Origin of the sequence: Halobacillus faecis, assembly GCF_007991335.1 — a bacterium.
Lineage (GTDB): Bacteria > Bacillota > Bacilli > Bacillales > Halobacillaceae > Halobacillus > Halobacillus faecis.
The window spans coordinates 1-57,671 of record NZ_BJYD01000012.1 but is presented as its reverse complement, the minus strand read 5'-3'; the positions used below and the strand labels follow the sequence as shown (position 1 = coordinate 57,671).

58 protein-coding genes, 2 tRNA genes, 1 other RNA gene and 1 other annotated feature (1 of these 62 running past the window's edge) are annotated in these 57,671 nt (G+C 43.8%); of the genes, 41 read left to right on the top strand and 20 right to left on the bottom strand.

Annotated elements, in window-relative coordinates; genetic code table 11:
* The 3 genes from splB to HFA01_RS06785 all read left to right on the top strand — a co-directional run.
* Positions 1-104: the final stretch of a spore photoproduct lyase gene (splB, locus tag HFA01_RS06795; RefSeq protein WP_146814535.1), read on the top strand. Its footprint begins 925 nt before the window's first position; only the last 104 of its 1,029 coding nucleotides appear in the window; its start codon lies off the left edge, out of view; it ends in the stop codon at positions 102-104.
* Between the two features lie 171 nt (positions 105-275).
* Positions 276-749 (top strand): hypothetical protein, encoded by a 474-nt coding sequence (locus HFA01_RS06790; protein WP_146814533.1) that lies wholly within the window; start codon positions 276-278, stop codon positions 747-749.
* Positions 746-1,249 carry a hypothetical protein gene (locus HFA01_RS06785; protein ID WP_246139287.1) on the top strand — a complete coding sequence of 168 codons (504 nt, stop codon included), beginning with the start codon at positions 746-748 and terminating at the stop codon, positions 1,247-1,249. Before HFA01_RS06790 ends, HFA01_RS06785 begins: the two co-directional genes overlap by 4 nt.
* Before the next feature lie 81 nt (positions 1,250-1,330).
* On the opposite strand, the gene HFA01_RS06780 is transcribed toward HFA01_RS06785, so the two are convergent.
* The 3 genes from HFA01_RS06780 to HFA01_RS06770 are packed head-to-tail and all read right to left on the bottom strand — an operon-like array spanning position 1,331 to position 5,023.
* Complete coding sequence (locus tag HFA01_RS06780) at positions 1,331-2,413, bottom strand: Ger(x)C family spore germination protein (protein ID WP_146814531.1); 1,083 nt, start codon at positions 2,411-2,413, stop codon at positions 1,331-1,333.
* Positions 2,410-3,519, bottom strand: a complete 1,110-nt coding sequence (locus HFA01_RS06775) for a GerAB/ArcD/ProY family transporter (RefSeq protein WP_146814529.1) — start codon at positions 3,517-3,519, stop codon at positions 2,410-2,412. The genes HFA01_RS06780 and HFA01_RS06775 overlap by 4 nt, the downstream gene beginning before the upstream one ends.
* Positions 3,512-5,023, bottom strand: a complete 1,512-nt coding sequence (locus HFA01_RS06770; protein WP_146814527.1) for a spore germination protein — start codon at positions 5,021-5,023, stop codon at positions 3,512-3,514. Before HFA01_RS06770 ends, HFA01_RS06775 begins: the two co-directional genes overlap by 8 nt.
* 104 nt (positions 5,024-5,127) lie before the next feature.
* Here HFA01_RS06770 and HFA01_RS06765 point away from each other — a divergent pair, with 104 nt between their 5' ends.
* The 5 genes from HFA01_RS06765 (at position 5,128) to nei (ending at position 8,623) form a co-directional block, all read left to right on the top strand.
* Positions 5,128-5,358 carry a hypothetical protein gene (locus HFA01_RS06765; RefSeq protein ID WP_146814525.1) on the top strand — a complete coding sequence of 77 codons (231 nt, stop codon included), beginning with the start codon at positions 5,128-5,130 and terminating at the stop codon, positions 5,356-5,358.
* Positions 5,330-6,316 carry a DUF3231 family protein gene (locus tag HFA01_RS06760; RefSeq protein WP_146814523.1) on the top strand — a complete coding sequence of 329 codons (987 nt, stop codon included), beginning with the start codon at positions 5,330-5,332 and terminating at the stop codon, positions 6,314-6,316. The genes HFA01_RS06765 and HFA01_RS06760 overlap by 29 nt, the downstream gene beginning before the upstream one ends.
* 23 nt (positions 6,317-6,339) lie before the next feature.
* Entirely contained in the window at positions 6,340-6,807 is a 468-nt protein-coding gene (locus HFA01_RS06755) for a hypothetical protein (RefSeq protein WP_146814521.1), read from the top strand.
* Between the two features lie 94 nt (positions 6,808-6,901).
* Positions 6,902-7,771, top strand: a complete 870-nt coding sequence (locus HFA01_RS06750; RefSeq protein ID WP_146814519.1) for an SDR family oxidoreductase — start codon at positions 6,902-6,904, stop codon at positions 7,769-7,771.
* An 18-nt stretch (positions 7,772-7,789) separates the two neighbouring features.
* Positions 7,790-8,623 (top strand): endonuclease VIII, encoded by an 834-nt coding sequence (gene nei / locus HFA01_RS06745; RefSeq protein ID WP_146814517.1) that lies wholly within the window; start codon positions 7,790-7,792, stop codon positions 8,621-8,623.
* Between the two features lie 16 nt (positions 8,624-8,639).
* On the opposite strand, the gene HFA01_RS06740 is transcribed toward nei, so the two are convergent.
* The 9 genes from HFA01_RS06740 to rpmH form a co-directional block, all read right to left on the bottom strand.
* The gene (locus HFA01_RS06740) at positions 8,640-9,401 is read right to left on the bottom strand and encodes an SDR family oxidoreductase (RefSeq protein ID WP_146814515.1); all 762 of its coding nucleotides are present in this window, start codon (positions 9,399-9,401) and stop codon (positions 8,640-8,642) included.
* A gap of 108 nt (positions 9,402-9,509) precedes the next feature.
* Positions 9,510-10,007 (bottom strand): metallophosphoesterase family protein, encoded by a 498-nt coding sequence (locus HFA01_RS06735; protein ID WP_146814513.1) that lies wholly within the window; start codon positions 10,005-10,007, stop codon positions 9,510-9,512.
* A 186-nt stretch (positions 10,008-10,193) separates the two neighbouring features.
* Positions 10,194-10,910 carry a 16S rRNA (guanine(527)-N(7))-methyltransferase RsmG gene (gene rsmG, locus HFA01_RS06730; RefSeq protein WP_146814511.1) on the bottom strand — a complete coding sequence of 239 codons (717 nt, stop codon included), beginning with the start codon at positions 10,908-10,910 and terminating at the stop codon, positions 10,194-10,196.
* Positions 10,911-10,927: 17 nt separating this feature from the next.
* Complete coding sequence (gene mnmG, locus HFA01_RS06725) at positions 10,928-12,817, bottom strand: tRNA uridine-5-carboxymethylaminomethyl(34) synthesis enzyme MnmG (protein WP_146814509.1); 1,890 nt, start codon at positions 12,815-12,817, stop codon at positions 10,928-10,930.
* Positions 12,818-12,866: 49 nt separating this feature from the next.
* Positions 12,867-14,243, bottom strand: a complete 1,377-nt coding sequence (gene mnmE / locus HFA01_RS06720; RefSeq protein WP_146814506.1) for a tRNA uridine-5-carboxymethylaminomethyl(34) synthesis GTPase MnmE — start codon at positions 14,241-14,243, stop codon at positions 12,867-12,869.
* A gap of 474 nt (positions 14,244-14,717) precedes the next feature.
* Positions 14,718-15,332: an RNA-binding cell elongation regulator Jag/EloR gene (gene jag, locus HFA01_RS06715; RefSeq protein ID WP_146814504.1), complete on the bottom strand. Its 615-nt coding sequence runs from the start codon at positions 15,330-15,332 to the stop codon at positions 14,718-14,720.
* Positions 15,332-16,090: a YidC family membrane integrase SpoIIIJ gene (gene spoIIIJ, locus HFA01_RS06710; protein WP_146814502.1), complete on the bottom strand. Its 759-nt coding sequence runs from the start codon at positions 16,088-16,090 to the stop codon at positions 15,332-15,334. Before spoIIIJ ends, jag begins: the two co-directional genes overlap by 1 nt.
* Positions 16,091-16,203: 113 nt before the next feature.
* The gene (rnpA, locus tag HFA01_RS06705) at positions 16,204-16,557 is read right to left on the bottom strand and encodes a ribonuclease P protein component (protein WP_146814500.1); all 354 of its coding nucleotides are present in this window, start codon (positions 16,555-16,557) and stop codon (positions 16,204-16,206) included.
* Positions 16,558-16,812: 255 nt separating this feature from the next.
* Positions 16,813-16,950: a 50S ribosomal protein L34 gene (gene rpmH, locus HFA01_RS06700; protein ID WP_089650739.1), complete on the bottom strand. Its 138-nt coding sequence runs from the start codon at positions 16,948-16,950 to the stop codon at positions 16,813-16,815.
* Between the two features lie 671 nt (positions 16,951-17,621).
* Between rpmH and dnaA the strand changes: the two genes are divergently transcribed.
* The 8 genes from dnaA to HFA01_RS06660 all read left to right on the top strand — a co-directional run bounded on the left by dnaA (position 17,622) and on the right by HFA01_RS06660 (position 28,220).
* Entirely contained in the window at positions 17,622-18,977 is a 1,356-nt protein-coding gene (gene dnaA, locus HFA01_RS06695) for a chromosomal replication initiator protein DnaA (RefSeq protein WP_146814498.1), read from the top strand.
* Between the two features lie 173 nt (positions 18,978-19,150).
* Positions 19,151-20,290 carry a DNA polymerase III subunit beta gene (gene dnaN, locus HFA01_RS06690; protein WP_146814496.1) on the top strand — a complete coding sequence of 380 codons (1,140 nt, stop codon included), beginning with the start codon at positions 19,151-19,153 and terminating at the stop codon, positions 20,288-20,290.
* A 352-nt stretch (positions 20,291-20,642) separates the two neighbouring features.
* The gene (gene rlbA, locus HFA01_RS06685; protein WP_146814494.1) at positions 20,643-20,864 is read left to right on the top strand and encodes a ribosome maturation protein RlbA; all 222 of its coding nucleotides are present in this window, start codon (positions 20,643-20,645) and stop codon (positions 20,862-20,864) included.
* A gap of 15 nt (positions 20,865-20,879) precedes the next feature.
* Complete coding sequence (gene recF, locus HFA01_RS06680; RefSeq protein WP_146814491.1) at positions 20,880-21,998, top strand: DNA replication/repair protein RecF; 1,119 nt, start codon at positions 20,880-20,882, stop codon at positions 21,996-21,998.
* 9 nt (positions 21,999-22,007) lie between these two features.
* On the top strand, positions 22,008-22,292 hold the full coding sequence (gene remB / locus HFA01_RS06675; RefSeq protein ID WP_146814490.1) for an extracellular matrix regulator RemB: 285 nt from the start codon (positions 22,008-22,010) through the stop codon (positions 22,290-22,292).
* Positions 22,293-22,357: 65 nt separating this feature from the next.
* Positions 22,358-24,280 (top strand): DNA topoisomerase (ATP-hydrolyzing) subunit B, encoded by a 1,923-nt coding sequence (gene gyrB, locus HFA01_RS06670; RefSeq protein ID WP_146814488.1) that lies wholly within the window; start codon positions 22,358-22,360, stop codon positions 24,278-24,280.
* An 80-nt stretch (positions 24,281-24,360) separates the two neighbouring features.
* On the top strand, positions 24,361-26,916 hold the full coding sequence (gyrA, locus tag HFA01_RS06665; RefSeq protein ID WP_146814486.1) for a DNA gyrase subunit A: 2,556 nt from the start codon (positions 24,361-24,363) through the stop codon (positions 26,914-26,916).
* Between the two features lie 209 nt (positions 26,917-27,125).
* Positions 27,126-28,220 carry an HD-GYP domain-containing protein gene (locus HFA01_RS06660; protein ID WP_146814484.1) on the top strand — a complete coding sequence of 365 codons (1,095 nt, stop codon included), beginning with the start codon at positions 27,126-27,128 and terminating at the stop codon, positions 28,218-28,220.
* 17 nt (positions 28,221-28,237) lie between these two features.
* Here HFA01_RS06660 and HFA01_RS06655 read toward each other — a convergent pair whose 3' ends face one another.
* Positions 28,238-28,954 carry a YaaC family protein gene (locus HFA01_RS06655; RefSeq protein WP_146814482.1) on the bottom strand — a complete coding sequence of 239 codons (717 nt, stop codon included), beginning with the start codon at positions 28,952-28,954 and terminating at the stop codon, positions 28,238-28,240.
* A 173-nt stretch (positions 28,955-29,127) separates the two neighbouring features.
* Here HFA01_RS06655 and guaB point away from each other — a divergent pair, with 173 nt between their 5' ends.
* From guaB to HFA01_RS06625, 6 genes are all read left to right on the top strand, one after another.
* A complete protein-coding gene (gene guaB / locus HFA01_RS06650) occupies positions 29,128-30,597 on the top strand; it encodes an IMP dehydrogenase (RefSeq protein ID WP_146814480.1) in 1,470 nt (489 codons plus the stop codon).
* 105 nt (positions 30,598-30,702) lie between these two features.
* Positions 30,703-32,034, top strand: coding sequence for a serine hydrolase (locus HFA01_RS06645; protein WP_371860312.1), 1,332 nt, complete (start codon positions 30,703-30,705; stop codon positions 32,032-32,034).
* A 119-nt stretch (positions 32,035-32,153) separates the two neighbouring features.
* Positions 32,154-33,038, top strand: coding sequence for a pyridoxal 5'-phosphate synthase lyase subunit PdxS (pdxS, locus tag HFA01_RS06640; RefSeq protein ID WP_146814478.1), 885 nt, complete (start codon positions 32,154-32,156; stop codon positions 33,036-33,038).
* A gap of 17 nt (positions 33,039-33,055) precedes the next feature.
* Complete coding sequence (pdxT, locus tag HFA01_RS06635; protein ID WP_146814475.1) at positions 33,056-33,646, top strand: pyridoxal 5'-phosphate synthase glutaminase subunit PdxT; 591 nt, start codon at positions 33,056-33,058, stop codon at positions 33,644-33,646.
* 37 nt (positions 33,647-33,683) lie between these two features.
* Positions 33,684-33,905, top strand: a binding site (T-box leader).
* A gap of 66 nt (positions 33,906-33,971) precedes the next feature.
* A complete protein-coding gene (gene serS, locus HFA01_RS06630; protein WP_146814473.1) occupies positions 33,972-35,246 on the top strand; it encodes a serine--tRNA ligase in 1,275 nt (424 codons plus the stop codon).
* Between the two features lie 232 nt (positions 35,247-35,478).
* Positions 35,479-35,571 (top strand) — tRNA-Ser (locus HFA01_RS06625).
* A 144-nt stretch (positions 35,572-35,715) separates the two neighbouring features.
* Here the strand turns inward: HFA01_RS06625 and HFA01_RS06620 are convergent.
* Positions 35,716-36,060 (bottom strand): winged helix-turn-helix transcriptional regulator, encoded by a 345-nt coding sequence (locus HFA01_RS06620; RefSeq protein WP_146814471.1) that lies wholly within the window; start codon positions 36,058-36,060, stop codon positions 35,716-35,718.
* Positions 36,061-36,335: 275 nt separating this feature from the next.
* Between HFA01_RS06620 and HFA01_RS06615 the strand changes: the two genes are divergently transcribed.
* Together HFA01_RS06615 and HFA01_RS06610 are read left to right on the top strand one after the other, a co-directional pair.
* On the top strand, positions 36,336-37,544 hold the full coding sequence (locus HFA01_RS06615; RefSeq protein WP_146814469.1) for an MFS transporter: 1,209 nt from the start codon (positions 36,336-36,338) through the stop codon (positions 37,542-37,544).
* A gap of 78 nt (positions 37,545-37,622) precedes the next feature.
* The gene (locus HFA01_RS06610) at positions 37,623-38,078 is read left to right on the top strand and encodes an NUDIX hydrolase (RefSeq protein ID WP_146814466.1); all 456 of its coding nucleotides are present in this window, start codon (positions 37,623-37,625) and stop codon (positions 38,076-38,078) included.
* 36 nt (positions 38,079-38,114) lie between these two features.
* Here HFA01_RS06610 and HFA01_RS06605 read toward each other — a convergent pair whose 3' ends face one another.
* On the bottom strand, positions 38,115-38,798 hold the full coding sequence (locus HFA01_RS06605; protein WP_089650756.1) for a deoxynucleoside kinase: 684 nt from the start codon (positions 38,796-38,798) through the stop codon (positions 38,115-38,117).
* The gene (locus HFA01_RS06600; protein WP_146814464.1) at positions 38,795-39,436 is read right to left on the bottom strand and encodes a deoxynucleoside kinase; all 642 of its coding nucleotides are present in this window, start codon (positions 39,434-39,436) and stop codon (positions 38,795-38,797) included. The genes HFA01_RS06605 and HFA01_RS06600 overlap by 4 nt, the downstream gene beginning before the upstream one ends.
* A 196-nt stretch (positions 39,437-39,632) precedes the next feature.
* Here HFA01_RS06600 and HFA01_RS06595 point away from each other — a divergent pair.
* Positions 39,633-39,705 (top strand) — tRNA-Arg (locus HFA01_RS06595).
* Positions 39,706-39,727: 22 nt separating this feature from the next.
* On the opposite strand, the gene modB is transcribed toward HFA01_RS06595, so the two are convergent.
* Together modB and modA are read right to left on the bottom strand one after the other, a co-directional pair.
* Positions 39,728-40,411, bottom strand: coding sequence for a molybdate ABC transporter permease subunit (modB, locus tag HFA01_RS06590; RefSeq protein ID WP_146814462.1), 684 nt, complete (start codon positions 40,409-40,411; stop codon positions 39,728-39,730).
* Entirely contained in the window at positions 40,408-41,193 is a 786-nt protein-coding gene (gene modA, locus HFA01_RS06585) for a molybdate ABC transporter substrate-binding protein (RefSeq protein WP_146814460.1), read from the bottom strand. Before modA ends, modB begins: the two co-directional genes overlap by 4 nt.
* Before the next feature lie 95 nt (positions 41,194-41,288).
* On the opposite strand from modA, the gene HFA01_RS06580 reads away from it, so the two are divergent.
* From HFA01_RS06580 to aldA, 4 genes are all read left to right on the top strand, one after another.
* Positions 41,289-41,945: a M50 family metallopeptidase gene (locus HFA01_RS06580; protein WP_146814458.1), complete on the top strand. Its 657-nt coding sequence runs from the start codon at positions 41,289-41,291 to the stop codon at positions 41,943-41,945.
* 103 nt (positions 41,946-42,048) lie between these two features.
* Complete coding sequence (locus HFA01_RS06575) at positions 42,049-42,159, top strand: YjcZ family sporulation protein (protein ID WP_089650761.1); 111 nt, start codon at positions 42,049-42,051, stop codon at positions 42,157-42,159.
* Positions 42,160-42,268: 109 nt separating this feature from the next.
* Positions 42,269-42,520, top strand: coding sequence for a hypothetical protein (locus HFA01_RS06570; RefSeq protein ID WP_146814456.1), 252 nt, complete (start codon positions 42,269-42,271; stop codon positions 42,518-42,520).
* Positions 42,521-43,207: 687 nt separating this feature from the next.
* Complete coding sequence (gene aldA / locus HFA01_RS06565) at positions 43,208-44,659, top strand: aldehyde dehydrogenase (RefSeq protein ID WP_146814454.1); 1,452 nt, start codon at positions 43,208-43,210, stop codon at positions 44,657-44,659.
* Positions 44,660-44,698: 39 nt separating this feature from the next.
* Here aldA and queF read toward each other — a convergent pair whose 3' ends face one another.
* Positions 44,699-45,193, bottom strand: a complete 495-nt coding sequence (gene queF / locus HFA01_RS06560; protein ID WP_146814452.1) for a preQ(1) synthase — start codon at positions 45,191-45,193, stop codon at positions 44,699-44,701.
* Positions 45,194-45,559: 366 nt separating this feature from the next.
* Here queF and acsA point away from each other — a divergent pair, with 366 nt between their 5' ends.
* The 5 genes from acsA (at position 45,560) to HFA01_RS06535 (ending at position 51,829) form a co-directional block, all read left to right on the top strand.
* The gene (gene acsA / locus HFA01_RS06555) at positions 45,560-47,269 is read left to right on the top strand and encodes an acetate--CoA ligase (RefSeq protein WP_146814450.1); all 1,710 of its coding nucleotides are present in this window, start codon (positions 45,560-45,562) and stop codon (positions 47,267-47,269) included.
* A gap of 157 nt (positions 47,270-47,426) precedes the next feature.
* On the top strand, positions 47,427-48,737 hold the full coding sequence (locus HFA01_RS06550; protein ID WP_146814448.1) for a purine/pyrimidine permease: 1,311 nt from the start codon (positions 47,427-47,429) through the stop codon (positions 48,735-48,737).
* Positions 48,738-48,767: 30 nt separating this feature from the next.
* A complete protein-coding gene (locus HFA01_RS06545) occupies positions 48,768-50,090 on the top strand; it encodes a lysine N(6)-hydroxylase/L-ornithine N(5)-oxygenase family protein (protein ID WP_146814446.1) in 1,323 nt (440 codons plus the stop codon).
* 86 nt (positions 50,091-50,176) lie between these two features.
* The gene (locus HFA01_RS06540; protein ID WP_146814444.1) at positions 50,177-50,689 is read left to right on the top strand and encodes a type 1 glutamine amidotransferase domain-containing protein; all 513 of its coding nucleotides are present in this window, start codon (positions 50,177-50,179) and stop codon (positions 50,687-50,689) included.
* A gap of 372 nt (positions 50,690-51,061) precedes the next feature.
* On the top strand, positions 51,062-51,829 hold the full coding sequence (locus tag HFA01_RS06535; RefSeq protein ID WP_146814442.1) for a DUF3891 family protein: 768 nt from the start codon (positions 51,062-51,064) through the stop codon (positions 51,827-51,829).
* 73 nt (positions 51,830-51,902) lie between these two features.
* Here HFA01_RS06535 and HFA01_RS06530 read toward each other — a convergent pair whose 3' ends face one another.
* Entirely contained in the window at positions 51,903-53,189 is a 1,287-nt protein-coding gene (locus HFA01_RS06530) for a glycoside hydrolase family 18 protein (RefSeq protein ID WP_146814440.1), read from the bottom strand.
* Between the two features lie 81 nt (positions 53,190-53,270).
* On the opposite strand from HFA01_RS06530, the gene tadA reads away from it, so the two are divergent.
* The 7 genes from tadA (at position 53,271) to HFA01_RS06495 (ending at position 57,446) form a co-directional block, all read left to right on the top strand.
* A complete protein-coding gene (gene tadA, locus HFA01_RS06525) occupies positions 53,271-53,753 on the top strand; it encodes a tRNA adenosine(34) deaminase TadA (protein ID WP_146814438.1) in 483 nt (160 codons plus the stop codon).
* 50 nt (positions 53,754-53,803) lie between these two features.
* Positions 53,804-54,069: signal recognition particle sRNA large type (gene ffs, locus HFA01_RS06520), an RNA gene on the top strand.
* Positions 54,070-54,204: 135 nt separating this feature from the next.
* Positions 54,205-55,932 (top strand): DNA polymerase III subunit gamma/tau, encoded by a 1,728-nt coding sequence (gene dnaX / locus HFA01_RS06515; RefSeq protein WP_146814436.1) that lies wholly within the window; start codon positions 54,205-54,207, stop codon positions 55,930-55,932.
* Between the two features lie 25 nt (positions 55,933-55,957).
* A complete protein-coding gene (locus HFA01_RS06510) occupies positions 55,958-56,275 on the top strand; it encodes a YbaB/EbfC family nucleoid-associated protein (protein WP_146814434.1) in 318 nt (105 codons plus the stop codon).
* A gap of 11 nt (positions 56,276-56,286) precedes the next feature.
* Positions 56,287-56,883: a recombination mediator RecR gene (recR, locus tag HFA01_RS06505; protein ID WP_146814432.1), complete on the top strand. Its 597-nt coding sequence runs from the start codon at positions 56,287-56,289 to the stop codon at positions 56,881-56,883.
* A 12-nt stretch (positions 56,884-56,895) separates the two neighbouring features.
* A complete protein-coding gene (locus tag HFA01_RS06500) occupies positions 56,896-57,111 on the top strand; it encodes a YaaL family protein (RefSeq protein WP_146814430.1) in 216 nt (71 codons plus the stop codon).
* Positions 57,112-57,182: 71 nt separating this feature from the next.
* Positions 57,183-57,446, top strand: coding sequence for a pro-sigmaK processing inhibitor BofA family protein (locus HFA01_RS06495; RefSeq protein ID WP_146814428.1), 264 nt, complete (start codon positions 57,183-57,185; stop codon positions 57,444-57,446).
* Positions 57,447-57,671 lie beyond the last annotated feature (225 nt).

Below are 57,671 nucleotides of genomic sequence, written 5' to 3'. Positions count from 1 at the left end.
GTAAATACGTCTATCAAAAGGATGAACAAGAAGAAATGAAAAGCGTCCTGGGTGGATACATCAATCAATACTTTCCTGAAGCAAGTCTTGAATATTTCACGTGAAACTACAACTCAGAGCCCCGCTCTGAGTTTTCCATTTCCCTGAATAGCTACACTTCGTTTCAAGAATTCTGCCATACACATAACAGTGTTAAATTTGAGGGTGTGTTTTTCCATTGGAATATTTTCAGAGCAGACCACAAACAATAGAGGGAGATGAGAAGGAGGATTCGTATGGCATTTACCGTGTTTTTCGTATGCGCCTGGTTGATCGTAAGTATTTTCACCATCATCCCTAAGCGACTAACCATTATAGAGAATTCATTCATTTTCTTAACCACAAGTGTCATCAGCATTAACTGGACATGGATCATTAATGAAGAATTGAAATATGTAAAAATAACAGAAGATCCTGCGAATTATGCTGGTTTTTTATTTTTTCGCAGTGTAATCATCCCCACCCTCCTAATGGTTCAGCTGAATGTGTACAGCGCTTCATCGTCGACCATGAAAAAAGGGTTGGTCATCGCTGCTTCTGTCCTCTGCTTACTTTTGCTCACCATCTTGTCCAGGGTCCTCGAAGTTTCCACGTACAAAGATTGGAACCTGTTTTTTGATGTCGTTTACTATGTGTTGCTCCACTTTTTCAGTATCGGTGTGTGGAGACTAATTCGGAAATCTACGCACAATGAGGTGAAACACTCGTGAACTTCCTTTGGGAAACCTTTGATAAAAATGAAATCTCCATCTTAATTCTCATGACTATTGCCTATGCCCTCTTTTTTGTGCTCCCCTTTAAATTCAAACGGGAGATTACATGGCTTTTAATGATGCTCGGATTTACGATCGGCGTTTTCTTTGATTTTACAATTGGTGGGGGACTCATTGATTTTTTCACGCTGAATGATACGAACCACTATGAGTTGTTCGATTTCTGCTATTACTTGATTTTCGCCCCATTCAGTTATTTTTTCATCTATTTTTATGACATGTTCAACATCCATAAGAAGACATTTATTTTCTATATCCTTCTATGGGTCATCGTCGGCGTCAGTATGCAGTGGGCGTTTACAAAACTGGGAATTGTGGAGTTCCAAAACGGCTATAAAATCCCTTTTTCCTTTGCAGTCTTCTTAACTACTCAGACGTTTACCGCACTCTATTATGAACTCATTCGATCTCGCTTTCGTGTACTGAAAAAAAGCTGAATCCCTAACATTCTCTCTATCGCAAAAGGTCATCCTTCTTAAGGATGACCTTTCTTTTTTCATGGATTCGATCTTCTTATGCTAGGAGAATATTCCGTACTCGGTAATCTCCACATCCACGTTTACATCGACTTCTAAATCAGAGTAATTTTCCTCCCATTTGGAAAGGTCAAAATCCCCCCTTCGGGTCTTGGTGAAGTTGCCTAAACCCAGCGGGTCGATCTTTTTTTCCTTAAATAACTGAATAAGTTCGTCCGCCTCTTTATTAAAATACTCGACAAATTTTTCTTCCATTTCTTTAGCTAACTGTGGAGTGGCCTTTCGGTCGACGCCTGCCATTTCATTGACTTCGGCTTTCATACTGATTTTAATTTCAAACTTTGGATTGTCGAGGGAACCCGCAATACTATAATCGACATTCGATCCGATGTTATCCATCATGATGGTCCCCCCCTCAAATGGGACATCCTGCATTCCTCGTTTGAAATTCTCTTTTAACATTTTAAATGTGAATATCTTCGTATCCGGAACTTCGGCGACAAGTAATCCTTTTTTAAAAAAAGCGACACCGGAAAGTTCGACAAATGATTCCTGCTTCTTCAGTAAGGGCAGAAATGGATCCATCCCTTCTGCATAATACGCATATAAGAAATTGTGCAAGCTTGTAGAAGGAAAGTTATGTCGCGTGTTATTCTCAATAAGCCCTTGTAAATGCTTAGAGGTCGTTTCATCCTGTGTGTATCCACTTTCTATTAAATCTTTAGCAGATCCGTCAACAACGCCCAAAAACATGTTTCTGCTCAAACGAGGATCACGACTGAGTACATCGACAATATCACCCAAATCCTGCTCAGCGAGTTCTTTACTATATAACGTTACGGCAAGCTTCCCGATGGAAATTGGTTTTGAGGATTGTTTTTGTATTTCTACTTCTACATCTTTAGTTGAATCAGCATCAACCGTTAAGTAAAGTTCTGAAGCTGCCTGCTTATCCTCGCTTTTCCCGTATTGAGGGATGGAAACTGTTCCACGAATGCGTTTTTCCTCTCCCGCGTCATATCCGATAATTTGAACAATTGCATTTTCCTCCACACTCTTACTCGGCAGACACCCAGTTAAAAGCAATACAGATATAAAAATAAGAAAAAATTTTATGGTTTTCATGATCTTTTCCTCACTTTATCTGAAATTGTCTTCAGCACGAGTAAAACAGGGACATACATTAAAACATACATCCCAAGCTGTCCGGATAAATTGTTTACCATATCAATGACTGGACGTCCATCTAAAAGGACCGCTGGGAAGTAAAGAGCGATGCAGAATATGATGACGAAATGCTTTTGCTTAATATTGAAAACCCGTTTCGGAATTCTTGTCGCTCCCCACACCCCCAGACAGATATTCGGAAGAATGACATAGAGCCACATTGCAATTCCTACAAATTCAAACCGCTCAATAAACGGGAATTCAACAATTTTCCATGCAGAGATTGTCCCCCACACCACTTGTTTTAATTGCTCTTCACTGTAATAAACAAAGGTGACAAGGACGCTGATCAAATAAATCATCGTCGTATAAAAAACTCCGAAATGTGCCCATTTTTTAGACTTATCCGGTTTTTTAATAAAGGGATAATAAATGAGCAGGAATTCTAACCCTATAAAACTGAGGATACTTTGTTTCGTAGCTCCAAGAATGTCTGTAAAATCGTGACTAATCATAGGGTAAATATTCATAGTGTGACCCGCTTGTACAGGAAAGAATTTAAGCAATAAAATCGGTAATCCGATAATGACGCTGATCAAGCAAATTCCTGTGATGACACGAAAACCACCACTTACCAGGTAGTACACAAGCCATATGAGTACGAATGCAAACACCCACACTTGAAGACCTGGAAATACCCATACTTTAATGACTTCTATAAACGTAACAATGACTGTAAAAGCAAGCAGAGTGAAATAAGCACAAAATAGGAGGCTCAGAAAACCTCCTATATACTTTCCGAAAATGTTTTTATGAATCTGAACAATGTCGCCTCCACCGTTTTGAAGAAGACGATACATCATCCAGAGAATGATGTGCAAAATTCCGCCCGCGATTAACACAGACACCCACGCATCAAACCCTGCTTTTTCAACTAAATATTTTTCGAAACCGAGGATCCCGACCCCTACCTGCATGCTATGGATCAAAAAGAATACATAGGCAGGTGTCACTAGATAATTTTCAGGAATATTCAGTCCTTGAGTGTTGTTCAACTTATTCATCGATATCCCTCTTTGCGTTTACACGTGATGGATTCATTCTTTGTGTATCTTCTGTCCTCATGAGAACAGGTCTCTCCGTCTGTTTGTTGAAAGGAAGACGAATAAAGGCATCCTTCAAATCTTTGATTCTCAGTGGGTAGAGGGGTTCGAAGAATGGACGTCCAATGGATTGTAATTTAATAAGATGTCCAATGAAATAGACCATACACATCGAAACTCCAACCAAGCCCCAGAGCTGTGCGCCTACGAGAAAAGGAAAGCGTATCAAACGAATGGTATTACCAATTTGATAAACAGGTGTCGTAAAGGAAGCAAGAGCACTAAGAGCTACGATGATCAACAACACGTTACTCGTAAGTCCCGCATCTACAGCGGCTGTTCCAATAACGATACCTCCAACGATACCAATCGTTTGACCGATTTTCGTTGGAAGTCTCGCTCCGGCCTCACGTAACAATTCAATCGTCAATTCTAGGACAATCACTTCCAATATCGGTGGAAAAGGAATGTCAGACCTTGAGGACACAATGGTCGCCATCAACGCCGCCGGGATCATTTCATGATGGTAGGTAAGAACTGCTACGTATAAAGGTGTGCTAAGAACAGAAAAGATAACGGCAAATAATCGAATCAAACGGAAAGCTGTCGCTAAGTGCCATGGAAGGAAATAGTCATCTGATGCCCCGAAAAATTCCACGACTGTAGTCGGACATGTCAAGGCGTGGGGAGATCCATCAACGAGAATGGCAACCTTTCCTTCAACCAGGTTGGAAACGACACGATCAGGCCTTTCCGTATCCAGCAACTGCGGGAAAGGGGAATTGGAATTATCCGCAATGATTTGTGTCACAAACGAACTGTCCGTCAGCTGATCAATTTCAATTCCTTTCAACCTTTGTTGAACCGTATCTACATTATCCTGATTGACTATTCCATCAATATAAACAACGGCAACACGAGTTTTCGTCACCTTGCCGATATTCATTTCTTTGATTGTTAAACGAGGTAACGGAAGGCGCTTACGTATGAGGTTTATGTTCGTATTCAATGTCTCCACGAACGCCTCTTTCGGCCCTACGACACTGAATTCTACTTCAGGAATACTAACGTTTCTTGATTCTAAAGAAATGGCAGGAACCAGGACTACTTCTTCGTCCGTTTTATCCATCTGAATCATGATGTAACCATACATGACCTTTTCTTCAATTAAATCCAATTTGGAAGTCACACGAACGTTTTCTACAGGAATGCGTTCCTGCAACTCATGCAACGTGTGCAATGACTCTTCATTTAATGTGGTTAGCACACTTCTATTCAAAATTTTTGAGTCACACATCGTTTTTATATACGATATGGTGCACCTCGTGCTCCCACTTAACTTGTAATGGACAAAATCCTCTGATTGCTGCATCGCTTGTATAAATTCAGAAAGAGTCTCGCTCTGCTTTTTTGATTGTTGTTGTTTTTGTGGCTGCTGTTTTTCTTTCCGCTTCCATTTCCACATAACGAACTCCTTCATTCAAGATCTGACTTCTTTCTCCTATCATCCTCTTTTCGTAATAATTTATACCCGAACGGAAAGTATAAAACAGACAAGGAGGACGAACTATGATTTACGCCTATCTATCCCCACTTATAATCGTTGCCTTAGTTTTCGGAGCGACATTGTTCGTCATCGACTGGTTAGCAAAATTGTTAATATACATTTTCATCGTAAACTTGATCTTTTTGCCAGGTTATCTGTTGTACAAGGAAGAAGTGAAAGAAAGTAAATTAGAGCCACCACCATCATCACAGGAGGGAAACCAATATGTCCCAAAAAACACTGACAGCCAATGAAATCGGGCTATTGTGGACACAATATATTCAAAACAGCATGGCTATCCCTGTTTTGGAACATTTTCAATTGACTCACAGGGATGCAGAAATCCAACCGTTGATTAAGTTGGCAAAAGAGATTGCGGAACAAGGAGTAAATGACTGTGGTCGTTTCTTTGAGGAAGCAGACCTCCCCATCCCCAATGGTTATTCCATGGATGACCTGAACCCGAATGCTCCCAAACTGTTTACTGATGCATTCATGTTGACCTTTCTCGAGCACATGGGACAGGCGGGGTTAACTTCTGATGGATTCTCTTTAGGTGCCTCTTCCAGAGAGGATATTCGGAACTTTTTCAGCGAACGTATTCGTAAGCAGGACCAGCTTTACCACGAATGTGTAAACATTGGACTTGAGAAAGGGATTTATACAAGACCTCCTCAAATCGCCATTGATAAGGAAACAGAGTACATTGAATCGAAAAGTTATTACCATCCTTTCAGCAAGCGATCCTTGAATGCAATGGAAATCACCCATTTGTATGAAAATATTAAAAATAACACGATCGGAGAAGTGTTATGTCAGGGGTTTGCTCAGACAAGTAAAAACAAAACGGTGAAAGAGTATATGAAGCACGGGAAGAAGATGTCGATCAAACACCGGAAAATATTCTCAAGACTGTTGGATCAATCTGGAATTATGACCCCGATGGTGTCTGCGAATTTTTTGACTACCCTTACGGACCCTGTCTTTTCTGATCGACTCATGATGTATTTGATCAGTGTTCTTGCGTCATCCGGGCAGGGAAATTACGCGACGAGTTCAGCTGTCAGCCTGCGGTACGATATCGTGTTCTCTTATCAAAAATTGATTTTAGAGACAGCAATCTATGCCAAAGACGGTCTGGATATCATGATCCACAATGGATGGTTTGAAGAACCCCCTCAAGCTCCAGACAGAGAGAAACTCATCCAATAATTTTTAGCGGAAGAGGAATCGATATGAAAGAAAAACGACTGGAAATTTTATTATGGAGCATTGCTTTTCCGGGATTCGGCCAGCTATTGAATGGACATCTCATCAAAGGACTCGCTTTCATCCTTTTAGAAGTGATTCTCAATGTGAACAGCTCCTTTAACATGGCCATTGTCCATAGCTTTCATGGGAATATAGAGAAAGCCATTGAAGTGACGGACTATCAATGGCTGATGTTTTACCCTTGTGTGTATATGTTTGCTGTCTGGGATGCGTACCGTGAGGCAGATGGGGAATGTGCACCCTATACTTTCGTGCCTTTTGCTTTTTGCGCCTACTCCGTTACCATCGGGCTGATCTATTCTCCTCTATTTAAGGTAGGTGGGGTTTTGATTGGGCCGGTCTGGCTTCCCATCCTTTTCTTGCTGCCGGGAATCATCATTGGACTTTTCGTAAGATCATTATTATTACGCTCTTCCAGAAGCCCCTCATAGATCCCATCATGAAGGGGTTTTTGTTATGTTTGTTTGATTTTTCCAAAATGGTGGAATGACATCAAACAAGCATAATTAGAGGAGGACTTCACATATGAATCGAGAGCAACGGCAGACAAAAGGTCAACCAGGGCAAGTACAATCCATACAGCCAGGAATAGAGGACGAAATGAACCCCCTACCCCTGCAGGCAGATGAAGATTACACAAGTGGTAATAAATTAGTTGGAAAAGCAGCTCTAATTACAGGCGGTGACAGTGGCATCGGAAGGTCTGTGGCCATCGGCTATGCAAAAGAAGGCGCCGATGTTGCTATTTCTTACTTAGAAGAACATGAAGATGCCGAATACACGAAGAAAAAAGTGGAAGAGGAAGGACGCCGCGCCATCTTGATTCCTGGAGACGTCGGAGATGAGGAGATATGTAAAGCCGCCGTCGAGCGTACAGTGAACGAGCTCGGTCAATTGGACATTCTTGTCAATAACGCGGCTGAACAACACCCAACGGATGATTTGCTGAACATTTCGACAGAGCAATTGGAAAGCACATTCCGGACCAATATTTTTTCCATGTTCCATTTGACGAAAGCAGCCATCCCCCACTTAAAGAGGGGAAGCGCTATTATCAATACAGCGTCGGTCAATCCGTATGTCGGAAACCCTGAACTTGTTGATTACACAGCCACAAAAGGAGCCGTCGTCGCCTTTACCCGCTCCATGGCCAAGCAGTTGGTAAACAAAGGTGTACGTGTTAACGGCATTGCCCCAGGGCCGATATGGACACCACTCATTCCATCTACATTCCCAGAAGATAAAGTCGAAGAGTTCGGGACAAACACCCCGATGGGCCGTCCAGGACAGCCGGTAGAGCATGTGGGGAGCTACGTCCTGCTTGCCTCCCAGGATTCAACTTATATCACAGGTCAGTTTATCCATATCAATGGTGGAATGTTTACATCCAGCTAATCGAAAGGGACGAACGAGATGCCAGAAGGACCAGAAATTAGACGGGCAGCAGATTCCGTAGAAAAAGCAGTAAAGGATAAAACCGTCATCGATATCAGTTTCGCCTTTGAACATTTACAAGGGTATGAAGAAATCCTGCGCGGTTCAAAGGTCACCAGAGTTGATACAAAGGGGAAAGCGATGCTCATCCGCTTTGAAAATAATTATGTCATCTATTCGCATAACCAACTATACGGAAAATGGTACATCAGGAACGCCTATAACTATCCGAAAACCAACCGACAACTGCGGCTCGCCCTTCATAATGAGAAGAAATCAGCTCTGCTTTACAGTGCTTCAGATATTGAAGTGTTAAAACAGGGAGAAGAGGAAGACCACCCTTTTCTTTCAAAAGTAGGTCCTGATCTTTTAAGTGAAGAAGTGACGGCTGATGATCTGTTTATTCGTTTCCAGGATAAGAGATTCCAAAGGCGAAAATGGACCTCTTTATTGCTGGATCAAGCCTTCATCGCTGGAATCGGAAATTATTTGCGCAGTGAAATTCTATTCGTTGCTGGGATCTATCCCTTTTCACGACCGATTGACTGCACAGAGGAACAGCTTTACAGTGCCGCAAAAGCTTGCATCGACCTGATGTGGCGTTCCTATGAAAACAAAGGCATCACAAACGACCCAGCCCTTGCGGAAGAATTGAAAAAGCAAGGAAAAAAGCGCTATGAATACAGACATTGGGTGTTCAATCGGGAAGGCCGCCCGTGCCGGATCGATGGGACAGAAATTATCAAGTTCCGTGCCGCTTCCCGTCGCTGTTACTACTGTCCGACCTGCCAAAAAAATCCCGCTCCTTCATAAAAGGAGCGGGATTTTTTTATCTTCCCAACCAGCCACCATCAACGGCCAGCTGATGTCCATGCACATAACGGGAAGCATCGGAAGCAAGAAAAACAACGGCACCAATGAAGTCTTCCGGTTTCCCCCAGTCGCCTGCTGGTATTCGATCAAGAATTTGTTGGTTTCTGTCTTCATCCTGAATGAGCGCTGTGTTCATATCAGTCGCGATATAGCCAGGCACGACACTGTTGACATTCACTCCTTCTTTCGCCCATTCATTGGATAAGGCTTTCGTCAACTGGGAAACACCCCCTTTGGAAGCAGCATAGGCAGGTACTCGAATTCCTCCCTGGTAAGACAGTAGAGATGCGAAGTTAATGATTTTCCCACTCTTATTGGGCACCATATAGCGCCCCGCTTGCTGACATAGAATCCACGTCGTTTTCAAATTAATATTCAAGACATCATCCCAATCTTCTTCTGAGAAATCTACAGCATCGGAACGCCTTTGGATCCCTGCTGCATTTACAAGAATATCAATACGACCAAAGGCTTCCACCACAGATGGAATTGCTGCTTTCACTTGCTCTTTGTCATTCAAATCACACGGAATAATGTGGCAGGTACGACCATGACCTTCAATTTCTTTTTTTATATCGACTTGTGATGTATTTCTCTGTAACAACGCAATATCGGCTCCAGCTTCAGCAAGACCGCCAGCCACCGCACGTCCAATTCCTCTTGTACCACCAGTGACAGCTGCTACTTTTCCGTTTAAACCAAATAATTTCTCTGACATTTCAATCCCCTTCCACGCTACAATAGCGTTTTCATTCTCCTATACATCCTTCTATAGCAGAAAGGGAAATTCCTTTCATAGTTTAAATATGGTAAATGAAATTATTTTTCACAAGGCTTCATAAAAGATATGTTCCGCATGAATTCCTTCTTCCGTTAAAGAAAGTTTTCCAAATGAGTACATGGGCACCCGCCTTTTATCAGTAAGAGATCCCGGGTTGAACAAAAGCGTTCTCTTAAAATAACGAAGGACTGGGATATGAGAGTGCCCGTAAATCAACACATCCACTTCTTCATCCTCAAAAGCTTCCACCGAACGTTTTTCTGTGGTTTTTTTCTCTCCGTGGCCATGGACAATTCCAATACGGTATCCTTCCCATTCCAGCATTTGTTTGGCCGGAAATTTATCTCGGATCTCTTTTCCGTCCACATTCCCATACACCCCGTACACAGGAGCATAAGCTTTCAACGTTTCATAAAGCATTATAGTCTGCCAATCTCCAGCATGAATAATGGCATCCACGTTCTTCAATTCTTTTAAAAAACGCTCGGGAAGCTGTTTCGCTTTTTTTGGCATATGCGTATCTGAAAGCACAATGATTTCCAATCCTGATCCTCCTTCAATGTCCTATCATTCTAGTTCAATGTCCTCGAATGTCGGTTTAATATCCTGGATCTCTAATTCATCGCCCTCTAACTTCAATCCAATGTCCTGTAACTCACAGATAATAACTTCGTTCTCCTATTCTCTAAAAAAATAACCTCTCTACCTTAGGCAGAGAGGCAAACGATGTTATTCAATCGGTGTTTTATTCGGTGTTCCCGCTTTTCTCGGGTATTTCTTAGGTGTTTTTCTTCTTTTCTCAATGATGGCGATGTTTCGCTCGCTGCCCTCTTCCGGCAATTCAAACGTGTGGACATCAAGCACTTCACCACCGACGGTTTGAATCGCAACTTTTGCGTCTTCTATTTCATCCTTCAAATTGGGACCTTTCATCGCCAGGAACCTGCCGCCTTTCGTAGTTAGCGGGAGGCACAGTTCACTAAGGACGGACATTCGCGCAACGGCGCGGGCCATAACAAGGTCGTAACTCTCACGGAAGTTCGCATTTTTTCCGAAGTTTTCGGCACGATCGTGATAAAAAGCGACATCATCCAGCTCCAATTCATGGGCTAAGTGATTCAAAAATGTGATTCGTTTCTTCAAAGAATCGACAATCGTCACTTTCAACTGTGGAAAGACGATTTTCAATGGTAAACTCGGAAAACCGGCCCCCGCTCCTACATCACAAATACGGAGCGGTTGATTGAAGTCATAGTAGAAGGCGGCCGTCAGTGAGTCGTAAAAGTGCTTCAGATAGACGCCTTCCTGATCGGTGATTGCCGTAAGATTCATTTTTTCATTCCACTCGACGAGAATTTCAAAATACTTTTGGAACTGGCGCTGCTGGTGATCATCCAGTTCTATGCCATGTTCCTGTAATGCTTTAAGAAAGGTGTTGATATCCATAAGTCCATCCTTTCAAATTATTCCCCGGATACGCGGGCGATTTTCCCTTGTTCAATATACACAAGCAGAATGGAAACGTCCGCCGGATTCACCCCTGATACACGGGAGGCCTGTCCGACAGATAGAGGTCGGACGGATTTCAGACGGTCACGGGCTTCTGTCGCAAGGCCGTGAATCGCATCATAATCAATGTCTTCAGGAATTTTCTTCGTCTCCATTTTCTTCATGCGATCGATTTGTTCCAGGGCTTTCTTAATATAGCCACTGTATTTCACCTGGATTTCCACCTGTTCTTTAACATCGTCAGGCAAGGAAACCTCGCTTGGCGTCAAACGTTCCAAGTGACTGTAATTCATTTCTGGACGCTTCAATAAGTCTGTCGCACGAATGGCATCTTTCAGCTTCGATCCACCCGCTTCTTCGATGACAGATTGCACCTCGTCCGTCTCTTTCAAAATGACTTTGTCGAGACGTTTTTTCTCTTCTTCAATCAAGCGTTTCTTCTCTTGGAAGCGCTCGTAGCGGTCTTCAGGAATTAAACCGAGCTGATAACCGATTTCTGTCAGGCGAAGGTCCGCATTATCGTGGCGAAGCATCAAACGGAATTCCGCACGGGACGTAAGCAAGCGATACGGTTCGCCCGTCCCTTTCGTCACAAGGTCATCAATCATGACGCCAATGTAACCTTGAGAACGGTCAAGAATCAATGGTTCAAGATCGAGGGCCTTCGCAGCTGCGTTGATTCCTGCCATCAAGCCTTGTCCGGCTGCTTCTTCGTATCCGGAAGTACCGTTGAGCTGACCAGCTGTAAACAGTCCTTCAATCTGCTTCGTTTCAAGTGTCGGCCACAACTGAGTCGGCACAACTGAATCATACTCGATGGCATAACCGGCACGCATGATTTCCGCTTTTTCAAGGCCTGGGACCGTGCGCATCATTTCATTCTGCACGTACTCCGGAAGGGAAGTGGAGAGACCTTGAACATAGACTTCTTCCGTATCTCTTCCTTCCGGCTCAAGGAAGATCTGGTGACGCGGTTTGTCATTGAAGCGGACGATTTTATCTTCGATGGACGGACAGTAACGCGGTCCTGTACCTTTAATCGCTCCTGAATACATGGCAGATAGTCCTAAGTTATCGTTAATGATTTTGTGCGTATCTTCGTTCGTGTAGGTCAGCCAGCACGGGATCTGATCGGTAATGAATTCTGTGGTTTCATAAGAAAAGGAACGCGGCTCCTCTTCTCCTGGCTGGATTTCAGTCTTGGAATAGTCGATGGTGTGACTGTTGACACGCATCGGAGTTCCGGTCTTGAATCGGACCATCTCAATGCCCATTTCCTCCAACTGTTCAGAAAGAGACACGGTGGAACGCTGGTTGTTCGGGCCACTTTCATACGATAAGTCGCCGATGATTACGCGTCCGCGCATGAACGTACCAGTTGTTACAATGACGGTCGGTGCGTAGTACGCGGCTTTTGTTTCTGTTACGACACCTTTCACCTGATTGTCTTCCACCAGTACTTTTTCAACCATGGCCTGGCGAAGTGTCAAGTTTTCCTGATTCTCAAGAACACGTTTCATTTCTTTGATATACAATGGTTTGTCTGCCTGTGCACGTAACGCACGGACAGCAGGCCCTTTTCTTGTGTTTAAAAGTCGCATTTGGATGTGGGTTTTATCAATAACGCGTCCCATAGCTCCACCTAATGCATCGACTTCACGTACAACAATCCCTTTCGCTGGACCACCAATGGACGGGTTACACGGCATAAAGGCAACGAGGTCAAGGTTCAAAGTCAGCATTAACGTTTTAGCGCCGCGGCGTGCGGCAGCAAGACCTGCTTCTACTCCGGCATGACCCGCACCAATAACAATTACATCATAATGCCCTGCATCATATGTCATTCGGATGACTCTCCTTTTTATCATAATGAATATCGTTCAAACAGAACGTTTATTTCCCTAAACAGAATTGCGAGAACAACTGATCGATTAAACTCTCGTGAACCGTATCTCCTACGATTTCCCCGAGGATTTCCCACGTTCTTGTAACATCGATCTGGACGACATCAAGCGGGACTCCCATCTCCATACCGTTTTGGGCATCTTCAAGGGCCTGCTTCGCTTGTTTCAATAACTGAACATGTCGGACATTAGAAACATACGTCATATCACCAGTATCAAGATCTCCTTCGAAGAATGTATCACCAATTGCTTGTTCCAACTGGTCGATGCCCTCTTCACGGATCAAGGAAGTCGTGATCACTGGATGATCGCCAGCCAACTCTTTTACTTGATCAAGGTCCAAACGCTGTTCTAGATCCATTTTATTAACGATTACGATAATATTCATATCGCGGATCGCTTCGAAAAGTTTCTTATCCTCTTCGCTCAGCTCATCCCCATAGTTTAACACAAACAGGATCAGGTCAGCTTCTTTCAGTACTTGTCTTGAACGTTCGACACCGATCTTTTCTACGATGTCTTCTGTTTCCCTGATTCCAGCCGTATCAATAAGACGAAGCGGAACGCCACGGACGTTGACGTATTCTTCGATTACATCCCTGGTCGTGCCCGGAACCTCTGTCACAATCGCTTTATTTTCATGGACAAGAGCATTCATCAAGGAGGATTTCCCAACGTTCGGACGTCCGATAATCGCCGTTCCCAGTCCCTCTCTCAAAATCTTCCCTTGTTTCGCGGTTTCAAGAATACGGGTGACTTCTTCGTGCACTTCTTTTGTCTTCTCTTCCATCATTTCATGAGACATCTCTTCGACATCATCATATTCCGGATAGTCGATGTTCACTTCGACATGAGCGAGCGTCTCGAGAAGCTTTTGTCTTAAGTCCTGAATCAGGTTCGATAACCGGCCGTCCATCTGCTTCAAAGCGACATCCATTGCCCGGTCCGTTTTCGCGCGGATCAAGTCCATGACCGCTTCCGCTTGAGAAAGGTCGATACGACCATTCAAGAAGGCACGTTTCGTGAATTCACCGGGTTCTGCTAATCTGGCTCCGCTCGCTAACACAATCTCTAACAGACGATTAACAGAAACGAGACCACCGTGGCAGTTGATTTCCACAATATCTTCTCTTGTAAAAGTTTTCGGCGCACGCATGACAGATACCATCACTTCCTCCGCCATTTCGCCCGATTCAGGGTCAATAATCTTACCGTAATGCATCGTGTGGGAATCGACCTCATTCAAATCCTTCCCTTTGAAAAGGTTCGCAGCAATGGCCACGGCCTCAGGTCCACTTAAACGGACAATAGCAATCGCCCCTTCCCCCATAGGGGTCGAAATTGCGGTTATTGTATCTGTTTCCACACGCACTCACCTCCTGAAAATTGTTTGATTTATATTTATCCACAATACGAATAATTTTAATGTCACTAACATATTACCTTACCACACTGCCACGTGTTTTGAAAAGATATCAACACGTATATTCCCTTTTTCCGCACCTTTTAGTTATCCACATGTGCATAACTCTCCCTACCATTTTCCCCACCATACCAGGGAACAATACGACCACTAGTTATTTATTAAACAAACTAGCAGGATTGTTTAAGACTCAGTTTCAAGATTTTTTTGAGTGGACGTGGCTGCTGGGAATCGCTCGCTTTCCGCGGGCTCCCACAGGAAAGCAAGTCGCTTCCCAGCCCCCCTGACGCTCAAACCGGCAACGATCCCTGAAACATCTCGAAACTCAGTCTTCAAAAATAGGGAGCATTTGTTGGTTTAGGGATCCATAAAAAATGCTTCTGTTCATGAGAGATGAACAGAAGCATGATTAAAACTTTATTGAGGTCGAATGACAACGTGTCTGCGGGGGTCATTCCCGTCAGAATCCGTCTCGACTTTTTTATGGTTTTGCAGCGCACTGTGAATGATTTTTCTTTCATACGATGGCATTGGCTCAAGCTTCACTTCCTGATTGGTCCGTACCGCTTTTTCCGCCAATCGATGTGCGAGATTTTCTAAAGTTGCTTTTCTTCGACCACGATAGCCTTCTGCGTCCAACATGACGGTATAGAAGACATCGGACTCACGATTCACGACGAGCTGTGCCAAATATTGAAGAGAATTCAACGTTTGGCCGCGCTTGCCAATCAGCATCGCAATCTTTTCACCTTCAAGATCCATATAAATGTCTCGTTGACGGAGCTCTGTTTTCACCTGGACAGGAGCGCCCATTTGTTCTGCTACTTCATAGATGAATGTTTCGACGTCCTGCACTGGATTTTTCTTGATCGTTGCTTTTACAATCGCTGGTTTCGTACCAAAACCGAGAAATCCTTTTTTACCTTCATCAATGATCTCGACATCGACTTGATCTCTTGATGTGTGTAATTGCTCTAGTGCTGTTTGGATCGCCTCATCAACTGTAGTTCCCGTAGCAGTCCATTGCTTCACTAGTTTGCTCCTCCTGTCTCATCTTTCATCATTGGTTTACGAATGAAAACGGTCTGAAGAATCATGACAATGTTACCGACAATCCAGTACAACGCAAGGGCAGATGGGAAGAAGAATGCGAATGTACCGATCATCAATGGCATGATATATAGCATCATTTGCATTTGCGGGTTCTGTGCAGCCGCTCCTCCTGCCATCATCAATTTTTGTTGCAGGAAAGTTGTTGCTGCTGTCAGAATCGCTAAAAACGGATCCGCTTGTCCAAGCTCTAACCATAAGAAGTTATGAGTTTGAACAGCTTCTGTTCTCATAATTGCATGATAAAAACCGATCAAAATCGGCATTTGAACAATGATTGGCAAACAACCTGCGAGTGGATTGACGCCGTTTTTCTGGAAAAGCTGCATCGTTTCTTGTTGAAGCTTCTGTTGTGTCTGAGCATCTTTCGAAGAATACTTTTCTCTCAGTTCCTTCAATTCAGGCTGGATATCCTGCATCGCTTTTGAACTTTTCAATTGTTTGACGTTCAATGGCAAAAGCAGGAGACGAATGATGATGGTCACGATGATAATCGCCAACCCGTAACTTCCATTCGTAGCATCAGCGAAAAACAACAATGTCTGTGATAATGGATATACAATATATTCATTCCAAAATCCTGTACTATCCGAGGTGATCTCTTGGTTGACTTCCATACACCCGGATAGGAACGTAAGCACACCTGTCATCGCGACCAGGATGAGTAATTTATTCCGCAACGTTCCTTCCTCCTTACTGAAATCGCTCTTCTATCTTTTTTTAAATACAAACCGATGAATGACTATACGACAATCATAAGTTTAGCATTAGTTGATACCATAATTCTATATGATTACGTGCGAATTTTTTTATTTAATAGCTTTGACCTTGATAACACATGGGTCAGGCTCTTCTTTATCTCATGAAATTCCATTTGGTTGGTCGGTTTCCGTGCAATGATGACAAGATCATAATTCGGCTGTATGTCTGCCTCCAGTTCATGAAAAGCCTGACGCAAATACCGCTTGATCTGGTTCCGCATGACGGCATGACCAATCTTCTTGCTGACGGATAAGCCGATTCTAAAATGGGATTGCTCTTCCTTTTTCATATAATAAAGGACCAACTGGCGATTGGCGAACGACTGCCCGCGACGAAAAACCTTTTGAAAGTCTTCATTTTTTTTAATACGATAAGCTTTTTTCATCGAACACCCTCCAAAATCACATACAAGATGGCTTGGGCAGACCGTTTTGCCTTCCACTATTCTCCCAGCGAGAGATCTTTTCACCATTATGTAGGAAAACATCTCTTTTTATCCTTCTCTCGTCTTTCTTGGCGATCAAAGTTTGATTTAAGATTCTACGTTTTTCTTTTCTATAAAAAACAAAAGAGGGACGAAGATCCGCCCCCTCTTTTGACCATTATACTGAAAAAAAGACCACTGATTGTTTTCAGTGGCCTATGCTGATAGAACTTTTCTTCCTTTACGACGACGACGTGCTAGAACGTGACGACCGTTCTTAGTGCTCATACGTGCACGGAAGCCGTGTACTTTTTTACGCTTACGATTATTTGGTTGAAACGTGCGTTTACTCATTATATATACACCTCCTGAGGAAAATTCCAATAATACATCTAAAAGGCAGTCCCGATTAGTATAATAAATCCCCTTGCTTTTTGTCAACTTTTATTTTAAGAGTGTCCTTTTAAAGATCCTCTCCGTTATATAACAGACCTGTACTATAACAAGTTGGTCAACCTTCAAAAATAAGCGAACAAAATCTCCCCCTGGCGAACATTCACAGGATCTGTGTATAATTTAAACCTGCCTTTTCTACTGTCCACAACAAATATCGACAAGAAAATCACAAAATATAGTGTTGTGGATGAGTTTTGTCTACAAGGCATTGGAATTGTGGATAAGTTACCGTGAACCATTGCAACTGCCGTTTTTATCTGGTATTATATTTGTGTTTAACCGTGAATGACTTCTGAAGACATAAAATCTTTTCCACAGATTGTGGATAACGTGTGGACAGTTATTAACACACCTGTTTATGTAGTTATGCACAAGAATGTGGATATTGAAAATAACTTTCTAGAACTCTAGTAAAATCAACTTTCGGGCATCCACATCCGATCAGAGGTTTTTTAACGAAATCTATTATACAAACCTTATACGAATACCTTTCGATCCTTTTGCTACGTTCGAAAAAGAGAACGAAAGGTTTTTTTGTTTTCCACTGAAACAGAGAGGGGTGAAACAATTTGGAGAACATCAACGAATTATGGAACAATACGCTCGAGCAGATTAAAGAAAAAATCAGCAAACCGAGCTTCGAAACATGGTTGAAAGCAACTAAAGCAGATTCTTTGAACGAAAATACGCTGACGATCGTTGCTCCGAATGAATTCGCCAGAGATTGGCTTGAAAATCAATATGAGAGTTTGATTACGGAAACTTTATATGAAGTGACGGGGGCGGAACTTGATACAAAGTTCATTATTCCGGAATCGAAAGATGACTCATTAGAAGATGTGAAACTCTCATCTAAAAAAGTACCGAATGTAAAAAACAATGGAAACGAAGAATCACCGCAAAGCATGTTGAATTCCAAATATACCTTCGATACCTTTGTCATCGGTTCAGGCAACCGTTTCGCTCATGCGGCTTCCTTAGCTGTCGCAGAAGCGCCAGCCAAAGCCTATAACCCATTGTTTATTTATGGTGGCGTAGGGCTTGGTAAAACGCACTTAATGCATGCGATCGGCCATTATGTACTCGATCATAATCCAAATGCCAAAGTCGTTTATTTATCATCAGAAAAGTTTACAAATGAATTCATTAATTCAATCAGAGACAATAAAGCCGTCAACTTCCGTAATAAATACCGAAGTGTCGACGTGCTTTTAATAGATGATATCCAGTTCTTAGCTGGAAAAGAACAAACGCAGGAAGAATTCTTCCATACGTTTAATACACTCCATGAAGAAAGCAAGCAGATTGTCATTTCCAGTGACCGTCCGCCAAAAGAAATCCCTACACTGGAAGATCGTCTGCGTTCACGATTTGAATGGGGGCTGATCACAGACATTACTCCGCCTGATCTGGAAACGAGAATCGCCATCCTTCGTAAAAAGGCAAAAGCGGAAGGATTGGATATCCCGAACGAAGTAATGCTGTACATCGCCAATCAAATTGATACAAACATCCGCGAACTTGAAGGTGCGCTGATCCGTGTCGTTGCCTACTCTTCATTAATTAATAGTGATATTAACGCATCACTTGCGGCAGAAGCTTTGAAAGACATCATTCCAAGCTCGAAACCTAAGGTCATTACAATAGAAGCCATCCAGGAAATGGTCGGTGAAAAATATAATGTGAGACTGGAAGATTTTCCAGCAAAGAAACGGACAAAATCGGTAGCCTTTCCGCGGCAAATTGCCATGTATCTATCGAGAGAGCTTACGGATTTCTCGTTACCGAAAATTGGAGAAGAGTTTGGAGGGCGCGATCATACAACCGTCATTCATGCTCACGAAAAAATCTCAAAAATGGTTGCCGATGATCAACAGCTGCAAAAAGAATTGGATGAAATCCGAGAACAGTTAAAATCTCACTAGTGGATAATGTGAATAGGGTTGCACGTTCATCAACACCCTATCCACATGTGGATAACCTCGTGAAATAAACGTTCACCCTTGTTATCCACATTTCCACAGCCCATACTAGTACTATTACTACATTTTATATAAAAATAATTAATATATGCTCAAGTAGGAGGAGTGTATTCAAAATGAAATTCGTTATCCAAAGGGATCAACTGATCAATAGTGTTCAAAACGTCATGAAAGCCATCTCTTCCAGAACAACAATTCCAATTCTTACAGGGATGAAATTGGAAGCAAGTGAAGAAGGTATTAAATTAACAGGTAGTGATTCAGATATCTCCATTGAATCTTTCATTCCTAGTGAAGAAGATGGAATTGTTTATGTAGAAAATATCGAACCTGGGAGCATTGTTCTTCAAGCTAAATATTTCCCTGATATTGTGCGTAAACTTCCTCAAAATACAGTCGAAATAGAAAGTGACCATACTCGGAACGTCACCATCCGTTCTGGGAATGCAGAATTCCACTTAAATGGACAAGATCCAGAAGAGTACCCTCAACTTCCGCAGCTTCACACAGATGAAAGCTTTGAACTGCCCATTGATCTTTTGAAAAATTTAATTCGCCAGACTGTTTTTGCAGTATCAACATCTGAAACAAGACCAATTCTTACAGGTGTTCATGTGAAACTTGAGGACGGAAACCTTGAATTTATTGCGACCGACAGCCATCGACTAGCTTCACGTAAAATCCCTTTGGAACAACCTGAAGGTAAGTCTTTACCTGCCATAGTCATTCCTGGTAAGAGTTTGACTGAATTAAACAAAATTCTTGATGATTCTGAAGATACTATTGAAGTGAGTGTGACAGAAAATCAGGTCTTATTCCGTACAAAACACCTGTACTTCCTTTCCCGCTTGCTTGATGGAAATTATCCGGAAACCTCCCGTTTAATTCCTGAACAAAGCAAAACCATCGTTAAGATTGATACAAAGGAACTTCTACAGTCAGTGGACCGCGCGTCTCTTCTAGCGAAAGAGAATCGCAACAATGTCGTGCGTTTAATTACAAAAGAAGACAATCATCTTGAAATTACAGGGAATTCCCCGGAAGTAGGGAATGTTGTCGAAGAAGTGATGGCCAATGATGTCGATGGAGAAGATCTAAAGATTTCTTTCAGTGCAAAATACATGATGGATGCACTAAAGGCGGTCGATTATGACCAAGTTAAAGTCGAGTTTACGGGAGCGATGCGTCCATTCTTAATTCGCCCCGTCGATGACGACCAAATTTTACAGTTGATTCTTCCAGTTAGAACTTATTAAATTTCAGAAACAGGTAAAGGTAAAAAGGTGCTTTATGTTTTTCATAGAGCACCTTTTCTTATGGGTCAGATTTATATGTCCTACCAGGTAGAATCTGAAAGCAGCGTTTGAGTATGTTAATAACTGTTCGTTTTCGCAGCACTACATATTTAGGTGCCTAAGTTTTTGGTTTGAACAGGGAAACTCGAAAGTGAGCGCAGTATGGAAGAATGAGGCAGGGGGAAGGTTAAAATGTCAACGAACAAAAGTTGGATAAGGCACACAGACCTGTTTCGTTGTCTCACACTTTCTTTACACATCTATCTTTAGTAAAATGAAAGATAGGTGAATTCATGAAATAGGGTGAAATGATATGAACGAAGAGATCGGTATCAATACAGAATACATTCCATTAGGCAAGTTTTTAAAATTAGCTAATATTGTCGAATCTGGTGGAATGGTGAAAATTTTCTTGTCGGAATTTGAAGTTCTCGTAAATGGAGAACCTGATAATCGTCGTGGCCGCAAACTGTATGTGGGCGATACAGTAGAAGTTGAAGAGTTCGGCAGCTTCACTGTCGTCAAAGAAGCTTAGGTCAGGCGTTCCTCTATGTATATCCATGAGTTATCATTACGTTCGTTCAGGAACTATGATGAGCTCTCATTGACGTTCGACCATAAGATCAATGTCATCATTGGTGAAAATGCCCAGGGAAAAACCAATTTGATGGAAGCGATCTATGTCCTCGCTTTTACAAGATCCCATCGTACACCTAGAGATAAAGAACTCATACAGTGGGATGAAGAGTATGGTAAAATAAAGGGGAGTATCTTTAAACGGAATCGTCGCTTTCCTCTTGAGATCATTGTCTCTAAAAAGGGGAAAAAAGCGAAGTTGAATCATATTGAGCAAAAGCGTCTGAGCGACTACATCGGCGCTTTGAACGTGGTGATGTTTGCACCTGAGGATCTCAATCTTGTAAAAGGGAGTCCTCAGGTGCGTCGTCGGTTTATTGACATGGAAATCGGCCAAATACAACCCACATATATTTATCACTTAGGTCAATATCAGAAGATTCTCAGGCAACGAAACCACCTGTTGAAAGATTTGCAGCGGAAGCCGGGAGCGGACCGGACAATGCTTGGTGTTTTGACAGAGCAGCTGATCGAGCATGCTACGACGATTGTCGAACGACGGTTCAAATTCCTGCAGCTTCTAAGGTCATGGGCGACACCGATCCACGAAGGAATCAGTCGCCAGTTGGAGAAGCTGGAAATTGCTTATGATGCAAGTGTGCGAGTATCAGAGGATATGAATTTGGAAACAATAAAAGATACATTCTCTGAAAAGTTTGCAGAAATTGAATCAAAAGAAGTGGAACGCGGGACCACGTTGGCAGGACCACACAGGGATGACCTGGTTTTTTACGTGAACGGAAAAGATGTCCAAACGTATGGGTCGCAGGGCCAGCAGCGGACGACGGCTTTGTCTTTGAAACTCGCTGAAATTGAACTGATTCATAGTGAAGTAGGGGAATATCCGATTTTGCTTCTTGATGACGTACTTAGTGAACTGGATGACTTCAGACAATCGCATCTGCTTCATACGATTCAAGGGAAAGTACAGACGTTCGTTTCTACAACGAGTATTGATGGAATTGAACATGAAGCACTGAAACAAGCGGAGATTTTCCGTGTCAAAGAAGGAACCATAGACGTAGAGAAATGAGGTGGCGAATTGTTCATTCATATTGGGGATGATCACGTCATCCAGTCGAAGGATGTCGTGGCAATTATTGATAATAGTTTGATTTCATCTTCTTCCATCATCGAGGAAATGATTCATAACCAACGTAAGGAAAAGCAGGTCATTGAAACGGAAGACCACCAGGCGAAATCGATTGTGATCACGAATGATGTCATCTATTTCAGCCCACTATCTGTCTATACCTTGAAGAAGCGGGCGAACATGATGACCACACTGAACAAACTGGAAGACTTCTCGGAAGAGTCCGATTTTTAATATACCGATAGATGAGAGACGTAAGGGATTAGAGATAAACCACTTGAGAAATGTAGGTGAGTACCATGAAGGAAGATATTATCGAAGAGCAGCAGGCATATGATGAGAGTCAAATACAGGTACTGGAAGGTTTAGAAGCGGTAAGAAAACGTCCAGGAATGTACATTGGTTCTACGAACGAAAAAGGCTTGCACCACCTCGTATGGGAAATTGTCGATAACAGTATTGATGAAGCAATGGCCGGTTTTTGCGATCATATTCAAGTCGCGATTGAAAAAGACAACAGCATTACCGTTACCGATAACGGCCGTGGTATTCCTGTCGGGATTCAGGAGAAAACGGGACGTCCCGCTGTTGAAGTCATTTTGACCGTGCTTCACGCCGGAGGTAAGTTCGGCGGGGGCGGATATAAAGTATCCGGAGGACTCCATGGTGTAGGGGCATCCGTCGTAAACGCCTTATCTACGAAACTAGAAGTGTTCGTCCACCGTGATGGGAACATCCATTACCAGGCTTATCACCGTGGTGTCCCAGAAGAAGACTTGAAGGTGATCGGAGAGACTGATCAGACGGGAACACGTATTCAATTCAAACCAGACCCTGAAATTTTCTCAGAGACACAAGAATATAAGTTTGAGATTCTTGCCAATCGTTTGCGGGAGCTCGCTTTCCTTAACAAGGGTCTTACGATCTCGATCGAAGATAAACGTACGGATGAAGAGCCTGTGAACTACTATTTCGAAGGCGGAATCCTTTCCTATGTCGAACACATGAACCGCACACGCGAAACATTGCATGATGCTTTCTTCATTGAGGATGAGCAAGACGAGATTTCCATCGAAATCGCCATGCAGTATAACGATGGATTCGCAAGCAACATTTATTCCTATGCCAACAACATCCATACGTATGAAGGCGGGACGCACGAATCCGGGTTCAAGACCGGTTTAACACGTGTGATCAACGACTATGCACGTAAAAACAATATGTTCAAAGAGACGGATCCGAATTTGACAGGAGACGATGTCAGGGAAGGTTTGACAGCGATCATCTCGATCAAACATCCGGACCCGCAGTTCGAAGGTCAGACGAAGACGAAACTTGGTAACAGTGAAGCCCGTACCGTTACGGACTCTCTGTTCTCAGAAAGCTTCACAAAATTCCTTTTCGAAAATCCGAACATGGCGAAAACGATTGTTGAAAAAGGATTGATGGCTTCAAGAGCACGAATGGCCGCGAAGAAAGCACGTGAACTGACGCGCCGTAAAAATGCGCTTGAGGTTTCCAACCTGCCGGGTAAACTGGCGGACTGTTCGTCCAAAGATGCCAACATCTCTGAACTTTACATCGTTGAGGGTGACTCTGCCGGTGGATCTGCCAAGCAGGGACGCGATCGTCATTTCCAGGCGATTCTGCCATTGCGCGGTAAAATCATCAATGTTGAAAAAGCACGTCTGGATAAAATCCTTTCTAACAACGAAGTCCGGGCCATCATTACAGCCCTTGGGACAGGAATTGGTGAAGAATTCGATATATCCAAGGCACGTTATCATAAGATCGTCATCATGACCGATGCCGACGTCGATGGTGCACACATTCGTACCTTACTATTGACGTTCTTCTATCGTTATATGCGTCCATTGATTGAACATGGCTATATCTATATTGCTCAGCCGCCGCTATATAAGATCCAGCAAGGTAAAGCGATTTACTACACGTACAGTGATAAGCAGCTGGATGCAAAACTTGCTGAGCTGTCCAATTCACCGAAACCAGGCGTTCAGCGATACAAGGGTCTTGGAGAGATGAACCCGGAACAGCTTTGGGAAACGACGATGGACCCTGAAACGAGAACGATGCTTCAGGTCAGCTTAGAAGATGCGATGGGGGCGGATGAAACCTTCGATATTCTTATGGGAGATAAAGTCGAACCGCGTCGTAACTTCATTCAAGAGAACGCACAATACGTACAAAACCTTGATGTTTAATATAAAACAAATGTCATGAAAGAGTGGGAAAGGGAGGCGAACATTTCCTTTCCCCTTTTAGGTAACTAGGAGGTAAAAGAATGGTGGATCAACCCGAACGTCCGCGCGTACAGGAAGTCAACATCAGTCACGAAATGCGAACTTCATTCCTGGATTATGCGATGAGTGTCATCGTGGCTCGTGCCCTTCCTGATGTCAGAGACGGCCTGAAACCTGTACACAGAAGGATTTTATATGCGATGCATGACCTTGGTATGCATGCCGATAAAGCTTACAAAAAGTCAGCACGTATCGTAGGGGAAGTCATCGGTAAGTACCACCCCCACGGGGACTCTGCAGTCTATGACACGATGGTGCGTATGGCACAGGACTTCAACTACCGGTACATGCTCGTCGATGGACACGGAAACTTCGGTTCGGTAGATGGAGATGCTGCAGCCGCCATGCGTTATACGGAAGCACGTATGTCCAAGATTTCCATGGAAATTCTAAGGGACATCAACAAGGATACGATTGATTATAACGACAACTACGATGGAACAGAGCGGGAACCTGTAGTGCTTCCATCCAAGTTTCCGAACTTGCTCGTCAACGGTGGTTCAGGGATTGCGGTCGGAATGGCGACAAACATCCCACCTCACCAGCTTGGCGAGGTGATTGATGCGGTGCTCGCGCTCAGTAAAGACCCGGATATTACTATCCAGGAATTGATGGAAAACCATATTTATGGTCCGGACTTCCCGACAGCTGGTAAAATTCTCGGCTTAAGTGGCATTCGCAAAGCCTATGAAACAGGGAAAGGCTCCATCACGGTCCGTGCGGATGTAGAAATTGAAGAACAAGCAAACGGCAAAGCCCGTTTAATCGTGCACGAGCTTCCTTATCAGGTGAACAAAGCCCGGCTTGTTGAAAAAATTGCCGATCTTGCCCGCGATAAGAAAATCGACGGCATTACCGATCTTCGTGATGAGTCGGACCGTAATGGTATGCGTATCGTTATTGAATTACGCCGTGATGTTAATCCGAACGTCCTTCTCAACAACCTTTACAAAATGACGGCCCTGCAATCAACTTTCGGTATCAATATGCTCGCACTCGTCAACGGGCACCCGAAAGTGCTCAACTTGAAACAGTGCCTTGAGCACTATTTGGAACACCAAAAAGTTGTCATTCGCCGCCGTACCGAATACGAACTTAGAAAAGCAGAAGCTCGTGCGCATATTCTTGCTGGTCTGCGCATTGCGCTTGACCACCTGGATGAAGTGATTTCACTGATTCGTGAATCTCAAACGACTGAAATTGCACGTACCGGTTTGATGGAGCGCTTCGGTCTTTCTGAAAAGCAGGCCCAAGCGATTCTTGATATGCGTCTGCAGCGTTTGACAGGTTTAGAGCGTGAAAAGATTGAGGATGAATATCAAGAAGTTATGAAATTGATTCAAGAATTGAAAGCCATCCTTGCTGATGATGAAAAGGTTCTTGAAATCATTCGTGAAGAACTGCTTGATGTGAAGGAGCGTTACAATGATGAGCGCCGTACAGAAATCGTCCTTGGCGGAACAGACTTTATCGAGGATGAGGACTTGATCCCTGAAGAGACGGTCATCGTTACGGTCACTCACCAGGGCTATGTCAAACGCCTTCCAGCATCCACGTATCGTTCACAGCGCAGAGGCGGACGAGGTGTTCAGGGCATGGGTACGCATGAAGAGGACTTCGTCGAACACCTGTTGTCCACTTCGACACACAATACTCTGCTTTTCTTCTCAAATAAAGGGAAAGTATATAAAGCCAAGGGTTATGAAGTACCGGAATTCAGCCGAACGGCTAAAGGGATTCCAATCATCAACATGTTGAATGTTGAACGTGATGAGTGGATCAATGCTGTCATCTCCGTTGAAGATTTCGTTGATGACTGGTACCTTGTCTTTACAACGAAGAACGGAATCACGAAACGGACGACGCTCTCCCAATTTGCGAATATCCGAAAAGGTGGTCTGATCGCTCTCGGCCTGCGTGAAGATGATGAGCTGATTTCTGTCCGTCTGACGGATGGATCGAAAGATATCATGATCGGAACGCAAAACGGTTACTTGATCCGTTTCAATGAAGATCAAATCCGTGCCATGGGTCGTACAGCCGCAGGTGTCAAAGGGATCTCCCTCCGTGAAGACGACAAAGTCGTATCCATGGAAATCCTTGATGATTCTCTGCAAGTGCTCACGGTCACGAGCAAAGGCTATGGAAAACGCACCCCAGCTGACGAATACCGGATTACCAACCGTGGTGGTAAAGGAATCATTACGTGTAATCTGACAGATAAAAATGGCCAGGTCGTCGCTACGAAAGCCATTAATGGTGAAGAAGATATCATGATCATTACAGAGAGTGGTGTCTTAATCCGTATGTCGATGGAAAGTATCTCTGAAACCGGACGGAACACACAGGGTGTACGCTTGATTCGTCTTGGAGAAGGAGAAGAAGTCGCCACTGTCGCTCGTGTCGAGTCAGAAAAAGAAGAGGAAGAATTGGTCGAAGAAGCATTAGAAAAAGAAGCGGAATCTCAAGATGAAGCTTCTGAAGAAAATGCCGAAACATCAGAAGACCCAACAGTAGAAGATTCAGATGAATCATAAGTAAAACAAACTTCCTTGATCCGTCGCCTGTCGATCTATTTCGACAGGCGACTTTTTTATATATGGAGGAGGACCAGATTCATAACCACCCATTATTTTTTAAATATTTGCTATTTTAATGAATTTTTCGTGGTAATATAGAACTAGATTTATTGTTGAGGTTCGACATGCTTTTACATAAAGAAACTAGTGAAAGGTGGTATGTTGCCATGAGGGTAGCTACATCACAATTGGAACCAGGTTGTCTCTTGACGAAAGACGTCATGGGCCAGACAAACCGACCGATCGTTTCCAAAAACACGACCCTTCAACCCCTCCATATTGATGTACTGAAAAAATTTAGCATTGATACCGTTGAAGTCTCCAATCGTCGATCGGACGGTTCGCTTTTCATTGTTTCCGAAACGACAGAAAAAGAGGAACCAGATCAGGACCTGCGTTCAGAGGAACCGGTTCTTCCTTTTTTCGAATCTTACTTAGCTGCTGTGCAGGAGTACAAAAAATGGTTCACTTCCTGGCAAGGGGGATCACCTGTAAATATCAGCACGATTCGAAAAGTGATGGTTCCCCTCCTTGAGAGAGCCGTCGATTCTGCAGGACACGAAGTTTTCTCGCTCCATCATTATACGTCCAGTAAGAATTACATCTATCATCACAGTGTAGCGATGGGGCTATTATCTAGTTATGTGGCATCAAAAATGGGATACAATTACGGTGAATGGATTCAAGTCGGTTTAGCCGGACTCCTTGCAGATAGTGGAATGGCTAAAATCAGTGAACGAATTACGTGGAAAGAGGCCCCTTTAACAGAGAGAGAGTATGAAATGGTGAAAAGCCATCCGACTTACAGTTATCGTAACGTAGAAAAGATCTCTTCCTTGAGCAACCACGCCAAGGTTGCTATCTTGCAACACCATGAGCGATTGGATGGGACAGGCTACCCTTTAGGAGTCAGTGAGGATAAAATTCATCCGTTCAGCCAGATTATCGCTGTTTGTGATATGTACCACGCCATGACTTCTGAGAGGATGTACCGAAGGAAACAGTCTCCCTATAAGGTGCTCGAAGAAATTCTGCAGGAGCAATTCGGCCGCTATGATCATAAAGTGATCAGCGCATTAGTTAAAGAAATGACCAGTTATTCTACGGGGACCAAGATCCGGTTGTCTGATCATCGCGAAGCAGAAGTGATTTTCGTTGAAAAGACCAACCCGACAAGACCGCTTGTGCAAATCATTGAAGACGGACAGTTCCTCCCTTTGAAAGAACAACTGGACCTCCATATTGAAGAAGTCTATGAATAACAAAAGACCAGTTTGCGTCATGAGATGGATGCAAACTGGTCTTTTAACCAAGAAGCGAATATTTGCGGAATGCGATTAGAGGCTGAATGTAAAAAATGTACGATGAATACATAATCCTCCCGATCTTTCATCTGTTCCATCTCTCCCCACCATTCCCCCTCATAACGGACGAGCATACTTAAGTTATATAGGACAGCAAAATAGGCCAACAGCTCAGGCCACTCTTCTTCAATGGTGATCGGACCTGGATTCTTCAGTCGAAAGAGCTCTTCCATCCCCGGAAGTGGCCGCAGCAATTCATCCATGGAGATCTTTGTTTTTTCTGAGGAAAATTGAAACAAATGAGCAGCGGCATGTGGAAATAACCCATGCGGCTGGATACGGATATCGTCCTCTAAAAATCGGTAATGCTGCTTTTTTCTTTTACGTGTCGATAGTCCATGAGCCAGTACTTTTGCTGTAGCTGGATAGCCAGGGTCAACCGTCAGCAGGCAGCTTTTGATGAAATGATTCATTCCATAATAAAAAAGAAGCGGCTTTACACTCAGGGGTGTATGTAAAGCGGTCGTCCAATAATCTTGTCCGAGGCTTAGACCGTGAATAAACCGTTCGGCATTGTTGTACGCATGATGCTCGGCTCTTGAGTGGTTGATCTTTTCATAACAGGAAAACAAGAAGGGTCTTGTATGTGCGGTCACCTGAAGGTAAGTGAGAATAGGATCCGTGAAGTGCAAAGAAAGTTCCTCCTTTCTAACATAAAAGGAATTCTCACCCATTTTTTTATGGTTGAAAAAGCCCGACCATTGTCGTATTGTAAATAACAATAAGAATTGGTGTCACGAGAATATACCACTTATTTTACCCACTTCCACCCAAAATATCATAAGAAGAAAAGGAGAGGTCAAGCATGCGTGAAGACAAGTTTACAAAAGAAGGTTTAACGTTCGACGATGTACTACTTTTGCCTGCTAAGTCCGATGTTTTGCCGCGTGATGTTTCACTGGCAACAGAATTGTCCCCGACGTTACGTTTGAATATGCCGATTATCAGTGCCGGAATGGATACGGTGACGGAAGCCAAAATGGCGATTGGTATGGCGCGTCAGGGAGGACTTGGTGTCATTCATAAGAATATGTCGATTGAAGAGCAAGCGGAACACGTTGACCGAGTGAAACGGTCCGAAAGCGGCGTCATTACGAACCCGTTCTTTTTGACTCCGGAGCACCAGGTTTTTGATGCTGAACATTTAATGGGGAAATTCCGTATTTCCGGTGTGCCGATTGTCAATAGTGTAGAAGAACAGAAACTTGTCGGAATCATCACCAACCGCGACCTCCGTTTCATTGAAGACTATTCGATACAAATCAGTGACGTTATGACGCGTGAGAACCTTGTCACAGCGCCTGTAGGAACGACATTGGATGAAGCCGAAAAAATCTTGCAGCAATATAAGATTGAAAAGCTTCCGATGGTAGACAACAATGGGATTTTAAAAGGATTAATTACCATCAAAGATATAGAGAAAGTGATCGAATTTCCTTTATCAGCGAAAGATGACCAAGGCCGTCTGCTCTGTGCTGCAGCGGTCGGGGTGACAGCTGATGCAATGACGCGTATTGATAAATTAGTAGAAGCAGGTGTGGATGCACTTGTCGTTGATACCGCCCACGGTCATTCTGAAGGTGTCATCAATCAGGTGAAGCGCATCCGTGAGCGTCATCCAAAAGTGAATATCATCGCAGGTAACGTAGGGACAGCAGAAGCAACGCGTGAATTGATTGAAGCAGGAGCAGACGTTGTTAAAGTCGGAATCGGGCCTGGTTCGATTTGTACGACCCGTGTCGTTGCTGGTGTCGGTGTTCCTCAAATCACTGCCGTCTATGACTGTGCGAAAGAAGCAGAGAAATACAACAAGCCGGTCATTGCCGACGGAGGAATCAAATACTCAGGCGATATCGTAAAGGCCATTGCCGCAGGTGGACATGCTGTCATGCTCGGAAGCTTGCTTGCCGGTGTTTCTGAAAGCCCTGGCGAAACGGAAATCTTCCAGGGCCGCCGTTTTAAAGTGTACCGGGGGATGGGATCTGTCGGTGCCATGGAATCCGGGTCTAAAGATCGTTACTTCCAAAATGATCAAGAAGCGAAGAAACTTGTGCCGGAAGGGATTGAAGGCCGCATGCCGTATAAAGGACCATTGGCAGACTCCATTCACCAACTCCTCGGCGGGATCCGCTCAGGTATGGGGTATTGTGGTACACCAACCATCAGTGCTTTGCGCACAGACGCACAATTCACAAGAATTACAGGGGCTGGTTTAAGAGAAAGCCACCCTCATGATGTACAAATTACAAAAGAAGCGCCAAACTACTCCGTTTGACCCGTATAAAAAGTGATAGACAGGGACTTTTCCCTGTCTATTCTTTTATATACTCATGTGATAAAATAACAAAGATGCATATTTTAAGGGTGGAGGTTGAGAAAGTTGACACAAAGAATAAAAACATCTATGGCCTTGATGTTGGCATTGCTTATGGGGTTCTTTGCTGTGTCCATAAATCCTGGACATACATACGCAAGCGTAGATGTTGGCGCAGAGTCGGCAATACTCGTGGACGCGGAAACAGGAAAGATTTTATTTGAAAAAGAGGCAGATTTGACATTACCTCCTGCAAGCATGACGAAGATGATGACCGAATATCTTGTCATGGAAGCGATTGAGGAAGGTCAGATCAGCTGGGATACGACAACACAAATTAGTCAATACGCTTTTGATATATCGGCGAACCCTGAATTTTCAGGTGTTGGTCTGAAGCTGGACGAACAATACACCGTACGTGAACTTTACGAAGCCATGGCGATCAACTCGGATAATGCGACAACCATCGCTCTTACTGAATTGATTGCTGGCAGTGAAGGTGAATTTGTTCAGATGATGAATGAGAAAGCAGCAGAAATGGGGCTGCCTGAATATGATTTCGTTAACGCAACAGGGCTGAATAACTCTCACTTGGGAGACAATTATCCTGAAGGCACAGACCCTGAAGCGACGAACATGCTGTCAGCGAAGTCTGCAGCGCTGCTTGCTTATCACTTAACGAATGATTATCCGGAAGCGCTTGAGATCTCAAGCAAACCGACACTTGAATTTGCCGGACAAACCGTGACGAACTGGAACTGGATGCTTCCAGGTATGCCTGGACAGAACTTGAAGCAGTTCGAGTACGAAGGTATGGACGGATTGAAAACAGGTTACACAGAACTCGCTCAAAACACGTTTACAGGAACGGCAGAGCGAGATGGACAACGCTATATTTCCGTCGTTATGAAATCTGAATCTAGAGCGTCCCGTTTCAATCAAACGAGACAACTGCTGGACTACGGATTCAATCAATTTTCCCGTCAGGAACTCTTTGCAGCAGGAGCCACTCCTGAAGAAGAGTCAACGCTTCCTGTCGCAAAAGGAAAAGAAGACCAGGTTGCGATTGAAACAAGTGCAGCTCTAAGCACACTTGTGAAAAGTGGAGAAGAAGATCAATATGAAATTCAATTCAACATCTCTGAGGACCAGTTGGATGACGAAGGCAATCTTGTTGCTCCTGTAGAAAAAGGACAAAAAGTAGGAACAGCAAAGCTTGTTTACAACGGAGAAGAGGACTACGGAAATATTCTTTCTGAAGGTGGACAAACCGTTGATATCGTCACTTCTTCCAGTGTAGATAAAGCAAACTGGTTCATGCTGACCCTCGGTGCGATCGGTGAATTTTTCAGTGATATCTTCACTGGTGCAGTCGATATGGTCAAAGGCTGGTTCTAGGTGAAAAAATCCCTATTTAACCAGTGGGATTTAATATAGGATTGCGTTACAATAGAGGATAAGAATCTATGATTCAAAATGAAATGCTTAAACTATAGAGCTGTTAGGGAGGAATCAACATGGCACAAACAGGTACGGATCGCGTAAAACGCGGCATGGCAGAAATGCAAAAAGGTGGCGTCATCATGGACGTCGTAAACGCAGAGCAAGCAAAAATCGCTGAAGAAGCAGGCGCAGTAGCCGTAATGGCTCTTGAACGAGTTCCAGCAGACATCCGCGCAGCAGGTGGAGTCGCTCGTATGGCAGACCCTACGATCGTTGAAGAAGTGATGAATGCCGTTTCTATTCCAGTTATGGCAAAAGCACGTATTGGGCATATTACAGAAGCACGTGTCCTTGAAGCAATGGGCGTAGATTACATCGATGAGAGTGAAGTTCTTACTCCAGCTGATGAAATCTATCACATCAAAAAAGATGACTATACGGTCCCATTCGTATGTGGATGCCGTAATCTTGGTGAAGCGACACGACGCATCCGTGAAGGGGCATCCATGCTTCGTACGAAGGGTGAACCAGGAACAGGAAACATTGTAGAAGCTGTCAGCCATATGCGTCAGGTTCAGTCTCAGATCCGTCATTTGCGTGGACTTTCAGAAGATGAAGTGATGGTCTATGCAAAAGAAAACGGTGCTCCATTCGATCTACTTATGGAAATTCGTGAAGAAGGACGTCTACCTGTCGTCAACTTCGCTGCTGGTGGTATTGCAACTCCTGCGGATGCTTCCTTGATGATGCAGCTTGGAGCAGACGGAGTATTCGTTGGTTCCGGGATCTTTAAATCCAACAATCCTGAAAAGTTTGCACGTGCAATTGTTGAAGCAACGACTCATTATGACGATTACAAGTTGATTGGTGAATTGTCCAAAGGTCTTGGAACAGCCATGAAAGGGATGGAAATGTCCACCCTTACTCCTGAACAGCGTATGCAAGATCGCAGCCAGTAAGTAAAGGAGAATGCAGCATGACTACAATTGGTGTATTAGGCCTTCAAGGCGCTTTTCGTGAGCATGTACGTTCTGTTGAAGCGACAGGAGCCAAGGCTCTTGTTGTCAAAAGAATAGAACAGCTGAAAGAGATCGATGGCTTGATTATCCCTGGTGGTGAAAGTACGACCATCCGCAGACTGATCGACAAGTACGAGTTCCTGGAGCCGATCCGTGAGTTCGGAAAAAGCGGTAACCCGATTTTCGGTACATGCGCAGGGCTCATCCTACTCGCTTCAGAAATTGATGGTTCTTATGACGTCCACCTAGGAGTCATGGATATAAAAGTCCGTCGTAACGCTTTCGGACGCCAGCGTGAAAGTTTTGAAGCCGATCTTGATATTGAAGGTGTGGCAGAAGGATTCAATGCCGTATTCATCCGTGCTCCTTACATTGAAGGGGTTGGAGAAAATACGAAAGTGTTGGCCTGTTACGACGGTCATATTGTTGCCGCTCAGGAAGGTCACTATTTAGCTTGTTCTTTCCATCCGGAATTGACGGACGACCATCGTTTAACGGAACATTTTGTTGAAATGGTAAAAGAAGCTAAAAAAACACTTGCATTATAATTCTGAATCCGCTAATCTTATGTAACACAAACCATAAATGAACGCGATGACAGGAAATAGTAACATGTCCCTTCTTCTCAAAGAGAGTCAGTGGCTGGTGTGAACTGACGGAGAAGCCATGTGAATCCATCCTCGAGTGTCTGACTGAAAGAAGTAGGTCAGACCGGTACTCACCGTTATGAGTGAAGCCGGAAGGTCCCACAGACCTTCAACTTGGGTGGTATCGCGGGAAGCATAAACCAAAGCTCTCGTCCCTTATTAGGGACGGGAGCTTTTTGTTTAGCTTCATAATTATTGAACTGAACATATAAAGGAGGAAGTAAACATGTTAGACATGAAATACTTACGCCAGAACTTTGAAGAAGTTAAAGGAAAACTGCAAAACCGTGGAGAAGACCTCTCTGACTTGGATGCCTTCGGTGATTTGGATAGCAAGCGCCGTGAGCTGATTCAGGAAACCGAAGAATTGAAAGCAAAGCGCAATGAAGTATCTAAGGAAATTTCCCAGCTGAAAAAAGCGAAGGAGGACGCCGACGATAAGATCAAGGAAATGCGCGAAGTCGGTGATTGCATCAAGACCCTTGATACAGAGCTGAAAGAAGTGGAAGAGAAACTTGAAACGCTTCTCTTATCTATCCCGAATATCCCTCACGAAAGTGTACCTGTTGGAGGGGATGAGGAAGACAATATTGAAGCGCGAAAAGTAGGAGAGATTCCAGCTTTCGGTTATGAAGCAAAACCACACTGGGATGTGGCTACAGATTTAGGTATTCTTGACTTTGAAAGAGCATCTAAAGTCACAGGAAGCCGTTTTGTATTCTACAAAGGTATGGGAGCCCGGTTAGAGCGTGCATTGCTCAACTTCATGATGGACCTGCATGCGGATGAACACGGCTATCAGGAAATGCTGCCACCACAAATGGTCAACCGCACAGCGATGACCGGTACAGGTCAGTTGCCGAAATTTGAAGAAGATGCCTTTAAAATTGAAGACTGGGATTACTTCCTTGTCCCAACAGCTGAGGTACCGGTAACGAACTTCCATAGAGAAGAAATTCTATCTGTGGAAGACCTTCCGCAGAAGTTCGTAGCTTTCAGCACGAATTTCCGTTCGGAAGCAGGATCTGCGGGCCGAGATACAAGAGGGTTGATCCGTCAGCACCAATTCAATAAAGTGGAGCTTGTGCAACTGGCAAAACCTGAAGAGTCCTATAATGTATTAGAGGAACTCACAGGCCATGCAGAAAAAGTCCTTCAGTTGTTAAAACTCCCTTACCGGGTGATGAGCATGTGCACGGGAGATCTAGGGTTCACAGCAGCGAAGAAATACGACATTGAAGTATGGATCCCGAGCCAGGAGACTTATCGGGAAATCAGCTCTTGCTCTAACTTCGAAGATTTTCAGGCCCGCCGCGCAGGCATTCGCTTCCGTAGAGAAGAAAAAGGGAAGCCTGAATTCGTACACACGTTGAACGGTTCAGGTCTAGCTATCGGTCGTACCGTTGCAGCCATCCTTGAAAATTACCAGCAGGAAGACGGAACGGTCATCGTACCAGAGGTCCTGCGTCCATACATGGGTGGGAAAGAAATCATCAACTAACACTTGAAAAAGTAAAAGCGCCTGAATCCTATGAATGGTTTCAGGTGTTTTTTCTTGGTTTCGTTTTGGAGACAGCCACAGCGAATCGTCCTTGACTCTGTCGAAGGGAATTTGTATAATAACTAGGTGACATTTTTTCGTGATTGTTCGACAATAACTTCTTTTAAAAAAGTTAAAGGATTTTGTTGACGGATTCGGACAACCATGATATTATATTTATTGTCGGTCACACGGAGGAGTACCCAAGTCCGGCTGAAGGGAGCGGTCTTGAAAACCGCCAGGGGGTTTACGCCCCGCGGGGGTTCGAATCCCTCCTCCTCCGCCATATTATTATCAACAATAGCGCATAAATATTGGAGATTTATAGAACAGAAATCGTTACTTCGAGTAACGATTTTTTATTTTGCTCTCAATTGAATGGAAAAAGGCCCTCACCGGAGATGACCGGTGGGGGCCTTTTTATATCTTTTTAAGAATCCAATAATACCTCTTCTTTATTGGGATAAGTCTTTTCAATATGCTGCTCGCCCCAGGCACACAGCATGTCTAATGCCCCTTTTAATGTCCATCCGTATTCCGTCAGTTCATATTCCACTTTAGGAGGTACCTGATTATAAACGATTCGCTTAATAACTCCATCGCTTTCCAATTCCCTCAGCTGCTGGGTCAACATTTTTTGTGTGATTCCTGGCATTAATCGTTTGAGCTCACTCGTCCGTCGTTTATTTTCGATCAAGTGACACAGAATGACGACTTTCCACTTTCCTCCGATCACTTCAAGAGCAGCTTCGACCGGTATATTATATTTAGGCATGAGATTGACCTCCTTTAGAGCCCTATGTTTCTTTTTAGCATGTATATCCATTGATTCACTATACACGATAGGAACACAAGTTAAAAAGATTTTGCACGAACTGTCTCACGATCCCTTATTTTATACAATTGTTACTTCCAGGTGCCTATAGCACATAGAAGTACGTACTTCTCAAGTGTTCGATCAGCCCTCATAATAAGGTTTGTCATCCAGAGGCCCCCTGGAGACATTGATTTCAGTTTTAATTCTTATTTATCTTTGTTAGGAGGAAAATGATGAGTTCACACGCAGAGAATATTCAAGAAAATTCTCTTGATTATAAGTCGAAAAGTTTTCCGTTGGCTTTGTTGGCTCTTGCTATTAGCGCGTTTGGGATAGGAACGACAGAATTCGTACCCGTAGGTTTGTTATCAACGATGGCTGATGATCTTTCTATATCGATTACGCTTGCGGGTCTATTGATATCCGGTTATGCAGTCGGTGTTGCTGTAGGAGCTCCTGTTTTGACAGCTCTCACTAATAAAATCAGCAGGAAAAGTTTATTACTTGCTCTCATGGTTGTTTTCATTCTTGGTAATTTAGTGGCTTCAGTTTCGACAAGTTTTACCTTGCTGTTAATGGCGAGGATCATCACTGCTTTTTCTCACGGAATATTCTTTTCTATCGGTTCGACCATTGCTGCAAGTTTAGTTCCTGAGCATAAGCGAGCGAGTGCCATTGCCTTTATGTTTACTGGATTGACTGTTGCGACAGTGACCGGTGTGCCTCTAGGAACATTCATTGGACAAACCTTTGGTTGGAGGGCAACATTTGCCGGGGTAGCCTTGCTCGGCGTAATCGGCATCATCGCAAGTGCTTTGCTTGTCCCGAAAAACTTGGAAGAAGCACCTCCAGCAAGCTTTCGTGACCAATTAAAAATATTAACCGAAAAAAGAATTCTGCTATCCTTCGCTATTACAGGATTAGGGTATGGCGGTACGTTTGTGGCGTTTACCTATCTTGCTCCTTTACTAGAAGAAGTGACAGGTTTCGATCCGAAATTTGTCAGTGTGATCCTGCTCATTTATGGAGTTGCGGTGGCGATCGGAAATACGATTGGCGGTAAAGTTTCAAATAAGAGACCGATCCAAGCATTGTTTTGGATGTTTGTGTTGCAGGCGATCGTATTGCTCCTTTTGGCCTTCGTCATTCCATTTAAAGTTTTCAGTTTGGTCGTATTGTTTTTCATGGGATTGTTTGCATTCATGAATGTACCTGCTTTGCAGATCTTGGTCGTTCAATTAGCGGAGAAATATGTGCCATCTGCGGTCAATGTAGCTTCCGCTTTGAATATTGCCGCGTTCAATGTAGGAATCGCTATTGGCTCCTCTGTTGGTGGTGTCATCGTTGATACGATTGGTCTTGTTCATACACCATGGATTGGTGCAGTGATGGTGGCTGGCGCTGTCATCCTAACAAAAATTCTGAGTACGATGGAACGATAATCTATAAAAAGGACTCCTTTATTCAAAGGGGTCCTTTTCTCTTGTTATACTAAAAGGTGGGGAGAGAGGAGGGATGGTATGGGTTATGTTGAGGATTTACGTGCAATTATCGGCCACCGGCCCATAATATTAGTTGGATCGGTTGTGATCATCATTGATGAAAAGGGACGGATATTGTTGCAGGAACGAACGTCTCCACAAGGTGTATGGGGCCTGCCGGGAGGCTTGATGGAGCTTGGAGAAAGCACGGAACAAGTCGCGAAACGTGAAGCGCTCGAAGAGACTGGATTGGAAGTCGATGACCTGCAATTGTTAAATGTTTACTCGGGGGAGGATCAGTTCAGTAGAGCTCCGAATGGCGATGAGTTTTACGTTGTGACAACAGCTTATTTCACTAGACATTATCGTGGGAACTATGCTTTTGATCCCGAAGAAACCATGCAGGTGAAATTTTTTGAGTTTCATGACTTTCCTGAGAAAATGATTGGCAGTCATCGGATGATGATAGAGGATTATAGACAAAAAAACTCCTGATGTCGGATCAACGCATCAGGAGCTTCTTCTTTATGATTAGGTCAATAAATGACTGGAGCGCCATTTACGTGATTGTTGGATGAAGTGACCGATTTTTTCTAGGACGGGTTCGATGCTTGTTTTGTCATTCAATACGTCGTAGTCGGCAATATTGAGACGCAGGACAGGGCAGGAATTGAAATTATCAATCCAATTGTCATAACGCGTGAACATCTCTTCCCAATATTCAATCGGCGTTTCTTGTTCCATCGGACGTCCACGTTCTTTGATGCGGGAAAGAATATCATCAAACGAACCTTCCAAATAAATCAAAAGATCGGGATGAGGGAAATATGGTGTCATCACCATCGCATCAAAAAGGTTCCGGTAGGTTTCATAATCGGTTGCGGACATCGTCCCTTTTTCGTAGTGCATGCGTGCAAAAATGCCGGTATCTTCATAAATGGAACGGTCCTGGATGAACCCGCCGCCATATTCGAAGATTTTCTTTTGTTCTTTGAAGCGTTCCGCTAAGAAGTAAATCTGTAAATGGAAGCTCCAGCGTTCAAAATCCTGATAGAATTTGTCGAGATATGGATTGGTATCGACTTTTTCAAAAGAGGTACGAAAGTTGAGGGCATCAGCGAGAGCATTGGTCATCGTTGACTTGCCGACACCGACCGTACCTGCAATCGTTATGACGCTGTCATGTGGAATTCCATAGCGTTCACGTGCATTCATTTGATAACTTCTCCTTTATTTAAATGCTGCTCTACTTGATCAACAATATAATTTAAATCGTCTTGATGTTTTACGAAGTCTAAATGATCCCCGTTCAAACGGATCACAGGAATCTCTGGGTGAGTGGCTTCGAAATGTCTCATGAAGTCTTCGTAGTCTTGAGAGAGTTGTTCAAGATAAGAAGGTTGAATATTTGCCTCTACATCACGGTTACGCATGCGGATGCGTTCGAGCAGTGTATCTAAACTCGCATGTAAATAGACGACCATATTCGGTTTAGGCATATCGTGTGTTAATATATCAAAAATCTGCGCATACTTGTCAAATTGATCTTCTCTCAACGTGCGCCGTGCGAAAATCATATTCTTAGATATATGGTAGTCGGCGACCACCGGCTTCCCCGACTGCAAATATTTGCGATCGATGTCTTCGAGCTGCTTGAAGCGATTGCACAAGAAGAACATCTCCGTTTGGAAGCTCCATTCTTCAATATTGTCGTAAAACTTGCCTAAAAACGGGTTCTCCTCAACGATTTCCTTCAGCAAATGAAAATCAAACTGGGAGGCGAGCTTTTTAGACAGAGACGTTTTCCCAACCCCAATGGGCCCTTCAACGGATATGAAAGGTAAATCTCCCATCTCTTTTCCTCCTTCAAACTCATTTCAAAAAAACGTGAGTGTTCCTCACTCACATACAAAATACGATACTTTTAGACAGACAAATAATATTTTATCACATACATACGTTGGAAGTAACATCCGAGCGATAATTTTAAGGTGCATTTGCTTTTCAATCTTTGGTTTGTTTTGTATAATATTACTCGTACGTTCATACGCCCCCGTAGCTCAGGGGATAGAGCATCGGTTTCCTAAACCGTGTGCCGCAGGTTCGAATCCTGCCGGGGGCGCTGGCTGAAGCTTATTGAAGCTTCAGCTTTTTTTATGATTTCTTACAAAATTAATTTTCCTTCGACTCCACGTGTTGAGCCATAATACTGCACTAAACCCAAGACAGAGAATGACAACCACCCACATGAAGGCTTCTTCCATTCGCCCTGATTCGACAGCGAAATAGATGGCAAGTGGAATGGTATCTGTTTCACCAGGGATGTAGCCGGCGATCATTAATGTAGCTCCGAATTCACCAAGGGAACGAGCGAAAGCCATGACTAACCCGGCAAGCAATCCAGGCCAAGCTAACGGAAGCGATATGGTGAAGAATACTTTTATTTTCGAAGCCCCCATTGTCAAAGCTGCATTCTCCAAGTTTTGATCATAATTTTGAAAAGCTGCTGATGCACTCTGATACATAAGAGGAAACGAAACGACAGCAGACGCAATGACTGCCCCGGTCCACGAAAAAATCACCTGAAAACCAAACCAGTCCATGAGCCATTGTCCAATCCACCCGTTTTTGCCAAACAAATAAAGCAAACCAAAACCAATTACTGTTGGAGGAAGAACGAGAGGCAGCAGAAGTATGGATTCTAAAATACTTTTCCCGGGAAATAATTTTCTGGAAATGATTCGTGCGCTGATCATTCCGATTATAAACACCATGAAAGTAGCAATCCCTGCCACTTTCAGAGACAAAAGAAGAGGTTCGACGTTCATTGTTCTATCTTTCCACCTCTCATAGGATTGAATCCATAAGCTTTGTATTTTTCTGTTGCATGGTCACTGGTTAAAAAGGTAAGAAATTTCTGCCCTTGGTCCTTAGTCCGGCTTTTTGAAAGAACGATTCCCGGATATACAATCGAATCGTGGAAGGTAGGGTCAACTTGTGTAAGAGTGGTCACCTGATCGGAAATCAAGGCATCACTGGCATAAACAAAACCATAGTCCACCTGCCCGGATTCGACATAAGCAAGAACTTGTCTGACATCACTTCCAAATACCATCTGATCCTTCAACTTTCTCCAAAGCTGAATCCTTTCGAGCGTCTGTTTCGTATAAGTACCAGCAGGCACACTCTCCGGATTACCGACGGCCAGCTGTTCGCTTTCTGTAAGTTCCAGTTCCTGAATCGTGTCCAAACGACTCTTAGATTCATCACCAATAAGCACAATCCGGTTTGTGGCAAATTCTATGTATGTATCCTTTTCGACAAGATCCTGTTCCTTAAGTAATTCAATCCAGCGAAGATCTGCAGACAAGAACACGTCTACAGGAGCTCCTTGTTCAATCTGTCTTGCCAGTTTACCTGATCCTCCATATATGGTTTCTACTTCTATATTATATTTTTCCTCAAAATGAGGAGTTAGCTCTTCCAGGACGTCTTTTAGACTTGCAGCAGCTGCTATTCTTATGTTCGTGTCATTAGAATCTGATGGAGAAGTGCAACTGCATAAGATTAGTAAAATCATCATACTCCATATCCATGTTAACTTTCGCATGTCTATTCCCCTTTGTTACCATTGGTTCTATTCTTAAGATACGTTATATGTCAGTAGAAAGCGATTAAAAGGTCATAAAGAAAGGAGTGCGCTTTATGAAATTACAAGTTCTTTCCACACTTATCCTTGCTTTATTGCTCACACAACTCCCAGTCATAGGGAAGTATTTCGCTATCTTGAATACTATGATCCACGAGAGTGGTCATTCCCTGATGGCATTGATTACAGGTGGAGAAGTTAGGAGAATCTCTCTGCTTCCCAATACGTCCGGTTTTGCTTTGACCGGACATACATCATGGATCGGGCAAGTATTAACAAGCTTAGCCGGCTATGTATTTGCCTCTTTCTTCGCGTTCGTCTTTTTTTTCCTCATTAGTCGTGGTCAGTATAAGTGGATGGTTTACCTATTAATAGCGTTCCTTGCTATCAATCTCTTATTCTGGGTGAGGAATGTTTATGGCATCTTCTGGATCCTTACATTTGGAGCTGGGTTTGTATGGCTGTTGAGAACCGGTCATGAACAGGTGGTCCAGTATGTCTTATTGTTTCTTGCTTCGCTCGTCCTTGTCGAGTCTGTGACCAGTGCATTTGAGGTGATGTGGATCAGCTTCGTGTCACCAGGACAAGCCGGTGATGCAGCAAACTTGGCAAGAGCGACAAAATTTATCCCTGCCCCTTTTTGGGGAGTGGCTTTTTTTGTCCAGTCCTTATACTTTGCCCTCCTTTCTATCAAGCGTGTCTTCCCTTTCTGACGTTGTGAATGAAAAGAAGAAAAAAGTTTAAATTCCGCTCATGCCCTGCCTTCTTATTCCCTTCTGAATAAGGTAGTAAAGTAAGAAGAGAGGGGGGAATGGAATGAGCGGAGGATACGGTGGCGGTTTCGCGCTATTGGTTGTTTTGTTCATCCTTTTGATCATCATCGGTGCATCTTATATGGGTGGCCGTGGATACGGTTATGGATACTAATAAATAAACAAAGCGGGAATCTTTTCCCGCTGTTACATAAAATCAAACGTTTCTCGAGGTTTGGAAAAGGGTATCAGGGGACTAGAATAATTGGACGGAGGCGTCGTTTATGGATTTAAAAGAACACTTAGTTGCACATGGGTATGACCACATTGATATTCTTCTTATTGATGAGGAGGGTGACCAAACGACAGTTGCCGACATTTCCCTGCCAAAGGTCACTGATTTAGAGTACAAGCTTTATCTCAAGCCGGAAACAATCTCTTATCATTTTAAGGAAGAGGATCCTTATTTCGAGGCTGAGCAGCAATCAGAGTCCGGTGATGGCAAGAAAATCAAAGGTTTCATCCTCGAATGGTAAAGTCCTGTCCCCACAGGGCTTTTTTTTATGCCCAAAATAACACTTAGCCATTGCAGATAAGCTCCCTATTCTGGAAGACTCAGTTTCGAGGCTTTTGTGTGCGTTTAGGGGCTGCGGGAAATGGTTCGCTTTCCATGGGGCGGGCGGTGAGCCTCCTCAGGCTACGCCTTCCGGGGTCTCACCTGTCCCACACGTCCCATAGGAGTCTCACCATTTCCCTCCGCCCCTTGACCATATATGTATCTCGAAACCACATCCAGAATAAGAAGCTTATATCCCAGTGAAAATAGAAGAAAAACAAACTCCCACGGTGGCTATTTTTGGCGCTTGAAGCTTGCTATATAGCGTTTTATGCGTATAATACCAGGATAGTGAAAGGCAGTCTCCCTCGGTATAGGGGTTCGTTACCCACATAATACGAATAGGGTGGCTGGGAAGCTGCGAGACTCCCGTGGGAGAAAGGAGGTAGGTGAGATCCCGTAGGACGTAGTCCGAGGAAGCTCACCACTCCCCCACAGGAAAGCGAGTAGCTTCCCAGCCATCCCTGACGCTCATCCCAAGCAACGAACCCCGAAACATCTCGAAATCGAGTCTTCCGCAATCCTGCCATATTGTTGAACACTAGTTTGTTTATTCTCTATCTCAGGGGGAATGAAAATGGTAAATCCCAACAGGAGGTCATCTTTCATGCAGCAACATAAACTTTACATTAACGGAGAATATACAGAATCAAATGGGTCTGAATGGATTGATATTTTAAATCCGGCGACCGAAGAGGTCATTTCTCAAATACCTAAAGGCACCGAGGACGATGTGAATCGTGCGGTGAAAGCAGCATTTGAAGCGCAAAAAGGATGGGAACTAACACCCAATATTGAACGCGGAAAAATCGTCAGGAAACTCGGAGATCGTATTGAAGAAAACCGTGCGACTTTTATTGATTTACTCCAAGAAGAGCAAGGGAAAGATTATGAGCTTGCCAGTGGAGAAGTAGACCTTGCCATCGATTATTTCCGTTACATGTCTGAGTGGGCACGTAGGATTGAAGGAGAAATTGTACCAAGTGACCGTAAGAATGAGAATATCTTCATTTATAAAAAGCCGATCGGAGTGGTGGCGGGGATTGTCCCTTGGAATTTCCCTGTGTTCATTTTAGCCCGTAAAGTAGCCACGGCACTTGTAACAGGAAATACATTAGTATTAAAACCAAGTCAGCAGACACCGAACACCGCGATGGAATTCACAAAAATCGTTGACTCGATGGACGAGATTCCAAAAGGGGTATATAACGTGGTGACAGGTACAGGTTCAGAAATCGGGAATACCCTTGCTTCTCATCCAAACGTGCACATGATATCCATGACGGGGAGTGTGCCCGCAGGAACGAAAGTAATGGAAGCAGCGGCACAGAATATTACCAAAGTGAATTTGGAGCTTGGAGGGAAAGCACCTGCCATTGTCACGGCTAATGCGGATCTGGATGTTGCAGCTGAAAGCATTACAACATCCCGCCTCGCTAATAATGGACAAGCGTGTACAAACGCTGAGCGTGTCTACGTTCATGAAAGTGTGGCGGATGAGCTTATCGCTAAGTTACGTCATAAATTTGAATCAATAACCATGGGCGATCCTCGTGAAAATAAGGAAGCGGATGTCGGTCCTCTTGTAAGTAAAGATCGCCTTGAAGAAGTGGAGAGCATGGTAAAAGAAGCGGTCGATGCAGGAGCGAAAGTTGAAATTGGAGGAGAACGTGGAGACTTAGACAAAGGTTATTTTTATAAGCCGACGATCCTTACAAATGTAAACCATGAAATGAAGATTATACAGGAAGAGATCTTCGGTCCGGTCATCCCTGTGACGACATTCAAAACATTGGATGAGGCGATTGAAAAAGGAAATGATACAGATTACGGATTATCCTCCTCTGTTTATACCGAAGACATGAATGAAGCTATGCGTGTCGTGAATGAACTGAAGTTCGGTGAAACGTTCGTAAATCGTGAAAACTTCGAAGCTGTCCAGGGCTATCATGCAGGAATGAGGAAGTCAGGACTTGGTGGAGCGGATGGGAAACACGGAATGGAAGATTTCCTTGTCACCCAAGTCGTTTATATGCAGTATAAAGATGATAAAAAATAAACAAGCAAAAGAGCTGCGATATTTGTCGCAGCTCTTTTTTTATCGGTTATCGACTTTTTCAGGGTAAAGATCATGATTCATCAAGCGATGATCCGCCATTTGTTCAAATTTCGTGCCTGGTTTTCCGTAATTGCAGAATGGGTCAATGGAAATCCCGCCACGAGGGGTGAACTTACCCCACACTTCAATGTAACGGGGATCCATTAAGTCAATCAGGTCGTTCATGATTGTATTCACACTATCTTCGTGGAAATCTCCGTGGTTCCGGAAGCTGAAAAGATAGAGTTTGAGTGACTTACTTTCCACCATTTTCACATTTGGAATATAGCTGATATAGATGGTTGCAAAATCAGGCTGGCGGGTCTTCGGGCATAGGGTTGTGAATTCCGGACAGTTGAATTTAACGAAATAGTCACGGTTCGGGTGCTGGTTATCAAATGTTTCGAGGACATCCGGGTCATACTCGAAAGAATAGGAAGTTCCTTGGTTACCAAGGAGTGATAAATCAAGGTCTTGATCGTTGCGTCCTGGCATGAGTCATGCTCCTTTTTAATGTATTTTCAATAAAAAAGCCGCAGCGGCTAAGGGCTGCGGCTTATCAAAAGACGTGGTCCTTAGTTTTTTATAGAGGGGTTAGCTAAGAAACCTCTATTATGAAGCTATTATGCTCGTTTCATTATATAAACAGAGAAGAATGCTGTCAATTTACCTCGTTCCCTTGTCCTAATTCTGTAAATCTTTGGAGATAACACTTTAAATATGAGTAGAAATCCCCTACAATAGAAGTAATTCATAAAATTTTCAGAAAAGTATGCAGTTCGTGGCTCTGAAAGGATCAGAGCTTTCTTCAGCCACAAAAGGAAAACGTTTACAAAACATTCTTATGAGGTGATGATGAATATGGACATGAAACCAATTCCAGCTCGATCAGGCAATCACAACATGGAAAACTACAAAGAAGCGTATGAGAATTTCCAGTGGGAAGAAGTGAAAGAACAGTTCTCATGGAACGAGACAGGCAAAGTTAACATTGCCTATGAAGCCGTCGATCGCCATGCAGAAAACCCTGATAAGAAGGATCAGGCAGCTCTGATCTACTCTGCACCGGATAGAGAAGAGACCCTTACTTTTGAAGATTTGAAGCTGAAAAGTAATCAATTCGCAAATGTACTGAAAAAACACAATATAGAAAAAGGCGATCGTGTCTTTCTTTTCATGCCGAGAAGCCCGGAGTTTTATGCCGCCTTCCTTGGTATTCTTAAAGTAGGAGCGATTGCTGGACCGCTGTTTGAAGCATTTATGGAACAAGCCGTACGAGACCGCTTGGAGGACAGTGAAGCGACAATGCTCATTACGACTCCTGAATTGCTTGAGCGTGTGCCGGCAGATGAGCTTCCGAACTTGAAGCAAGTCGTGCTTGTCGGCGGCGATGCACCTGGCAACTACATTTCTTATGAAGAGGAAATGGAGAAAGCATCAGATGAATTTGATATCGAATGGGTGGACCTTGAAGACGGGATGCTTCTTCACTACACGTCTGGTTCAACAGGCAAGCCGAAAGGAGTTTACCACGTCCACAATGCCATGCTCCAACATTACCAAACAGGTAAATGGGTGCTGGACCTAAAAGAAGATGATGTGTACTGGTGTACAGCAGACCCAGGCTGGGTGACAGGGACAAGTTACGGAATCTTTGCTCCATGGTTAAATGGGGTGACGAATGTCATTCGTGGTGGACGATTCAGTCCTGATGATTGGTATGGAACGATTGCAGAGAAAAATGTTTCCGTCTGGTATTCCGCTCCGACAGCTTTCCGTAAACTGTTGAGTGCTGGGGAAGAAGTGGCTAAAAAACATGATCTATCTTCCCTTCGTCACGTGTTAAGTGTAGGAGAACCGTTGAACCCTGAAGTCGTAACATGGGGTCTTTCAGCCTTCGACTTACGGATCCATGATACGTGGTGGATGACGGAAACGGGCGGTATGTTGATTTGTAACTATCCTGCGATGGATATGCGCCCGGGCTCCATGGGTAAACCGTTCCCTGGCATTGAAGCTGCCATTGTCGACAATGAAGGGAATGAACTCCCTGCCAATCAAATGGGGAACCTTGCGATCAAACAGGGATGGCCGTCCATGATGCGTGCCGTATGGAAGAACCCAGGGAAATATGAAAGTTATTTCTTAAATGGCTGGTACGTTTCCGGAGATAGTGCGTATCAAGACGAAGACGGTTATTTCTGGTTCCAAGGCCGTCTTGATGATGTCATCAACACTTCCGGTGAGCGTGTTGGCCCATTTGAAGTGGAGAGTAAGTTGATCGAACACGAAGCAGTAGCGGAAGCGGGAGTCATCGGGAAACCGGACCCTGAACGCGGAGAAATCATTAAAGCGTTCATCACCCTCAGAGATGGGCACGAACAATCCGATGAATTGCTCGAAGACATTCGTCAGTTCGTTAAAAAAGGGTTGAGTGCTCACGCCGCTCCAAGGGAAATTGAAATTAAGGATACGATTCCTAAAACGCGTAGTGGTAAGATCATGAGGCGTCTCCTGAAATCTTGGGAGCTTGGATTACCGACAGGCGATACATCTACTCTTGAAGAGTAATAGCAGAAAGCACAGCCCGCTTTAGGGCTGTGCTTTTCATTTTTTGGGTGCTCGTTTGAAAGGTTGTTTCACGTGGAACGAGCATGGGCGAGAACCTAAATTTCATGAACCCTATGGTAAGATGTGGATAGATATTACATAGATTGCAGGTGGCACAATGAAGAAAGAAGGATCTACACGGTTTTTGGATGGCTCATTAGAGACTGTTCAATGGTTCGTATTTTTGTTGGCGAGTGCAGTAGCTCTGCCCATTGTTATTGGTTCTATTTTTGAATTGAATTTCAATGAGGTTGCAGGATTGATGCAACGAACATTTTTTGTCGTGGGCATCGCTTCCTTCCTACAAGGTGTTTTTGGACACCGTCTCCCAATTATGGAGGGTCCCGCAGGCCTCTGGATCAGCATTTTTGCCGTCATGGCCTATAGCGGGGCGCAGTCGGGCGACAGCTATATGGAAACATTACAAGTTCTCCAGGGGACAATGATATGGGCGGGGATTTTTTTATTCCTGTTCGGTATCTTCCGTTTATCGCACCGTGTCCTTTTTGTATTCACACCACTCGTTACGGGTGCTTTTTTATTTTTACTGACCGTCCAATTGAGTGGAACGTTTCTTAAAGGGATGTTAGGCCTTCAGCAGTCGACAGAAGCAGTGGATGGGAAACAGGCGCTTGTCGCTTTTGTTACGCTTGCGCTTGTGATCGGTCTATCGATTATGGGAACAGGATGGTTGAAAAGTTTCGCTGTTTTGATTGGAATTGCTTTCGGGTGGGTATTGTATGCCATGACTTTCAATGGAACTGCCAGTGAAATAGGAGGAACCTCAGCATTTTCCCTGCCTGAGTTTTTTGCATGGGGACCGCCTCATCTGACCTGGGGCACGCTTCCTTTAGGGTTTATTACCGCTGTCATTTTATTATCAAATCTAGTGGCGTCTATTATCGCGGTCAGTCATACCGTCTACGGAAAACCAAAGTACACTTATGATCAGGTCAACAAAGGAAGCAGTTTTCTAGGAGTCAACCATGGAATTACAGCTGCATTTTCTGCAGTAGCTAACGTTTCACTGGCATCCTCTTCGGGTTTCATGCAATTGACCGGGCAAAAAAGGAAACGTCCATTTTTATATGCATCTCTATTATTAGTCGTGTTTTCGTTCTTCCCTCCGGTGGTAGCATTTATTTCTGGCATTCCCGCACCGGTAGCAAACGCAGCTTTGCTCGCAACTTTTGTCCAATTGATGGGGCTAGGATTATCCAACATGACAAGTGAAACGCTGGATGAGCGGAGACTTACCATTTTAGGACTTTCTTTCTTATTGGGAATTGGGCTCATGTTTCTTCCGCCGGAGGCTTTCAATGGTGTGCCGGCAATAGTACAAAACTTACTAAGCAATGGATTGTTGGTCGGTACTGTCCTCGTCATCGTTCTGGACCGGCTTTGGAAAGAATCAAACACGTCATCATAGGGAAAAGTGATGGTACAAGGAAGTGATGGAATGGAAAATAAAATATATGATGTCATTGGGATCGGAATCGGTCCTTATAATTTAGGAATGGCCGCATTACTTGATCAAACGCAAGAGTTGGATGCTGTCTTTTTTGACAAGACCCCTGAGTTTATCTGGCATCCAGGTATGCTTATTGAAACGATGGATCTGCAGGTTCCTTTTTTAGCAGATCTTGTTTCGTTTGCGGACCCGAAAAGCCCTTATACCTTTATGAATTATTTACATGAGCATGACCGGATGTTCCCTTTCTTCTTCCATCGTCATTTTGAAATTCCGCGTCAAGAATACAATCACTATATGCAGTGGGTGGCCAAGCAGCTAGATGGTCTGTTTTTCGGCCATACCGTCGTTGACGTGATGGACCATAAAGATGAGGATGTCCCCCATTATGAAGTGGTGGTCAAAGAAACAGCAACGGGTGAGAAAAAATATTATCAAGCCAAGCACATTGTCATGGGGACTGGGAGCGAACCGTTGATTTTAGACGGAATGGACCGGTTACCTAACGAAGATGTGATGCATACGAGCCGCTACCTTTTCGAAAAAGATCATTTACTGAAATCAAAACATGTGACCATTGTCGGTTCGGGTCAGAGTGCTTTAGAAGTATTCCTTGATTTATTAGAAGAGCAAGACAGACAGTCAGATATGAAATTAAGCCTATTTACGAGATCCGGTGGGCTTTTTCAATTGGACACGGCTAAGTTTGCGCAGGAAATGTTCACACCAGAATTCGTGGACTATTTTCACGCCCTTAGTCTTCATCAACGGAAGGATGCCCTCGATACGCTTGGCCCTCTAAGGAAAGGGATTGACCCTGATACACTTACAAGACTTTATACAAAGCTTTACCATCGCACAGCCGGTATGAAGGATAGTCGTGTTCTTATTCAACCGATGACTGAAATTACAGGGATTGAGGCGAAAGAGGACGGAAGGTATCACCTGCAATGTAAACAGTGGCAGGAAGAAGTCGAGTACACGTATCCTACAGATAAAGTTGTGCTGGCCACAGGGTATAAACCTCATTTTCCTGACTGGTTCTCAACCCGATTCAAAGATCAAATTGAATGGGAAGAGGAAGGGATGTATAAAGTATCACGTGATTATCAACTCCTTTTCAACGATGATCGTAACCATCACTTCTTTACGTTGACCAACCTCGTCCACTCACATGGAGCAGGAGCTACAAACTTAGGATTATCCGTCCACCGGAATGTCCATATCATCAACACAATTGCAGGGAGAGAATTGTATAGGAATCAATCGGACACAACTTTCCAGCAGTTTTCTATGAAAGAGTTCAAATAACCATAAAGTGGTTTGAAATCATCTCACGGGGGAAGATATCCTATGTGTTTAAATTCAACCCATACATTCAAGGAGATGATGTAGATATGAGTAAGATTGCTTGTGTCATGACGTCCATGTTTGAAGATGTAGAATATACACAACCGGCAGAAGCGTTCTCAAACGAAGGCCACGAAGTTACGACCATTGAATGGGAAGCAGGCAAAGAAGTAGAAGGAAAACAGGGAGAAGCTTCCGTTAAGATTGATACATCCATCGATGACGTGAAACCAGAAGACTTTGATGCTTTGTTTATCCCTGGTGGTTTTTCACCTGATATTCTGCGTGGGGATGAGAAATTCGTTTCCTTTGCGAAACATTTTATGGATGAAAAGAAACCTGTATTCGCAATCTGCCATGGCCCACAACTATTGATTACGGCTAAAACTCTTGAAGGGCGCACAGCGACCGGGTTCAAATCCATTTCCGTTGATATGGAATATGCAGGCGTCAACTATGAGGATAAAGAAGTTGTCGTTTGTCAGAATCAGCTGGTCACAAGCCGCCAGCCCGATGACATTCCAGCCTTTAACCGCGAAGCATTAAAACTCTTGAAATAAACACCAGAAAGGCCATGAGGGAACTCCCACATGGCCTTTTTCTTCGTCTCAATAAATCAACCGTCTGATTATACATAAGCTCCCTATTCTTGAAGGCCCAGTTTCGAGATGACTGGGGTTCGTTTGTCATATTGAGCGTCAGGGGTGGTTGGAAAGCGAGTCATTCCCCTCCGCCCCATCCACTCAATAAACATCTCAAAATTGAGTCTTACACAATCCTGCCAAATTGTTAAAAAACGTTTACCAAAACAGTACCAATTTTGTAACCTCCTATTGTAGAGAGGAGAAGAAAGTTCCTATATAATGAAAGGAAGATCATAGATCGTTCTATATTACATACATGCATACGTATTGAAGGAGGAGGACCAAACGATGATTGTCATTGAGAAAGAACAATATTTTCACATGATTCCTCAGCATGAGCATGCCAAAATTTCAGCCCGAATCGTTGCTCATTGGAAAAATAATTTTTTGTTGCGCTCAAAATTGAGAGAAGAAGCAGATTGGGCGATTCAGCAGCACGATAGAGCCTGGATTCCACTGGATGATCATCCTGAATGGAATGAAGAAAAGCAGCGCCCTTATACGTTCGTCGATTATCCGTTAGAGAAAAAACTGCAGGCCTACCAACGCGGAATTGAAGAGGTAGCTGCCCGCTCCTTGTATGCTGGTATGCTTTGCAGTATGCACTACGCGTCGTTCTTTTCTAAAGATGACAAGAATCCTACTGTACAGACGTTCTTAGCTGAAGAAAAAACACGTCAGCAGGATCTTTTCGAATCAATGGAAATGGACATACCCTATGATATCTATGACCTTCATTTTCGCCGGCTGCAATTTTGTGATGATTTGTCTCTTTATGTATGCATGCAGGAACCTGGAACACCCAAGGAAGAAGAAGTTCCATGGTTTAAAAACGGATTTAGACAGTCCTTTGATTTTGCCCCAAGTGGCATGAATGCCCATTGGGTGGATAAAGAGAAAGTTTCCGTTTATCCTTTTCCATTTGAAAAGCCATTCAGCATAGAGGTTCCCTACCGTCCAGTTTTAAAAAGGGAAATTGAAGAAAAAGGTCTATCTCAGGCGTTTCACGATACAGAGGTTCAAACCCACGTCGTTACTTTTGTGAAAAAAGAATAGTCACTTACATTTTCAAAAGTGTAAGCGACTGTTTAATGTTTTGCCTGATTGTTTGCAGGCAAGGAGCATCTCTTTATTTCTTATCAATACTGAATTGCCCATCGAGCAACACCCAGTTTTGAGGGAAGGAAAGACCTAGTTTCCAGTAACTGATGCCAAGAAGGCCACGATCTTTTATTAAGTCGAACTTTCGTTGAATCGATCGGGCATCTTCAAACCACACTTCGTGTTTCTTTCCTGCATCATCCATATAAGTGAAGTAAGGGGCCTGCTCTTTTTGATCATAGGAAATCGGAACATTGTTCTCTCTCGCAATTTGAATCGCTTGCTGTGGGCTGATTGCCTTTGCAAATTCTCCACCTGGTTCATAAGGAAGGGTCCAGTCATACCCATATAAGTTTTGACCGAGAAGAATCTTTTCTGCAGGCATTTCTGTCAACGCATAATCAACCACGTCTGTCACGGGACCGATTGGAGCTACGGCACGTGGAGGGCCGCCGCTGTATCCCCATTCATAAGTCATTAATACAACGAAGTCTACAATCTCTCCGTGGGTTTTATAGTCATGGGCTTCGTACCAAGCTCCTTTTTGATCGGCGCTTGTTTTAGGAGCAAGAGCGGTTGATATGAGTAGCCCCTTTGCTGCCAATCGCTTTTTCGCTTTCCTCAAAAACTGGTTATAGTTCTCTTTCATTTCAGGAGGGAGAAACTCCATATCAAAGTGGACGTCTTGAAAACCTACTTGTTTAGTCGTTTGAATGATGTTGTCGAGCAGTTTATCTTGAAGAGCTTCATCAGATAGGATTTTTCTACCTAATTCAGCATTGAATCCATCTTCGGCAAGGTTTGTGACAACCATCATAAGAGCGGTATCGTTTTGTTGAGCAATTTCCTTGAAATTATCAAGCGGCGGGGCTTTTAACGAAGCGTCTTCCTGGATTTCATAACTGAACGGCGCCAGGTAGGTCAGCGACCCCGCTCTATTTTCAGCTGAGGCGCGAAGTGTGTCGGATACTTCCCCGCCGTAGGGCTCGATGTAGGCATTCGCTGTAATCGGACGCGGTGGTTCATCGGGGATGTAGAGACGTAACCCAACGGAAAGAGGAGCCCCGACTTGAAGTCCGTTTACCTGGGCCAGCTTTTCAGCCGTGGTATTGAACTTTTGAGCAATGGAATATAAGCTGTCCCCTTGCTGGACAAAATAAAATTGGCCGACAATCGGTATAACAAGAGCCTGACCGATGACAAGGTCACCCGGGGTCTCCAGCTCATTTGCCTCAATAATGGCATTTGGCGTACTATCATAGAGACCAGCAATGGAGAATACTGAGTCTCCTTCTTGAACGACGTGAATTTGCATATGGATTCGCTCCTTTCTCATCTTTAATAATGTATGAAAGAGGAAAACGGAATTATTCTTGAAAATCACAGGAGGAACATCATGCTTGACGATGAACATTATATGAAACTTGCTTTAGAGGAAGCAGAAAAAGCAGAGTTGGAAGGGGAAGTTCCAATAGGTGCTGTCATTGTAAAAGATGGGGAAGTCATCGCCACAGGATACAACCAGAGAGAAACGTCCCAACTGGCTTCGTCTCATGCCGAATTTATAGCAATTGAAAGGGCGAACAAGCAAGTAGGAAGCTGGAGGCTTGAAGAATGTACATTGTATGTCACTTTAGAGCCTTGTCCAATGTGTGCGGGAGCTATCTTACAATCGAGAATTCCGAGGATCGTTTATGGTGCCAAGGATCCAAAAGCGGGTTGTGCAGGTACGCTTCTTAATCTATTAGATGACGATCGCTTCAATCATAAATCAGAAGTTCTACCGGGAGTTATGGAAGAAACATGCGGAAAAATATTAACAGATTTCTTCCGTCATCTGCGTGAGCGCAAGAAAAAGAAGCCATCGACTAATAATTAACAGTGTTTTATCATTGCATTTTTCTCTAAAACTCGCTATACTTGTTAATGCCGTGATAAGCGGGGAGGTAGCGGTGCCCTGTACTCGCAATCCGCTATAGCGAGGCCGAATCCCCATCCGAGGTGGTGCGGCCTTAAGGTCTGCCTTATGTGAGTGGTGTTGACACCCAGGTCCTGCGCAACGGGAACCAGTGAATCCTGTCAGGTCCGGAAGGAAGCAGCAGTAAGCTGTCTCTCCCGTGTGCCGTGGGAGTGCCTGGGTCGAGCCACAACCATAAGTAACGCTTAGGGCCACATCATCGAAGATGGGTGCACGGCATTACATAAGCAACCACAAAGAGCTGTTATGATCCATTCATAACAGCTCTTTTTTTATACCTATTTTCGAAGGTTCACATCATAACCTTGAATCAGGTATAATGAGGTAGAGACTATAAAGGGAGAACGGTTTTATGAGCTATCAGGCTTTATATCGCGTATGGCGCCCGCGAAATTTTGAAGGAGTCGTCGGACAAACGCATATTACACGGACACTGCAGAATGCGATTGAGCAGAATAAATTTTCGCATGCGTATTTATTCTCTGGCCCGAGGGGGACAGGGAAAACGAGTGCTGCCAAAATTTTCGCCAAAGCCATCAACTGCGAGCGTTCCCCTGTAAAGGAACCGTGTAACGAGTGTGATGCTTGTCTTGGAATTCAGGATGGATCGATTTCAGATGTCATTGAAATTGACGCGGCTTCAAACAATGGCGTCGAGCAAATCAGGGAGATCCGGGACAAGGTTAAATATGCTCCCAGTGCAGTGCCTTACAAAGTGTACATCATCGATGAGGTTCATATGCTTTCTATGGGGGCTTTCAACGCTTTACTGAAAACGTTGGAAGAACCACCAAAACATGTCATATTTATACTTGCAACAACAGAGCCTCATAAAATTCCGTTAACGATTATATCCAGATGTCAACGATTTGACTTTAAGCGGATTTCGCAAAAAGCGATGGTAGAGCGAATGGAAAAAATCACATCGGTTGAAGAGATTGCTATTGCTAGAGAAGCGCTGGAGATTGTAGCGCTAACAGCAGAAGGTGGAATGCGTGATGCGTTGAGTCTTCTTGATCAGGCGATTTCCTACAGTGAAGATGAAGTGACGATTGAAGACGTTCTGGCCGTTACGGGTTCGGTTTCTCAAAGTAAATTAACAGCGGTTTTGGAGTCGCTTCACAGTCAGGATGCAAGGGCAGCCCTCGAAGCGGTGGATGACTTGATTCAACAAGGGAAAGATCCTGGCCGTTTTGTTTTCGACCTGATTTATTATTTGAGAGACCTGCTTTTATTCCAAAGTGCCCCGGACCTTGAGCATAATTTGGAAAGGGCGATTCCTGATGAAGGTTTCAAACGTTTATCAGGTGATTTGTCCCCCGTTTGGATTCAGCAAGCCATCCGCGAGTTGAACCGTTGTCAGCAGGAAATGAAATGGACGACGAGCCCGAAAGTTTTCATTGAAATCGCCATGCTTAATATGGTGGAAGTCCAGGCGCGACCTGCCCAAGGACAGCCTGTGCAGTCAGAAGCGGTGGATCAGCTGGCTAGAAAGATTGAAGGCCTTGAAAAAGAGCTGGCCGCCCTGAAAGAAAAAGGAGTCAGTGCAACGGCGCAACCACAATCCGCGCCGAAAAAGCGGGCTCCTGCAAAATCAGGGAAAAAAGGGTATAATGTTCCCTATGAACGTATTCGCCAAGTGTTGAACGAAGCGTCTAAGGAAGACATTAAGAACGTTCAGGGACGCTGGGCGGACTTCATGGAAGCTTTAAAGCGGACGAATGCCCCGGCACATGCAACGCTCTTGAATAGTAAGCCGAGGGCTGCCTCTTCTAAGGCACTGGTGCTTGCCTTCCGGTATGATATCCATTGTTCATTGGCATTGGAACATCAGAAGACAATTGAACCATTGCTTACTGAATTTATTGGCAAACCGATGACGATTATACCGATCCCTGAACCAAACTGGCAGGAGATCAGGGAAGAATTCGTCCGAAAACAGAAACAATCATCTGACGGTGGGACTGGAGTAGAAGGAGAAGAAAGTGAAACGTCCCCATCCCAAACGGGTGGAGAGGACCCTTTAGTTTCAGAAGCCCGGAAATTGGTCGGAGATGATTTGATAGAAGTACAAGATTAACAGCTATTTAAAGGAGGAATGCTCCATGCGTGGTGGAGGAAACATGAATAACATGATGAAACAAATGCAAAAAATGCAGAAGAAAATGATGAAGGCTCAAGAAGAGCTTTATGAAATGACATTCGAATCTTCTGCAGGCGGCGGTATGGTAAAAGTGACAGCGAACGGAAAGAAAGAAATCACCGACGTAGCTATCGCTGAAGAAGTCGTGGATCCAGATGATGTAGAAATGCTGCAAGATTTGATCATCACAGCTACGAATGACGTATTGAAGCAAGTAGATGACAAAACAAATGATACTATGGGACAATTCACGAAAGGTATGCCTGGAGGAATGTTCTAGGAGGAATTTTCATGTATTACCCGGAACCGATATCAAAACTGATCGACAGTTTTACGAAACTGCCAGGAATCGGACCAAAAACGGCTGTTCGCCTGGCTTTTTTCGTTTTAGAAATGGAAGAGGATGATGTCCTCGACTTTGCCAAATCACTGGTCAATGCTAAGAGAGAACTTACTCACTGTTCCATTTGCGGGCACATTACCGACCAGGACCCATGCTCCATCTGCCAGGATGAATCAAGAGACCAAACGTTGATTTGTGTTGTACAGGATCCTAAAGATGTCATTGCTATGGAGAAAATGAAAGAATTCAGTGGGAAGTATCACGTACTTCACGGCGCGATTTCGCCTATGGATGGCATCGGTCCAGAAGATATCAATGTAGCAAGTCTGATCAACCGTTTAAAGGATGAGGGAATTGAAGAATTGATTCTCGCAACGAACCCGAACATCGAAGGGGAAGCGACAGCGATGTATATTTCCCGTCTCGTGAAACCTTCTGGTATTCGCATGACGAGGATTGCTCATGGTCTACCGGTTGGGGGCGATCTTGAATATGCAGACGAAGTAACCCTGTCCAAAGCTCTTGAAGGACGAAGAGAACTTTAGGGGGGAGAAGACTTGTTCAGCAGAAAAAAAACAGTGAAAAAAGAAATGGATCGTGAACTCCTCCTTCATATTAAAGAATTGAAGCGGGAGTGGGAAACTTTAAACACGATCATTGAACAGAGCATCGAACCGAGCGACGACGGATTAAATGATTTAGCCGTCGCCAAAGCGAAGTATTTCTACCTATTAAGAGAAGCGAGGTTCAGAGGGATCAACGCTTTGTCTTAATCGATGTACTACCCTCTTGTTTACAAGCATAGACTGTTGATAGAACAGTTTCTTGGACAAGGGGGTTTTTTATGGATCCGGTGCTCGTCATTCTCTTATTAGGGCTAGCCATCCCATTACTACTCATTATAGGTATGCCGGCAAAACCGTTGAAGGTTGTGGGACAAGTGATGACAAGGCTGATTGTGGCCGTTATTCTCTTGTTTTTTGTGAACCTATTCGGAGCTCAATTTGGTCTGCATGTTCCAATCAATGGTTTTACAGCAATTGTATCAGTTATCTTAGGGGTTCCAGGGGTTTTGTCTTTAACAGCTATTCATTTTTGGGTTATATAAAAGGGCGAGGTTTCATACTTCGTCCTTTTTATTTTTCTCGGAATCCCTGTTATTAGAAACTTTCCTTATTAGTTGATTTACCTTCTAACACTTTTAAAACTCCCCTCTTATGGAAGAATCCACTGATAGGGGATACATTCTTTGAAAATATGTATCTTTTTTTTAAAAACCTATTGCGTCATTCAAAATGCCATGATATATTATTACTTGTCGCGTTAAGAGAGC

What these genes read in the sequence shown, in the direction of transcription:
- HFA01_RS06790 (WP_146814533.1), top strand. Translation starts at nt 276, where the DNA reads ATGGCATTTACCGTGTTTTTCGTATGCGCCTGGTTGATCGTAAGTATT.
- HFA01_RS06780 (WP_146814531.1), bottom strand. Translation starts at nt 2,413, where the DNA reads ATGAAAACCATAAAATTTTTTCTTATTTTTATATCTGTATTGCTTTTA.
- HFA01_RS06775 (WP_146814529.1), bottom strand. Translation starts at nt 3,519, where the DNA reads ATGAATAAGTTGAACAACACTCAAGGACTGAATATTCCTGAAAATTAT.
- HFA01_RS06770 (WP_146814527.1), bottom strand. Translation starts at nt 5,023, where the DNA reads ATGTGGAAATGGAAGCGGAAAGAAAAACAGCAGCCACAAAAACAACAA.
- HFA01_RS06765 (WP_146814525.1), top strand. Translation starts at nt 5,128, where the DNA reads ATGATTTACGCCTATCTATCCCCACTTATAATCGTTGCCTTAGTTTTC.
- HFA01_RS06760 (WP_146814523.1), top strand. Translation starts at nt 5,330, where the DNA reads ATGTCCCAAAAAACACTGACAGCCAATGAAATCGGGCTATTGTGGACA.
- HFA01_RS06755 (WP_146814521.1), top strand. Translation starts at nt 6,340, where the DNA reads ATGAAAGAAAAACGACTGGAAATTTTATTATGGAGCATTGCTTTTCCG.
- HFA01_RS06750 (WP_146814519.1), top strand. Translation starts at nt 6,902, where the DNA reads ATGAATCGAGAGCAACGGCAGACAAAAGGTCAACCAGGGCAAGTACAA.
- nei (WP_146814517.1), top strand. Translation starts at nt 7,790, where the DNA reads ATGCCAGAAGGACCAGAAATTAGACGGGCAGCAGATTCCGTAGAAAAA.
- HFA01_RS06740 (WP_146814515.1), bottom strand. Translation starts at nt 9,401, where the DNA reads ATGTCAGAGAAATTATTTGGTTTAAACGGAAAAGTAGCAGCTGTCACT.
- rsmG (WP_146814511.1), bottom strand. Translation starts at nt 10,910, where the DNA reads ATGGATATCAACACCTTTCTTAAAGCATTACAGGAACATGGCATAGAA.
- mnmG (WP_146814509.1), bottom strand. Translation starts at nt 12,817, where the DNA reads ATGACATATGATGCAGGGCATTATGATGTAATTGTTATTGGTGCGGGT.
- rnpA (WP_146814500.1), bottom strand. Translation starts at nt 16,557, where the DNA reads ATGAAAAAAGCTTATCGTATTAAAAAAAATGAAGACTTTCAAAAGGTT.
- rpmH (WP_089650739.1), bottom strand. Translation starts at nt 16,950, where the DNA reads ATGAGTAAACGCACGTTTCAACCAAATAATCGTAAGCGTAAAAAAGTA.
- dnaN (WP_146814496.1), top strand. Translation starts at nt 19,151, where the DNA reads ATGAAATTCGTTATCCAAAGGGATCAACTGATCAATAGTGTTCAAAAC.
- rlbA (WP_146814494.1), top strand. Translation starts at nt 20,643, where the DNA reads ATGAACGAAGAGATCGGTATCAATACAGAATACATTCCATTAGGCAAG.
- recF (WP_146814491.1), top strand. Translation starts at nt 20,880, where the DNA reads ATGTATATCCATGAGTTATCATTACGTTCGTTCAGGAACTATGATGAG.
- gyrB (WP_146814488.1), top strand. Translation starts at nt 22,358, where the DNA reads ATGAAGGAAGATATTATCGAAGAGCAGCAGGCATATGATGAGAGTCAA.
- gyrA (WP_146814486.1), top strand. Translation starts at nt 24,361, where the DNA reads ATGGTGGATCAACCCGAACGTCCGCGCGTACAGGAAGTCAACATCAGT.
- HFA01_RS06660 (WP_146814484.1), top strand. Translation starts at nt 27,126, where the DNA reads ATGAGGGTAGCTACATCACAATTGGAACCAGGTTGTCTCTTGACGAAA.
- guaB (WP_146814480.1), top strand. Translation starts at nt 29,128, where the DNA reads ATGCGTGAAGACAAGTTTACAAAAGAAGGTTTAACGTTCGACGATGTA.
- pdxS (WP_146814478.1), top strand. Translation starts at nt 32,154, where the DNA reads ATGGCACAAACAGGTACGGATCGCGTAAAACGCGGCATGGCAGAAATG.
- pdxT (WP_146814475.1), top strand. Translation starts at nt 33,056, where the DNA reads ATGACTACAATTGGTGTATTAGGCCTTCAAGGCGCTTTTCGTGAGCAT.
- serS (WP_146814473.1), top strand. Translation starts at nt 33,972, where the DNA reads ATGTTAGACATGAAATACTTACGCCAGAACTTTGAAGAAGTTAAAGGA.
- HFA01_RS06620 (WP_146814471.1), bottom strand. Translation starts at nt 36,060, where the DNA reads ATGCCTAAATATAATATACCGGTCGAAGCTGCTCTTGAAGTGATCGGA.
- HFA01_RS06615 (WP_146814469.1), top strand. Translation starts at nt 36,336, where the DNA reads ATGAGTTCACACGCAGAGAATATTCAAGAAAATTCTCTTGATTATAAG.
- HFA01_RS06610 (WP_146814466.1), top strand. Translation starts at nt 37,623, where the DNA reads ATGGGTTATGTTGAGGATTTACGTGCAATTATCGGCCACCGGCCCATA.
- HFA01_RS06605 (WP_089650756.1), bottom strand. Translation starts at nt 38,798, where the DNA reads ATGAATGCACGTGAACGCTATGGAATTCCACATGACAGCGTCATAACG.
- HFA01_RS06600 (WP_146814464.1), bottom strand. Translation starts at nt 39,436, where the DNA reads ATGGGAGATTTACCTTTCATATCCGTTGAAGGGCCCATTGGGGTTGGG.
- modB (WP_146814462.1), bottom strand. Translation starts at nt 40,411, where the DNA reads ATGAACGTCGAACCTCTTCTTTTGTCTCTGAAAGTGGCAGGGATTGCT.
- modA (WP_146814460.1), bottom strand. Translation starts at nt 41,193, where the DNA reads ATGCGAAAGTTAACATGGATATGGAGTATGATGATTTTACTAATCTTA.
- HFA01_RS06580 (WP_146814458.1), top strand. Translation starts at nt 41,289, where the DNA reads ATGAAATTACAAGTTCTTTCCACACTTATCCTTGCTTTATTGCTCACA.
- HFA01_RS06575 (WP_089650761.1), top strand. Translation starts at nt 42,049, where the DNA reads ATGAGCGGAGGATACGGTGGCGGTTTCGCGCTATTGGTTGTTTTGTTC.
- HFA01_RS06570 (WP_146814456.1), top strand. Translation starts at nt 42,269, where the DNA reads ATGGATTTAAAAGAACACTTAGTTGCACATGGGTATGACCACATTGAT.
- aldA (WP_146814454.1), top strand. Translation starts at nt 43,208, where the DNA reads ATGCAGCAACATAAACTTTACATTAACGGAGAATATACAGAATCAAAT.
- queF (WP_146814452.1), bottom strand. Translation starts at nt 45,193, where the DNA reads ATGCCAGGACGCAACGATCAAGACCTTGATTTATCACTCCTTGGTAAC.
- acsA (WP_146814450.1), top strand. Translation starts at nt 45,560, where the DNA reads ATGGACATGAAACCAATTCCAGCTCGATCAGGCAATCACAACATGGAA.
- HFA01_RS06550 (WP_146814448.1), top strand. Translation starts at nt 47,427, where the DNA reads ATGAAGAAAGAAGGATCTACACGGTTTTTGGATGGCTCATTAGAGACT.
- HFA01_RS06545 (WP_146814446.1), top strand. Translation starts at nt 48,768, where the DNA reads ATGGAAAATAAAATATATGATGTCATTGGGATCGGAATCGGTCCTTAT.
- HFA01_RS06540 (WP_146814444.1), top strand. Translation starts at nt 50,177, where the DNA reads ATGAGTAAGATTGCTTGTGTCATGACGTCCATGTTTGAAGATGTAGAA.
- HFA01_RS06535 (WP_146814442.1), top strand. Translation starts at nt 51,062, where the DNA reads ATGATTGTCATTGAGAAAGAACAATATTTTCACATGATTCCTCAGCAT.
- HFA01_RS06530 (WP_146814440.1), bottom strand. Translation starts at nt 53,189, where the DNA reads ATGCAAATTCACGTCGTTCAAGAAGGAGACTCAGTATTCTCCATTGCT.
- tadA (WP_146814438.1), top strand. Translation starts at nt 53,271, where the DNA reads ATGCTTGACGATGAACATTATATGAAACTTGCTTTAGAGGAAGCAGAA.
- dnaX (WP_146814436.1), top strand. Translation starts at nt 54,205, where the DNA reads ATGAGCTATCAGGCTTTATATCGCGTATGGCGCCCGCGAAATTTTGAA.
- HFA01_RS06510 (WP_146814434.1), top strand. Translation starts at nt 55,958, where the DNA reads ATGCGTGGTGGAGGAAACATGAATAACATGATGAAACAAATGCAAAAA.
- recR (WP_146814432.1), top strand. Translation starts at nt 56,287, where the DNA reads ATGTATTACCCGGAACCGATATCAAAACTGATCGACAGTTTTACGAAA.
- HFA01_RS06495 (WP_146814428.1), top strand. Translation starts at nt 57,183, where the DNA reads ATGGATCCGGTGCTCGTCATTCTCTTATTAGGGCTAGCCATCCCATTA.